This window comes from Gordonia araii NBRC 100433, assembly GCF_000241265.1.
In the GTDB taxonomy this organism is placed as follows: Bacteria; Actinomycetota; Actinomycetes; order Mycobacteriales; family Mycobacteriaceae; genus Gordonia; species Gordonia araii.
In genome coordinates this window covers 1-47,269 of the sequence record NZ_BAEE01000027.1, presented here as the reverse complement: position 1 = coordinate 47,269, position 47,269 = coordinate 1, and the positions used below count along the sequence as shown (strand labels likewise).

Annotated in this window: 51 protein-coding genes and 2 pseudogenes; 29 read left to right on the top strand and 24 right to left on the bottom strand. The window is 67.1% G+C overall.

Annotation, left to right across the window (positions count from 1 at the left end; genetic code table 11):
* Window positions 1-128 precede the first annotated feature (128 nt).
* Window positions 129-548, top strand: coding sequence for an STAS domain-containing protein (locus tag GOARA_RS04765; protein ID WP_245548355.1), 420 nt, complete (start codon window positions 129-131; stop codon window positions 546-548).
* Window positions 549-583: 35 nt separating this feature from the next.
* Here the strand turns inward: GOARA_RS04765 and GOARA_RS04760 are convergent, their stop codons facing one another.
* The 3 genes from GOARA_RS04760 to GOARA_RS04750 all read right to left on the bottom strand — a co-directional run bounded on the left by GOARA_RS04760 (window position 584) and on the right by GOARA_RS04750 (window position 1,709).
* Complete coding sequence (locus GOARA_RS04760; protein WP_007321165.1) at window positions 584-886, bottom strand: hypothetical protein; 303 nt, start codon at window positions 884-886, stop codon at window positions 584-586.
* Between the two features lie 77 nt (window positions 887-963).
* Window positions 964-1,446, bottom strand: coding sequence for a SixA phosphatase family protein (locus GOARA_RS04755; RefSeq protein WP_007321164.1), 483 nt, complete (start codon window positions 1,444-1,446; stop codon window positions 964-966).
* Window positions 1,443-1,709 carry a hypothetical protein gene (locus GOARA_RS04750; RefSeq protein WP_007321163.1) on the bottom strand — a complete coding sequence of 89 codons (267 nt, stop codon included), beginning with the start codon at window positions 1,707-1,709 and terminating at the stop codon, window positions 1,443-1,445. Before GOARA_RS04750 ends, GOARA_RS04755 begins: the two co-directional genes overlap by 4 nt.
* Window positions 1,710-1,874: 165 nt before the next feature.
* Between GOARA_RS04750 and GOARA_RS04745 the strand changes: the two genes are divergently transcribed.
* Window positions 1,875-2,411: an OsmC family protein gene (locus GOARA_RS04745; protein ID WP_007321162.1), complete on the top strand. Its 537-nt coding sequence runs from the start codon at window positions 1,875-1,877 to the stop codon at window positions 2,409-2,411.
* Here the strand turns inward: GOARA_RS04745 and GOARA_RS19710 are convergent.
* Window positions 2,395-3,078: a hypothetical protein gene (locus GOARA_RS19710; RefSeq protein ID WP_007321161.1), complete on the bottom strand. Its 684-nt coding sequence runs from the start codon at window positions 3,076-3,078 to the stop codon at window positions 2,395-2,397. The two genes, GOARA_RS04745 and GOARA_RS19710, sit on opposite strands and share 17 nt — an antisense overlap.
* 44 nt (window positions 3,079-3,122) lie before the next feature.
* On the opposite strand from GOARA_RS19710, the gene GOARA_RS04740 reads away from it, so the two are divergent.
* The 4 genes from GOARA_RS04740 to GOARA_RS04725 all read left to right on the top strand — a co-directional run bounded on the left by GOARA_RS04740 (window position 3,123) and on the right by GOARA_RS04725 (window position 5,394).
* Window positions 3,123-3,497 (top strand): hypothetical protein, encoded by a 375-nt coding sequence (locus GOARA_RS04740; RefSeq protein WP_007321160.1) that lies wholly within the window; start codon window positions 3,123-3,125, stop codon window positions 3,495-3,497.
* Window positions 3,498-3,636: 139 nt separating this feature from the next.
* Complete coding sequence (locus GOARA_RS04735; RefSeq protein ID WP_007321159.1) at window positions 3,637-4,008, top strand: hypothetical protein; 372 nt, start codon at window positions 3,637-3,639, stop codon at window positions 4,006-4,008.
* 230 nt (window positions 4,009-4,238) lie between these two features.
* The gene (locus tag GOARA_RS04730) at window positions 4,239-4,445 is read left to right on the top strand and encodes a hypothetical protein (protein WP_007321158.1); all 207 of its coding nucleotides are present in this window, start codon (window positions 4,239-4,241) and stop codon (window positions 4,443-4,445) included.
* Between the two features lie 43 nt (window positions 4,446-4,488).
* Window positions 4,489-5,394: a DMT family transporter gene (locus tag GOARA_RS04725; protein ID WP_007321157.1), complete on the top strand. Its 906-nt coding sequence runs from the start codon at window positions 4,489-4,491 to the stop codon at window positions 5,392-5,394.
* Window positions 5,395-5,404: 10 nt separating this feature from the next.
* Here GOARA_RS04725 and GOARA_RS04720 read toward each other — a convergent pair whose 3' ends face one another.
* The gene (locus tag GOARA_RS04720; RefSeq protein ID WP_007321156.1) at window positions 5,405-5,854 is read right to left on the bottom strand and encodes a flavodoxin domain-containing protein; all 450 of its coding nucleotides are present in this window, start codon (window positions 5,852-5,854) and stop codon (window positions 5,405-5,407) included.
* Between the two features lie 77 nt (window positions 5,855-5,931).
* On the opposite strand from GOARA_RS04720, the gene GOARA_RS04715 reads away from it, so the two are divergent.
* Window positions 5,932-7,071, top strand: a complete 1,140-nt coding sequence (locus GOARA_RS04715) for an acyl-CoA dehydrogenase family protein (RefSeq protein ID WP_007321155.1) — start codon at window positions 5,932-5,934, stop codon at window positions 7,069-7,071.
* Window positions 7,072-7,073: 2 nt separating this feature from the next.
* Here GOARA_RS04715 and GOARA_RS04710 read toward each other — a convergent pair whose 3' ends face one another.
* The 4 genes from GOARA_RS04710 to GOARA_RS20110 all read right to left on the bottom strand — a co-directional run bounded on the left by GOARA_RS04710 (window position 7,074) and on the right by GOARA_RS20110 (window position 8,509).
* Complete coding sequence (locus GOARA_RS04710) at window positions 7,074-7,454, bottom strand: type II toxin-antitoxin system death-on-curing family toxin (RefSeq protein WP_007321154.1); 381 nt, start codon at window positions 7,452-7,454, stop codon at window positions 7,074-7,076.
* Complete coding sequence (locus GOARA_RS04705; protein WP_007321153.1) at window positions 7,451-7,648, bottom strand: hypothetical protein; 198 nt, start codon at window positions 7,646-7,648, stop codon at window positions 7,451-7,453. The genes GOARA_RS04710 and GOARA_RS04705 overlap by 4 nt, the downstream gene beginning before the upstream one ends.
* Before the next feature lie 31 nt (window positions 7,649-7,679).
* The gene (locus tag GOARA_RS18845) at window positions 7,680-7,955 is read right to left on the bottom strand and encodes a hypothetical protein (RefSeq protein WP_007321152.1); all 276 of its coding nucleotides are present in this window, start codon (window positions 7,953-7,955) and stop codon (window positions 7,680-7,682) included.
* A gap of 161 nt (window positions 7,956-8,116) precedes the next feature.
* The gene (locus GOARA_RS20110; protein ID WP_007321151.1) at window positions 8,117-8,509 is read right to left on the bottom strand and encodes a hypothetical protein; all 393 of its coding nucleotides are present in this window, start codon (window positions 8,507-8,509) and stop codon (window positions 8,117-8,119) included.
* Between the two features lie 40 nt (window positions 8,510-8,549).
* On the opposite strand from GOARA_RS20110, the gene GOARA_RS04690 reads away from it, so the two are divergent.
* Window positions 8,550-9,332 (top strand): helix-turn-helix domain-containing protein, encoded by a 783-nt coding sequence (locus GOARA_RS04690; RefSeq protein ID WP_007321150.1) that lies wholly within the window; start codon window positions 8,550-8,552, stop codon window positions 9,330-9,332.
* A gap of 196 nt (window positions 9,333-9,528) precedes the next feature.
* Here GOARA_RS04690 and GOARA_RS04685 read toward each other — a convergent pair whose 3' ends face one another.
* Window positions 9,529-10,509: a helix-turn-helix transcriptional regulator gene (locus GOARA_RS04685; protein ID WP_007321149.1), complete on the bottom strand. Its 981-nt coding sequence runs from the start codon at window positions 10,507-10,509 to the stop codon at window positions 9,529-9,531.
* 120 nt (window positions 10,510-10,629) lie between these two features.
* Here GOARA_RS04685 and GOARA_RS04680 point away from each other — a divergent pair, with 120 nt between their 5' ends.
* From GOARA_RS04680 to GOARA_RS04655, 6 genes are all read left to right on the top strand, one after another.
* Entirely contained in the window at window positions 10,630-11,037 is a 408-nt protein-coding gene (locus GOARA_RS04680; protein ID WP_007321148.1) for a RidA family protein, read from the top strand.
* Window positions 11,038-11,263: 226 nt separating this feature from the next.
* Window positions 11,264-11,746, top strand: coding sequence for a DUF488 domain-containing protein (locus GOARA_RS04675; protein ID WP_007321147.1), 483 nt, complete (start codon window positions 11,264-11,266; stop codon window positions 11,744-11,746).
* A gap of 484 nt (window positions 11,747-12,230) precedes the next feature.
* Window positions 12,231-13,718, top strand: coding sequence for a hypothetical protein (locus GOARA_RS18840; protein ID WP_138947537.1), 1,488 nt, complete (start codon window positions 12,231-12,233; stop codon window positions 13,716-13,718).
* 297 nt (window positions 13,719-14,015) lie between these two features.
* Entirely contained in the window at window positions 14,016-15,482 is a 1,467-nt protein-coding gene (locus GOARA_RS19705) for a hypothetical protein (protein ID WP_138947536.1), read from the top strand.
* Window positions 15,483-15,665: 183 nt separating this feature from the next.
* On the top strand, window positions 15,666-16,358 hold the full coding sequence (locus GOARA_RS04660; RefSeq protein ID WP_007321144.1) for a DUF8020 domain-containing protein: 693 nt from the start codon (window positions 15,666-15,668) through the stop codon (window positions 16,356-16,358).
* 9 nt (window positions 16,359-16,367) lie between these two features.
* Window positions 16,368-16,742: a DoxX family protein gene (locus GOARA_RS04655; protein ID WP_007321143.1), complete on the top strand. Its 375-nt coding sequence runs from the start codon at window positions 16,368-16,370 to the stop codon at window positions 16,740-16,742.
* Between the two features lie 24 nt (window positions 16,743-16,766).
* Here the strand turns inward: GOARA_RS04655 and GOARA_RS04650 are convergent, their stop codons facing one another.
* A complete protein-coding gene (locus GOARA_RS04650; protein WP_007321142.1) occupies window positions 16,767-18,263 on the bottom strand; it encodes an HNH endonuclease signature motif containing protein in 1,497 nt (498 codons plus the stop codon).
* 160 nt (window positions 18,264-18,423) lie between these two features.
* Window positions 18,424-19,266 (bottom strand): CE1 family esterase, encoded by an 843-nt coding sequence (locus GOARA_RS04645; RefSeq protein WP_007321141.1) that lies wholly within the window; start codon window positions 19,264-19,266, stop codon window positions 18,424-18,426.
* 104 nt (window positions 19,267-19,370) lie between these two features.
* Between GOARA_RS04645 and GOARA_RS04640 the strand changes: the two genes are divergently transcribed.
* The 6 genes from GOARA_RS04640 (at window position 19,371) to GOARA_RS19695 (ending at window position 23,412) form a co-directional block, all read left to right on the top strand.
* Window positions 19,371-20,255 (top strand): DUF3558 family protein, encoded by an 885-nt coding sequence (locus tag GOARA_RS04640; RefSeq protein ID WP_007321140.1) that lies wholly within the window; start codon window positions 19,371-19,373, stop codon window positions 20,253-20,255.
* Window positions 20,255-20,791, top strand: coding sequence for a DUF3558 domain-containing protein (locus GOARA_RS04635; RefSeq protein WP_007321139.1), 537 nt, complete (start codon window positions 20,255-20,257; stop codon window positions 20,789-20,791). Before GOARA_RS04640 ends, GOARA_RS04635 begins: the two co-directional genes overlap by 1 nt.
* Before the next feature lie 14 nt (window positions 20,792-20,805).
* Entirely contained in the window at window positions 20,806-21,189 is a 384-nt protein-coding gene (locus GOARA_RS04630) for a hypothetical protein (RefSeq protein WP_007321138.1), read from the top strand.
* A gap of 396 nt (window positions 21,190-21,585) precedes the next feature.
* Window positions 21,586-21,741 (top strand): hypothetical protein, encoded by a 156-nt coding sequence (locus GOARA_RS20105; RefSeq protein ID WP_170317432.1) that lies wholly within the window; start codon window positions 21,586-21,588, stop codon window positions 21,739-21,741.
* Between the two features lie 99 nt (window positions 21,742-21,840).
* Window positions 21,841-22,473 (top strand): TetR/AcrR family transcriptional regulator, encoded by a 633-nt coding sequence (locus GOARA_RS19700; protein WP_007321136.1) that lies wholly within the window; start codon window positions 21,841-21,843, stop codon window positions 22,471-22,473.
* A gap of 9 nt (window positions 22,474-22,482) precedes the next feature.
* Window positions 22,483-23,412, top strand: a complete 930-nt coding sequence (locus GOARA_RS19695) for an oxygenase MpaB family protein (RefSeq protein WP_007321135.1) — start codon at window positions 22,483-22,485, stop codon at window positions 23,410-23,412.
* A 26-nt stretch (window positions 23,413-23,438) separates the two neighbouring features.
* Here GOARA_RS19695 and GOARA_RS04610 read toward each other — a convergent pair whose 3' ends face one another.
* The 4 genes from GOARA_RS04610 to GOARA_RS04595 all read right to left on the bottom strand — a co-directional run bounded on the left by GOARA_RS04610 (window position 23,439) and on the right by GOARA_RS04595 (window position 28,734).
* Complete coding sequence (locus tag GOARA_RS04610; RefSeq protein WP_007321134.1) at window positions 23,439-24,188, bottom strand: hypothetical protein; 750 nt, start codon at window positions 24,186-24,188, stop codon at window positions 23,439-23,441.
* A gap of 104 nt (window positions 24,189-24,292) precedes the next feature.
* Complete coding sequence (locus tag GOARA_RS04605; RefSeq protein WP_007321133.1) at window positions 24,293-25,366, bottom strand: DUF6670 family protein; 1,074 nt, start codon at window positions 25,364-25,366, stop codon at window positions 24,293-24,295.
* Window positions 25,367-25,495: 129 nt separating this feature from the next.
* Window positions 25,496-28,324 carry an MMPL/RND family transporter gene (locus GOARA_RS04600; RefSeq protein ID WP_007321132.1) on the bottom strand — a complete coding sequence of 943 codons (2,829 nt, stop codon included), beginning with the start codon at window positions 28,322-28,324 and terminating at the stop codon, window positions 25,496-25,498.
* A gap of 8 nt (window positions 28,325-28,332) precedes the next feature.
* Window positions 28,333-28,734 (bottom strand): MmpS family transport accessory protein, encoded by a 402-nt coding sequence (locus tag GOARA_RS04595; RefSeq protein ID WP_007321131.1) that lies wholly within the window; start codon window positions 28,732-28,734, stop codon window positions 28,333-28,335.
* Window positions 28,735-29,016: 282 nt separating this feature from the next.
* On the opposite strand from GOARA_RS04595, the gene GOARA_RS04590 reads away from it, so the two are divergent.
* The gene (locus GOARA_RS04590) at window positions 29,017-29,319 is read left to right on the top strand and encodes a winged helix-turn-helix transcriptional regulator (protein ID WP_211599489.1); all 303 of its coding nucleotides are present in this window, start codon (window positions 29,017-29,019) and stop codon (window positions 29,317-29,319) included.
* On the opposite strand, the pseudogene GOARA_RS20820 reads toward GOARA_RS04590, so the two are convergent.
* The 4 genes and pseudogenes from GOARA_RS20820 to GOARA_RS04570 all read right to left on the bottom strand — a co-directional run bounded on the left by GOARA_RS20820 (window position 29,309) and on the right by GOARA_RS04570 (window position 31,843).
* Window positions 29,309-29,670: pseudogene (locus GOARA_RS20820) on the bottom strand (nitroreductase family deazaflavin-dependent oxidoreductase). The gene GOARA_RS04590 and the pseudogene GOARA_RS20820 sit on opposite strands and share 11 nt — an antisense overlap.
* Window positions 29,671-29,827: 157 nt before the next feature.
* Window positions 29,828-30,202 (bottom strand): annotated as a pseudogene (locus GOARA_RS20815) (TetR/AcrR family transcriptional regulator); the annotation flags it as partial.
* Between the two features lie 19 nt (window positions 30,203-30,221).
* Window positions 30,222-31,001 carry a site-2 protease family protein gene (locus GOARA_RS04575; RefSeq protein WP_007321128.1) on the bottom strand — a complete coding sequence of 260 codons (780 nt, stop codon included), beginning with the start codon at window positions 30,999-31,001 and terminating at the stop codon, window positions 30,222-30,224.
* Window positions 30,998-31,843 (bottom strand): acyl-[acyl-carrier-protein] thioesterase, encoded by an 846-nt coding sequence (locus tag GOARA_RS04570; protein WP_050947157.1) that lies wholly within the window; start codon window positions 31,841-31,843, stop codon window positions 30,998-31,000. Before GOARA_RS04570 ends, GOARA_RS04575 begins: the two co-directional genes overlap by 4 nt.
* 62 nt (window positions 31,844-31,905) lie before the next feature.
* On the opposite strand from GOARA_RS04570, the gene GOARA_RS04565 reads away from it, so the two are divergent.
* The 6 genes from GOARA_RS04565 (at window position 31,906) to GOARA_RS04540 (ending at window position 39,262) form a co-directional block, all read left to right on the top strand.
* Window positions 31,906-33,582 carry an FAD-dependent oxidoreductase gene (locus GOARA_RS04565; RefSeq protein WP_007321126.1) on the top strand — a complete coding sequence of 559 codons (1,677 nt, stop codon included), beginning with the start codon at window positions 31,906-31,908 and terminating at the stop codon, window positions 33,580-33,582.
* Complete coding sequence (locus tag GOARA_RS04560; RefSeq protein ID WP_007321125.1) at window positions 33,579-34,880, top strand: glycosyltransferase family 4 protein; 1,302 nt, start codon at window positions 33,579-33,581, stop codon at window positions 34,878-34,880. Before GOARA_RS04565 ends, GOARA_RS04560 begins: the two co-directional genes overlap by 4 nt.
* Window positions 34,880-35,593, top strand: a complete 714-nt coding sequence (locus GOARA_RS04555) for a class I SAM-dependent methyltransferase (RefSeq protein ID WP_007321124.1) — start codon at window positions 34,880-34,882, stop codon at window positions 35,591-35,593. The genes GOARA_RS04560 and GOARA_RS04555 overlap by 1 nt, the downstream gene beginning before the upstream one ends.
* Before the next feature lie 2 nt (window positions 35,594-35,595).
* Window positions 35,596-36,675 (top strand): glucosidase family protein, encoded by a 1,080-nt coding sequence (locus GOARA_RS04550; RefSeq protein ID WP_007321123.1) that lies wholly within the window; start codon window positions 35,596-35,598, stop codon window positions 36,673-36,675.
* A gap of 477 nt (window positions 36,676-37,152) precedes the next feature.
* The gene (locus GOARA_RS04545) at window positions 37,153-38,010 is read left to right on the top strand and encodes an LLM class F420-dependent oxidoreductase (protein WP_007321122.1); all 858 of its coding nucleotides are present in this window, start codon (window positions 37,153-37,155) and stop codon (window positions 38,008-38,010) included.
* 52 nt (window positions 38,011-38,062) lie between these two features.
* Complete coding sequence (locus GOARA_RS04540) at window positions 38,063-39,262, top strand: winged helix-turn-helix domain-containing protein (RefSeq protein WP_007321121.1); 1,200 nt, start codon at window positions 38,063-38,065, stop codon at window positions 39,260-39,262.
* 51 nt (window positions 39,263-39,313) lie between these two features.
* Here GOARA_RS04540 and GOARA_RS04535 read toward each other — a convergent pair whose 3' ends face one another.
* A complete protein-coding gene (locus GOARA_RS04535) occupies window positions 39,314-39,940 on the bottom strand; it encodes an MspA family porin (protein ID WP_083834774.1) in 627 nt (208 codons plus the stop codon).
* Between the two features lie 138 nt (window positions 39,941-40,078).
* Here GOARA_RS04535 and GOARA_RS04530 point away from each other — a divergent pair, with 138 nt between their 5' ends.
* Window positions 40,079-43,909, top strand: a complete 3,831-nt coding sequence (locus GOARA_RS04530) for a WD40 repeat domain-containing protein (RefSeq protein WP_007321119.1) — start codon at window positions 40,079-40,081, stop codon at window positions 43,907-43,909.
* 27 nt (window positions 43,910-43,936) lie between these two features.
* Here the strand turns inward: GOARA_RS04530 and GOARA_RS04525 are convergent, their stop codons facing one another.
* Window positions 43,937-44,605, bottom strand: coding sequence for a class I SAM-dependent methyltransferase (locus tag GOARA_RS04525; RefSeq protein ID WP_007321118.1), 669 nt, complete (start codon window positions 44,603-44,605; stop codon window positions 43,937-43,939).
* A 52-nt stretch (window positions 44,606-44,657) separates the two neighbouring features.
* On the opposite strand from GOARA_RS04525, the gene GOARA_RS04520 reads away from it, so the two are divergent.
* On the top strand, window positions 44,658-45,626 hold the full coding sequence (locus tag GOARA_RS04520) for an NADPH:quinone oxidoreductase family protein (protein ID WP_007321117.1): 969 nt from the start codon (window positions 44,658-44,660) through the stop codon (window positions 45,624-45,626).
* A gap of 57 nt (window positions 45,627-45,683) precedes the next feature.
* Here GOARA_RS04520 and GOARA_RS04515 read toward each other — a convergent pair whose 3' ends face one another.
* Window positions 45,684-46,445 carry a DUF6929 family protein gene (locus tag GOARA_RS04515; protein ID WP_007321116.1) on the bottom strand — a complete coding sequence of 254 codons (762 nt, stop codon included), beginning with the start codon at window positions 46,443-46,445 and terminating at the stop codon, window positions 45,684-45,686.
* A partial coding sequence (locus GOARA_RS04510; RefSeq protein ID WP_007321115.1) for an amidohydrolase family protein occupies window positions 46,445-47,269 on the bottom strand: 825 nt, incomplete at its 5' end. The genes GOARA_RS04510 and GOARA_RS04515, both read right to left, overlap by 1 nt.

Below are 47,269 nucleotides of genomic sequence, written 5' to 3'. Positions count from 1 at the left end.
ACCGCTGGATGAACAGTTGTGGCGGAGCGCGACTGACGTAGACCTGGCTAGTGGTCGCCGACGTTGTTATGGTCGGAAGTGCGGTTGAATATTCCAGCCGTCGAGACACAATCTCGGAGGTTCGGCTCATGTCCGATCTCATCACTTCACCAGCCGCCGACGCGATGGCGACAACGCCGGTCTGGCGGGACGGGGTCTGCAGCGCCCACATCTCCAACATTGGCGGCACGACGTTGGTCACGATCGCCGGTTCGGTCGACGCGGCGAGCATCGACGACTTCGACGGTCATCTGAGCGCGGCATGCGCGACCGGCGCCCGCCGTGTGGTCGTCGATATGACCGACGTGGACTTCCTCGGCGCCGGCGGTCTGGCGTCGCTGCGCGACGCGGCCCAATCGGTGATCGACGCGGGCGGGGCGATCGCCGTCACCGGCCCGCGCGCCGTCTCCCGACCGATGCAGCGCACCGGGCTCACCGGCATCGTCGCCGTGTACGACTGGTTGCCGACGGCCTTCGAAGCTGTTGGGGGACGGTTCCGCGTTCTCTGACGCGCACGCTGCCGACGCCGCGACCGTCGTCGCGGTCATTCTCGTCCGACGTCTCGACCGTGGTAGTGGGCCTCGTACTCTGCGGCCTCCTCCGCGGTGACCTCGGGCTGGATCGGGTCTTCCTCGACCCGTTCGGTGACGTCACGACGCGACGTTAGAACCAGACGGCTGACGACGAGCGCGGCAATGCCCAGCAGCAACGTGCTGACCGCTGCGACGCCGACCCAGCCGGCGTCGGGATGCGCATACGCGGCCAGCGCCAGCCAGATCGCGATGAACGGGATGCCGACCAGGATCAGAATGTAGCCGAGCATGCCGATGGCCTTCGGATAGTGCATCTGGGTCACCCTTTCGCACAGCGTTCGTTGTACGAGGAGTCGGGTACCCGCGTTGTCGGGCGTCAAACATCGGGTGGCTAGCGCGGAATCCGCACACCGATCAGACGGGCGTCGCCGTCGGTGGTCAGGCCGATCTCCGGCCACGGGACACCGATCGACAACACGGCGTAGGCCGACGTCGGGAACTCGGCGACCTCACCCGCTGGGTCGAGGGCCAACGCCGTCGACGGCATCCCCGGAACATGCCCGACCACCAGCAGGGTGCCCGCGTCCTCCGGGGCGTAGATGCGGATGGTCTCCAGGATTTCCGACGCCGAGGCGTCGTACAGGTCGTCGACGAACCGCGTCGGCGCGGTGATTCCGGTGCGCGTCAGGGTCTCGCGCGTGCGGCGGGCGGTCGAGCAGAGGACCGCGTCGACGGCCAGCCCTTCGTCGCGGATCCATTGCCCGGCGAGTGCGGCCTGCCGGTCACCGCGCGGGGCGAGGGGCCGGTCGTGGTCGGCGACGCCGGAGGGGTACGCCGACTTGCCGTGCCTGAGCAGGACGAGCGTGCGGCTCACGCGCTGCGTCGGTGTGCGGCGGTGCGACTGACCATCGTGGTGAGGATCGCCGCCGTCTCGCGCCAGGCGACGGCCTCTTGCCAGTGGTGCTGCGCCTCGACGTCGTCCTCGTCGAGGTTCTCCTCGTAGTCGACGAGGTGCTCGTCGAACTTCTCGCGGCACAACTCGATGAACTCCGGGATCTGCGTCTCGTCGGCGCAGACCTGCTCGATGTGACGACGGCTCAGCGTCACCAGGCGCTCCAACTCGTCGGAAACTCCCATGGTTCAAACGCTAGCGCCGCGGTACGACAAACTGGGGTTGCCGCGCCGCCGTTCTGGTCGCGCACCTGCAGTCGAGGGCGCGGGACCGTATTGGCGGCGCGCGAGCCAGACTCTCCCCGGTTCTAAACCTTGGGCGCCCGGCGTCGCGGCCATAACGTCGGCGTCATGACTACTGCTACCCCCCACGCCATCCCCGACTCCGGCGAACTCAACGCCATCGCCAGCGCGACCGCCGCCGCTGTCGACGCCAACCCCGCGGCCGCCGTCGCCGTCTTCACCGCGCACGCCGAACCGACCGGGCGGGTGGGCTCCGACATCGCCCTGGGGCCGTACCGGGTCAGCGTCGACGAGCCGCCAGCGCTCGGGGGCGAGGGTTCAGCACCCAACCCGGTCGAGTACTACCTCGCCGCGCTGCTTTCCTGTCAGGTCGTGACCTACCGGTTCTGGGCGCAGCGCCTGGGCATCGAGATTGACAGCCTGAACGCGCGGGCCGAGGGCGACCTCGACGTCAACGGCTTCTTCGGCCTGGACGAGACGACCAGGCCCGGATTCCAGGAAGTGCGCGTCGCCGTCGAGATCTCCGGCCCCGCGACCGAGGAGCAGTACCGGCATCTGCAGGAGGTCGTCGACCAGCACTGCCCCGTGCTCGACCTCACCGTCTCACCGACGCCGGTGACTACGACGCTCAACGTCGCGGACTAAACCGACGTTGCACCACTGCCTGGAGCGAGCGGGCGTTTCGTCTGTCATTGGACCCACGGCTCCCGTATGAAACCACCCAGGGCGCGGATCTCGTCGATGGATATCCCGTCCTTGCCGGTCTTGTGCACGACGTGCAGGGACTCACTACCAAAAGCTGCACCTTATTGATGATGCTCAGGCTGAGAGAGAACACCCCGTACTCACCCTTTGACGAATCGTCCTTGGTCTCCCAGCCCTCCCCGATGTCTTGTACCAGCCGGGTTGGTTTGGCGATGTCGGTTCTGGGGGTCAGGTAAATATGCGCCATGTACCGAATCCCGTTGCGTGGGTTGTAGCCGACCGCGAACTGCTTGGCAGACGTACACGTATCCCACGCCTGGAACGAAGAGTCGCCGACCACCAGGCCGCCTTTGACCAGTGCGTCGACGAGGCGTGCTGTGATGGCGTGCCCTTCGGTGGTGACGTCGCCGGTCTGACTTCGCTCGATCGGGTTGTTGACACTGATCGTGCCCTTGTCATTCGGGAGCGGCGCGTCACCATCGATCGCCGAGCAACCCGACAGTGTCAGCAATCCGGCAAGACCGATGACCACAGAACTCACCCCCTTACGGGCTTTCTGTTTCAGTGAGTCAATAGTCGACCTTCCCGCGCCGTGCTTCGCGCCCACGGTACTCTTCAGAGCCGATAGCCAACTCGGACATTGGGGGACCCATGCAGAAGTTCAAGCGGATCGCGGCTGCCACGCTGGCGGCAGCAACCGTGGCGACCGGTGCGACCGCGATTGCGGCGGCGCCGGCGGAAGCAAAGATCCGATCTGGCAACTACTGGTACTCCGCCTACGCCTCCGGGGACCGGATCGCTCGCACGCCGGCTCGTGTGGTCGGCAACCGCTTCTACCCGGACGTTCGCTACCCACGGCAGGTCCACCGTATTCACCCGACGCCCCGCGGCGGGTACTACGTCGCGGAAGGCGTGAGCAGGACCGACCTCAGGCGAGTGGGTGCCGGATACGCGGGGCCGTCGTACTGGATCTTCCTCCGCGGCAACCCCGCGACCACGTCGTATGTCCGGTTGACACCCCGCTAGACCCCTACGGGGCAGATTCCAGGGGACGGGCGTACACGGGCTTCGGAGCCGGCGTAGGCCGGGTTGGGCGTATCCCGCCCCGCGGCGCTGTGGCGCGCGGTAACTTCGCAACGCACCCACCCGAACGAATGGGGACTGTATGCGAGACATCAAGCGCATCACAGCGACGGCGATCGCGGCCGCAACCGTCGCTACGGGCGTCACAGCGGTCGCGGCACCTTCCGCCGAGGCGCGCATCCGACCCGGCAATTACACCTACACCGCCTACGACCACCAGGGATCGAAGGTCATCTCCTACCCGGCACGCGTGGTCGGCAATCGGTTCTACGCGTCGACGCAGAAGACCTGGTACGACATCCACCCGACGAGCCGCGGCGGCTACATCGTCGCCGAGGGCGTCAACCGCCGCGACTTCCGGCGGTCGGGCAACGGCTACGTCGGGGAGTCCTACATGCTCCTGGTTCCCCGTCACAACACCGTCACGGTGTATCTCACGCTGGTTCCGCGCTAGGACTTCACAACCGTCGGACATCGACCGGCCGGACCGGCGTAGCGTTTGAAAGCAAGCGCAACCGGATCGGAGGCGACGATGATGAAAGGCACGACGAGGATCGCGGCGGCAGTGATCGCGACGGCAACCGCGACAACGGCATTGGGTGCTTCGCCCGCCGAGGCGAGGATCGCACCCGCCGCTACACCCTGACGCTCTACTACCTCGGTACGGCGAGTACCGGCAGCTCCATGGGGCAGTACAAAGCCTGGGTGACCGGCAACTGGATGGCCATCCGGGATCGGTCGAATCGACATCGCATCCGGCCCACCCGTTCCGGCGGCGAAATCGTCGGGCCCCGGGTCCGGTACGTCTTCCGCAAGGCCGCTCGCGGCTACACCGGGGAGGTCTACCAGAACGGGGCGTTCACCAACCAGCTCACGCTGATTCGACGGTGACCTCGCAGGGCGTCGCCGCGCGGCGTCAGCGATAATCGGACACGTGCATACCTGGCTCCCGGCGACGCTTGCAATCGTCGCCGCACTGTTGATCGCCTTCGGCACGGTGATCAGGCAGCGGGAGTCGGCGGAGTCCGGTGCGATCAACGCGAAGTGGTGGATCGGCGCCGTGATCGCGTTGGTGGGGTTCGGTGCGCAGGCGGCAGCGCTGGGTCTCGGCCCGATCTTGCTGGTGCAGCCGTTGATCGTCTTCGCCGTGCTGTTCTCGCTGCCGATGGAGGCGTGGGCCGACGACCGGCATCCCCATCTCAACGAGTGGGCGTGGGGGCTGGTGCTGGTCGTCTGCGTTGCGACGTTCCTCCTGATCGCGCGGCCGGAGCAGTCCACCCGCCGGCCGGATATGACCACGCTGGCGATTGCGACGGCTTCGGTGGTCGCCGTCGTCGCGATCCTCGTCGTGCTGGCCGAGAAGTCCCGCAACAACCATTACCGCGCACTCTTCTACGGATTGGCGTCCGGCGTGCTGTTCGGCGTCTCCGCGCTACTGGTGAAGTCGGTCATCATGCAGACCTTCACCGATTGGCACGAGGTGTTCACCCATCCGCAGGTTTATGTGCTCCTCGTGGTGGCTCCGGGCGCGATCGTGGCGCAGCAGCGCGGGTTCGGCGCCGGCGACCTGCAGACGTCGTTCCCGGCCATGAACGTGATGGAACCGGCGGTGGCGATGGCGCTGGGCATGCTGGTGCTCGGCGAGGAGATCAAAGTCAGTGTCACGACCGCCCTATTCCTCGGCGTCGTGCTGGCGCTGATGATCCGGGCCGTCCTCGAACTGGCCCGCCTGGCCGCGGTCCGAGCCGACGTCGTCACCGTGCATCACCTGGAGGAACGGGCAGCCGCGGGCGTCAAACCAGACGACCCGCCTCGCCGGGCGGGCGAGGCGGGTCGGTGAAAGAGTTCTCTCAGCCCTCGATGAGCGGCGCGATACCCTGCGCCCACTCCTCGGCCTGAGCGGTCGGCTTGATGTCGGAGGACAGGTCGTGGCGACCGTGCTCGCCGACCTGCGTCGCGCCGAGGTTGGTCAGCATCTCGGCCATGATCTCGCCACCGCGGTTGAAGGTGTCGCCGTACACCTTGTCGCCGAGGCCGAACACCGCGAAGCGCAGGCCGGTCAGGTCGGGCTTGTTGGCATCGAGTTCGTCGGCGAAAGGCAGTGCGCCAGTGGGAAGCTCGCCCTCACCGTAGGTGGAGCAGACGACGATGACGAAGTCGCTCGGGTCGAGGTCTTCCACGGCGAAGTCCGTCATGTCGTAGATCGACGGATCGTGCTCGGCGGCGAGTACGTCGGCGATGGAATCGGAGACCTGCTCGCCGGTGCCGGTCTCAGTTCCGTACAGAATGACAGTGGACATGGGCGACAATTCTACGTCGTGAGCAGGGGGAATCAGAAATCGAGACCCCGTGACATTAGTCTCGACCTATGAGGACCATGGACCCGCAGGAGCAGGTGATCGTCGATACCGCTGCCGCTTTCGCGGCCAAGCATTTGGCCCCGAACGCGCTGGAGTGGGATCGAACGAAGTTCTTCCCGGTCGACGAATTGCGGGCCGCCGCGCAGCTCGGCATGGGTGCGATCTACTGCGATGAAGAGCACGGCGGCTCTGGCCTGCGACGGCTCGACGGCGTGCGGATCTTCGAACAGCTGGCGATCGGCGACCCGGTCATCGCCGCCTTCCTCTCCATCCACAACATGTGTACCTGGATGGTCGACACGTACGGCGACGACGAGCAGCGGGCGCGCTGGTTGCCCAAGCTCGTGGGCATGGACCTGATCGCCAGCTACTGCCTGACCGAACCGGGGGCCGGCTCCGATGCTGCCTCGCTCTCGACGCGCGCGACCAAGGTCGACGGCGGGTACGTCCTCAACGGGGTCAAACAGTTCATTTCCGGCGCCGGTGCGTCGGATCTGTACGTCGTGATGGCCCGCACCGGGGGCGACGGACCCAAGGGCATCTCCACCTTCCTGGTGGAGAAGGGCACGCCGGGCCTGTCGTTCGGGGCGTTGGAGGCGAAGATGGGCTGGCACGCTCAGCCGACCGCGCAGGTCATCTTCGACGACGTGCGCGTCGACGACGACGCGCTGCTGGGAGGCGTCGAGGGCAAGGGCTTCTCCATCGCGATGACCGGTCTCAACGGCGGCCGGCTGAACATCGCGGCCTGTTCGCTCGGTGGCGCCCAAGCCGCATTCGACGCGGCGGCCGAGTACGTCGCGCAGCGCAAGGCTTTCGGCAAGGCATTGATCGATGAGCCGACGATCCGTTTCGCTCTGGCCGACATGGCGACGTCGCTGCACACCGCGCGCCTGATGCTGTGGGATGCGGCGTCCGCGCTCGACGACGATGCGCCGAACAAGGTCGAGCTGTGCGCGATGGCCAAGCGCTACGTCACCGATTCCTGCTATCAGGTCGCCGACCAGGCGCTCCAGCTTCACGGCGGCTACGGCTACCTGACCGAGTACAAGGTCGAGAAGATTCTCCGCGACCTCCGGGTCAACCGGATCCTCGAAGGCACCAACGAGATCATGCGCGTCGTTCAAGGGCGCGTGATCGCCGACCGGGTGAAGGGGTAGGGCTACTCGTAGAAGTCGTGCAGCCGGGCCGAGATGGCGGCCCACTCCGTGAGCCGACTCTCAGCGACGTCGAGCACGAACTGTTCGGCTGCATCGATGTCGAGTGGCCCACGGGGGACGATCCCATTCATATCCAAGAACACGAAGACCGCCGCCCACGCTGTTCGCTTGTTTCCGTCCACAAAGGGATGGTTCGTCGCCAGCGACTGCATGAGGGCCGCAGCTTTGTCCCAGAGGTTGGGATACGCGTCGAGACCAAAGGCGGATGATTGGGGACGCGCGACCGCGGATTGGAGTAGACCTTCGTCGCCAACGTCGAGCGTGGCTTCACAGGCGACTGAACCGGCGGTCACCACGGCATCGCGGTCGAGAAACAGAGTCACTTCAGTCGCTCGTTGAGTTCCTTGGACCACGCGGCCGATCGGTGTGCAGCGTCAAGGACCTTCTGGCGGTACTCGCTCGCTGCATCGACAACAGCGTCGTGAGCGAACGGTTTCAGCGCTTTTCCTGCGCGCTGGGCAGCTGCCTGGAGCAGTGCGTGCTCTTCGTCGGTGAACGAGATGTTGAGCGACGGCATTCGGATCTCCTTGTGAGCGGCTTGGTGCCGTCTATGGTACCGAAACCGGTGCCTGTGGGTCGTAGCTGCTACTGCGCAAGCTCGATGGCTTGCGCACCGTGTTCAGGTTGCGCGCTGTCCCGGCCACGCCCAACGCGCGGGCGATCGAGGCGTCCTTCATCTGGGGGCGCCCGGCGCCGCGGGCGTACCGAATGTGCATCTCCCGGCCGATGACCTCCCACCGGTCGTCGCCGGTCTCGTAGGTGCGCGCCTGGGCGATCGCGTCGCACGTGGGCGCACCGGTGAGAAAGGTCCCGGCGGCGTGCACAGCATGTTTCCCGAGGCGATGTAGGTCGACACGTCGCTCGCGCCCAGGGACTCCGCGATCTCTCGCCACTGTGCCATCGGCAGCTTGCCGGTGCCGCCGAGGTTGACCGCGCGGATCAGCACGACACGGCGACTCATTCACACCTCCGGCAATGATCGGAATCAATCGTAAGCCTCGCTGGTGGCCCTCCGAGACAGCACCGCCGCGGCGATCAATGCGACGACACCGACGACGTCGCCTCGTGTGACGCGGTCGAGCTGAGGGTTGTCGGTGCCGATCACGCCCGCGAGCCCCACCCAGGAGCCCATGGCCACCAGGCCCGCGACGATGACGGGCACTCGAGAGCGCGGCGAGAACGCGGCGGCGATCAGCGCCACTCCCAGTACGGCGAACAGCACGGCGCGGTGTCGCAGCAGCAGTTCGACGTCGCTATTGGGCACGGTGATTCCGTACAGTGCCTCGATGCGTTCGCGCGACGCGGCGGCGGTCGCCGGGATCAGGTGCAGCGCGCCGGCGGCGATCATCAGCAGTTGGGTCAGGCGATTGGTCAGCATTGCTGTCTCCTCGGTCGGTGGTCGACTTACGATCGCAGTCATGACCGTCGCCGCGCTTCCAGAAACGTGCGCTGCGGCCAGATTGTGGGTTTGGCCGGGACACGGCGTCTACCTCGGCGAATCGCTGGGCTTGCAGCCGCACACGACGTCGGTGCCGTGCATCGTCATCGGCGTCGACGAGGAGTTCACCCTCGCCGTCGGCGACGAGCGGGTGAGAACGCGAAGCGCACTGATCGTGCCGCGTGTCGAGCATCAGATCGTCGCGGCACCGCCGTCGCGCATGCTGTTCTGCTACGTCGACGCCGGACGTGCGGAGCTCGCCGACTGGGCGTCGCGGGCCACGGTCGGGCCCGGGGGTTGCTCAGTGCGGCTCCCGACGGAATCGGTGCTCGCCGGCATGTGCCGCGACAGCGATCCCGACCCGATGAAGATCGTCGCCACGGCGACCGGCAGACGGTCGCGGACGCTCGACCCGCGGATCACCTCGGTTGTCGGCCTCCTGCTCGACGACCCGACGGCGGCACCCGACGCGAAGGGGCTGGCGGCCCGGGCGGGCTGGTCCACGTCGCACTTCCTGCGGCGGTTCAGTCGGGAGACCGGAACGAGCCTTCGGCGCTACCGGTTGTGGGCCCGGATGCTGCGGGCGGCCGGCACGGTCGCCGACGGCGGTGATCTGACGACGGCGGCCGCCGACGCCGGCTTCTCGTCGCCGTCGCACTTCAGCGACACTTTCCTGCGGATGTTCGGCCTCACCGCGAGCGACCTGATCGGGTCGGGTGCCGAACTCATCGTCGTCGACGAACGCCAAGCCGCGACGGCGTGACCGCGTTCCGCGGAACGTTTTCACCACACGGGTGAACTCCTGTCACATCCATGGGTGATCGAGCGCCGGCGAGCAAACTACCCAACGGGCGATCGAGCAACTCAATTCGGCCGATCGCGTGGCGGGATGTCTTGGGTGATCGAGTGCCGGCGAGCGAAGCGAGACGGTGTATCGAGATCCCCGCAAGCCGAAGTCGCTACCGACGCTCAGCATCCGCGGCGTACCGCCCGACGACGGCTGACGCTCGCTCATATAGCGCCGCCCGCAGCTCCGGTGGTTCGAGCGCCTCGGCGTCGACGTCGAGCTGCCATAGCGCCCACACGGCATGGCGGAGGTCGTCGAAGGTCACTTCCAGGTGAAGCCAACCGTCGTCGCCGGGTTCTTCGACGCGTACGGAGTTCGCCGTGTTCAGCAGTTCGTCGCGCCGCTGTGGGGCGACGCGGAGCGTCACGGCGAGATGGTTCTCCGCGAGAAACCGCGCGCCGCGTTCACGCCAGATCCGGTCGAGGTCGACGTCGTCGGGCCGCTGCGCCGATTCGCTCAACTCCTGTGCGGAGAGCATTCGCGACAACCGGTACGTACGGTCCTCGCCGTCCTTGGCCGCCAGCAGGTAGACGCGGCTCCGGATGGTGACCAGCCCGATCGGATCGACGAGGTGCTCGCGCGGCTGCTTGCCGGGTGCCGCGTATTCGAAGCGAAGTCTGCGGCCGCTCAGCACCGCGCGTCGGACCTCGTTCATCGTGCCGGTCGCAACGTCGTCGGCATCGGTGCGGCGTGAGAGCAGGTCGGTATCCGGTTCGACGAGGAGTCGGCTGCCCGCGTCGCCGAGCGTGGCCCGATGGTCGTGGGGAAGAGCATCGACGACCTTGCGCATCGCCGCCGACAACGCGGAGCCGAGGCCGAAGATCTGGTTACCGCGCCCCGACCCGGCGGTCAGCAGGGCGAGCGCCTCGTCGTGGTTGAGGCCGGTGAGTTCGGTGCGGAAGCCGGGTAGCAGCGCGAACCCGCCGTGGCGGCCGCGTTCGGCGTAGACGGGGACGCCCGCGGTCGAGAGTGCATCGATGTCACGCAGGACCGTGCGCGTCGATACCTCCAGCTCGTCGGCCAGGGCGTCGGCCGTCATTCGACCACGTTGGCGCAGCAACAGCACCAGCGAGACCAAGCGATCGGCGCGCATGAATCAATCCTCCCGATAAAACACGACATAGGGTGTCATGTTTCGTTGTCAGGCTACTTCTCGCGACGCTGACGAGAGCGGCAATCGAGCCGCCGGGCGCGTGTTCCGATGGGAGTGGCAATGGAGCGAATGGCAGTGAATCCGGTGACGTGGTCGCAGGAGATGGGGTTCAACCAGGGCGAGGTCGTGACAGGGGAGGGCCGGACGCTTCACATTTCCGGTCAGACCGCGATGGACGGTGACGGCCGACCGCAACACGACGGCGATATCGCTGCCCAGTTGGCGCTCGCCGTCGACAACGTGGAGGCAGTGCTCGCCGCGGCTGACATGACGCTGGCGAACCTCGTGCGGCTCAACGTCTACACGACCGACGTTGATGCGCTGTTCCCCCACTACGGCGTGCTGGCCTCGAGGCTGGCCGCGGCCGGCGTGGCTCCGACGACGACGATGCTCGGCGTCACGAGGCTGGCGATCCCGGGCCAGCTAGTAGAGCTGGACGGAATAGCCGTGGCCCCAGTGAGTGGTTGAACGGCGGCTAGGTGGTCGCGTGGCCCTATGGGGTTCGGGCGAACTTCTTGGGTGGTTGAGTGCCGTCGAGGCGCCAGCCGAGGCGGCGTATCGAAACCATCCCGACGGCGGTCGGGCGGATTACTGGGTGGTCGGGGTTTTGTGGGTGGTCGAGTGACCGCGACGAAGGAGCGGTCGTATCGAGACCAGCCCTGACGACGGTGTATCGAAACCAAGGTGAGACAACATGCCAACAATGGCAACGATCGGCGTCTACGGATTCGACGGTGACACTTTCCTCCGCAGACTCCGAGAAGCCGACGTCCGGCTCCTGCTAGACGTCCGACAGCGCCGCGGTGTTCGCGGGCCCGACTACGCCTGGGCCAATGCCCGGCGGCTGCAGGCAGCGTTGGCCGGCGCCGGCATCGACTACGACCATCGGCGCGAACTCGCACCCACGACCGAGATTCGCGAGGTCCAGTACGCCGAGGATGCCCGACGGGGAGTCGGTAAGCGCTCACGGCAGGTGCCGGCAGCCGAGTATGTCCGCCGCTACACCCGCGAGATTCTCGACGACGCTGATCTGGCGCCGATCGTCGCAGCACTGCCCGGCGAGGGACTGGCGGCACTGTTTTGCGTCGAGCGCGAGCCCGTGGTGTGCCACCGGTCGCTGATCGCCCAGCGACTGGCCGATCGGCACCAGATCAACGTCGTGCATCTGCGTCCGTGATGTCGGATTCGCGCGGCTTGAGGTCGTGACCTGCGGACATGTGGTTTGCGGTGGACTCCGGTCCGCTTCCTTACCGACGAGTTGGTCGAGCGACCCAAATCGACGGACATATGTCCAGGTCAGAAGGTTGCGCGGCGGATTTGTGTGAACCGCGTCACGCCCGCTAAATTCAGTGTTTGAATCGTCAAAGACCGGTTGATCCGGTTGGGCGGTCACAGACCAGGGCACGAGACAGGAGTCAGTCGTGAAGGCAACGAAGCGTAGCGACGCGAGTGTGAAGACGAAGGCAGGACCACGCCGATCCCGGCGCATGCGAGGAGCCGTAGCCGCTGTAGCGGCTGCGTCAGCAATCGCGCTGGGTGGCGCGCTCGTCGCCCCGCCGCAGGAGGCGAATGCGGGTCCACTCGATGACCTCATCGCAGGGATTGTGAGTGGAGCTAGCTCCGCGGCGGCTGTGTGGAACACGGCCCTCTGTGGTTCGACGATGGATGAACCAAAGGTCGTGGGTGGTGGCACTGCGGATTGCTCGCAGTCCTCGGGAACCGGGATTGCGGTTGTGGTGCCAGACCCGGTCTACGTGCTGCCCCTTGACATTTGGCCGTTGCCCAGCCGCCCCCTGCCTAGTGGTACCGCCAAAGTGATCGGGAGTGGAATCCAGTTTGCGCTCGCATCTACAGGAGGGAAGGCCACTGCGATCTCGTACCTGCCGCTGAGCCTTGCAACGGCAGGCGCATCAGGTGGACGCACATCGACGTCTTTTGCTCTGCTTGGCATTGCCAACGCATGGAACACGGACCCCATTAGTGTGGGTGTAACGCCAGTGTTGGGGGCGCTGCCTCTTATTCCGGCGATTCAGCGGCTCGACTGCCTGGGTGCCGTCACAGCAGCCTATGCGGAGGGGTTGGGTGCATGCGGGAACTTGTTGGGTACGTTTGACGGTCGCATTCTCACCGGCGACAGGAGTATCCCGGAACTGCAAGCGGCCATCACCAATCCGTTTGCGCTCCTTGATGTCTTTACCGACACGGATGGCGTTCTGGAGAGGGTAATCGGTGGCTTGCTGACCGGTCAGTCGCTGCAGGACATATTCACGGCAGATATCGCCCGGCTCACGGTAGGCGGCGATCGCACCGGGCAATATGGTCTCCCCAACTTGGTGGCATTGACAAGCACGTACGGGTTTCAGGAACCGATCACGATCGATTGGCTCGGACAGAAAGTTGTGCTTTTTCCGACCTTTAAAGACGGAGATGTGAACGGAAATAAGGGACCAAACTACCTTGCACTTCCGCACGTCATTCCGGGTACGCCAACGTTAAATCTACCGACCGTGACAGGTCTGAATAGCTTCACGCTCCCGTTCATAGGAAACCTTGCGGATGCGTTTGGGCTCAGTGGAATTCTTCCATTGTCGAGCCCCGGCGCAAACACGGTTCAGAATGCCGGCCTCAATCTCCTCGCAGCGAAGCAACTTGGCGTTGAGGACAAGTCGAGCGCCAGCACGCTGGCCGGTGCCGGCGTGGCGCCCGCGACCATCAACAAGCTGGTCACCGCAACCTCGCCGGCGCCCGCGACGCAATCTGCCGCGGCCAAGTCGGCGACGCCTTCGGTGAAGGCCGGCGACGCGGTCAAGAATTGGCAGTCCGGGGCCAAGCAGAGCTGGCAGGGCACCACCGACAAGTGGCAGCAGACCCAGCAAACGTGGAAGGCAAACCAGCAGCAGCGCACGCAGTCCTGGCAGCAGAAGCAGCAGAGCTGGACGCCTAGCTGGAAGCGGTCCGAGGGTGCAGCCGGACAGCCGTCGCAGCAGGGTGCGGGCGTTGCCGGCCAGAACAACTGGAGTGGTACGAGCCGACCGCAATCTCCGTTCAGCTCGGGGACCAAGCCCTCGTTCGGTGGCTGGGGTGGCAAGTCCGCTACCCCGAGCGGTACAGGAGCGACCGGCGCGACGTCTGGAGGTGGCTCGAACTAGACGCGCCCTAGACTCCGCGCCCGTCGGTGACTCCGGTCCCGGCGGGCGCGGTTCTTTGTGTCGGCCGCCAAGCGGAGTGGTCGCTTGACTCGGTCATTTGTCCAGGTAGAGAGCCTTGGGCTGTTTAGGTGATCTGGGTCACCTGGACCGATTTCGGTGTTTCAATCTAGAGACGCCGGCAGTTCCGTCGGTGTTCGGCTCCTGTTGAGCAGGCAGGAGTTTGTCGTGAAGTTCGCGAAGCGCAGCAACGGGGGTCGGGGGACACAGAACAGGGCGGCTCGCCGCAAGAACATGCGAATGCGGAAGACCGTCGCAGCGGTCGCCGCCGCGTCGACCGTCGCGCTTGGTGGGGCGCTCGTTGCGCCGCCGCAGGAGGCGCAAGCGGCGTCGCACAGCATTCTCGGCGGCACCGCCGTCGACCCAGAAGGTATCGTTCGGGCTCTTCCCGGTGGGGACATTCTGTGGAACGGCACAGTAATCACTCCAGGAGTCAAGGACTTCGTTGGAGATACAACGTCGATTGCAGTCCTACCGCTTTCGTTCGCCGTGACTTTTGCAGGCCAGGGTGAGAGGGCTACCGCATTCTCTTTGATCGGACTCGCCCTGGCTACTACCGACGCGTCGATTCTGGGCATCATAAATATCCCATCCGGCCAAGTGGCGTGCCTTGGGCTACTGACATTCGCTAGTTCGTCAACGGACGGCACATGCGTGAACGCGCTGGGAGTGCTGGCGGGCAATCATAATCCCGCGGATCAGTCGATCTCGGGTGCGCTAGTAAACCCGCTGGGTGCTCTGAACCTGTTGACCTCTCCCGGTGACACGCTTGGTGATCTGATCGGTGGAATCATCACTGGGGATGGCCAGTCGATCCAAAAACTCCTTACCGACGACTTTGTGCGGTTGGGATTCAGTGCGGGCGGGCGTACCGGCGCATACGGGTTGCCGAGCTTGGTATCGCTGACCAGCGACTACGGTCTGATCAACCCTATCGTCGTCAATTGGCTGGGGCAGACGGCAACGATCTTCCCGGCGATCGCGTCGTCCACGGGAACTCCCTCGACGCCGAACCCCGGCGGAAACGTGGCTACGCCGAACACGCCGAACTACCTCGGTTTCCCGGATGTGCAGTTCAACGCGTTCGACCCGTCGCAGATCATTCCGAGCATCAGTGGGCTGAGCTTCGACAACATCAGGTTCCCGGGTGAGAACCTACTGGCGTTGGCGCAACTGATCGGTGACATCATCGGCGGCGGCGGGCTCCCGACACTGCCGTTCACCGCCGGCCTGCCGACCTCGGACCCGGCCGCGACGTCGGCAGCTCGCACTGCGACAAACAGCTTCGTCACGTCGCTGCAGACGCAGTTGAAGACCGGTGTTCCGTCGACGCTGAATGCGCCTCAGGCAGGTACGCCCGCGACCCAGTCGAATGTCGGCGTTCCGACGCAGGCCCGCAGCCAGGTCCAGAGCGTGCAGCCGCAGACCCAGCAATCGCCGACGCAGAACTGGCAGCAACGGTCGCAGACCTGGAAGGAGCAGCGGCAGAGCTGGGCTCCGAGTTGGAAGCCGCCGTCGTCGCAGGGCACGGGCGGTCAGAACACCTGGAGCGCGCCGAGCCGGCCTCAATTGCCGTTCAACTCGGTCCCGAAGTCCTTCTCCGGACCCACGGGTGCCCCGTCGTTCGGTACGTCCACTCCCGATGGCACGAGTTCGGCACCCGGTGGCACGACCGGTCCGTCGAGTTCGGGAGGCAACGCGAACTAGACCGCCACATCTCGCTCCGCGCCCGTCGGTGACTTCGGTCCCGGCGGGCGCGGCTTTGTGCTGCCCGAGGGCGTCAGCTTCCGAGCTGTGAGCGACGGCACATTCAATTCGCCCAACGAGCACTTATGGTCATCGGGTAAGGATTTCCTTAGGTTTTGCTAACCAAACTTCCAAGGAGAACTCGTGAAGCTCGGGAAATCGCTCGGGGTGGCGCTCGCGGCATTGGTCGCGACGGCGCTGGTCCTGCCGTCGGGCACTGCCGGTGCCAAACCTGCCGCGGCGACGATGACGTTCGGATCGGCAACGGTGTCCGCCTCCGACGACGCGCAGTCGGTCGTCGTGAAGCTCGCCGACGGCCTGTTCAGGCCCAGCCAGGCGGGCGACGCGTTGCTGATCGTCGATTCTCGTGGCAAGACAGTCGACAGTCTGCCGCTCTCACTCAACGTCGGCGAAGGCACGACGGTCCCGATCCGCTCGGCGGTTTCGTCCGACCGCAAGTCGGTGGCGCTGACCCCGCTGGTCGACAAGACATTGGCCGCCAAGCGCTCGACCGGCGGCAAGCCGCATGCCAAGGACGGGAAGCCAAAGGTCAAGCGCAAGAAGTCCAAGCGGATGACCAAAGGGCAGGCGTGGGACGCCATGTGGGCGCAGCTCAAAGAAGACTGGCCGTGCGCATCGGGCTACATCGGGGGCGGTCTGCTGATCGGCGTCGCCGTCGGTGCGGTGATCGGTCTGTTCTTCTTTATCTTCGGTGCTATCCCGGGTGCGCTCTACGGCGCGTACATTGGCGCGTACGCGGGTGCCTACGTCGGCTACACGACGTGCAACAAGGGTGCCGGCTGGCGATCAATCGAGAAGTGGATGTACACGCCGTAGGGGAGTCGAATGAGCGTTGCCGCTATTGCGCTGAGCCTCGTGCTCGTCGTCATCTGCCTGTTCGCCGGCCTGCCCAAGGTGGTTCTGCGAGGCATGCCGACGGCCAATCTGCGGCGACACGGATTCGGCGACGGCAAGATCCGGTTCATCGGGGCCGCCGAGACGGCGGCCGCGGTGGGCCTGCTCGTGGGCCTGCGCTATCACCCGATCGGCATCGCGAGCGCGGTCGGCATGACGATCCTGCTCCTCGGTGCGGTCGGCTACCACGTCGCCTGGGGCGACTACACGGGAGACTCGGCCGACCGTGCGAATGCGATGCCGGCGGTCGTCTCAGCCGTGGTCGCGATCGCGACGGTCGTGACTATCGTCGCCAGTCAGGCGTGAGCGTCGTCGATTTCGCATCGTTCGTCAGGCTGCCACGGGTTCGTTAGTGGCGTTGTCAGCTGCCTTGCGCTCTCGCGCCCGCCGATCCCAGATGGCGTAGAGCACATCGGTCGCATAGCCGAGGTCAAGTGGCCCGTTGCCCTCCGGCGTCAACGCGTCGTGCGCTATTCGGGCATCGGGGTTCCATGACGTCGATTCGGCGGGACCGGGCAGCATGGCCGGCGCTGGTTTCAGTTCGCTGCCCGCGGTCGTCTGGAACCGGAACCGTTGTTTGCCCAGTGCGAGGATGACGAAGTCGTCGTCGTGCAACATGCGATGGTGATGGGCGCACAGCAGGATCAGATTGTCCGGATCGGTCGTGCCGCCCTGCGACCACGGGAGCACGTGATGAATATGCAGTCCGCGAGTCCGGCCGCAGCCTGGTGCTCGGCAGGATCGATCGCGCATGTACACGGTCCGCGTGAGCGCCGGATTCGGGAAGCGACGTTTGCGCCCCCACCACACGATCGGTCCCAGCTGGGGGCCGACGGCATATCGGGAGCTGTCGTGCCCGACGCTGCGCACTGACGCGTTGCAGCGCAGCTCGTCGTGCTGGGCATCGGTGAGGATTGGGCCCTCGTCGAGATGTGCGGTCGCCGATTCTGACCGGCCCGCGGCCTCGGGTTCTGGAGTCTCGTGGACAAGGATCTCCGCGCCAGGGGCGATCTCCGGCATGCTGACCGCGTCGATAACGGCGTCAGCCATCATGACCAGCGCCGGTGCGACGTTGGCGGGCACGTTCCGCCACAAATCGCGGTGTCGCTTCGCCGCGCTTGCGCTGCCTTCCGTCGCGTTTGCGTCACCCTCGTCCAAGCCGCCGAATTCTTCGGCGCGGGGCAGGTCGGCATCGCCATCGACGCGAGTGCGTTCATACTCGGCGCGCACGAGTCCCGCGAGTACGTGGGCGGCGTCGACCGGATTGAGGCACATGCTCATTCGCAGTGAGCCGTCCTCGTTCCATCGCCACGACGCATACGATTCGATCGGCCTGGGCTGGTTCTCCTCGTTCCGGCTCGCGCGCTCCTCGGGATCGTCATAGTCGGTTTGGTTGTCGATCTTCGGCATGGTGCCGACCAGTCGGTCGAGCTGTGCGGCGGTTGCGGAGAGCGCGAAGTTGACGAGTTCGGGTTCGCGCTCCGGGGTGCCGACACGAGTCAGTGCGCGGACCTTCGAGAACGACAGGCGGCCGGCCAGGAGGTGTTCGCGCACCATCGGCAGTCCGGGAAGCGCCCGTGCGACTCGCAGGTGTTCCTGTGCCGTGCGCAGGCTCATTCCTGCCCGCCACGACAACCACTGCGCGCACGAGTGCATCCCGGGGCCCATCCACGCGCCCCGAGCGTCGAACTCGCCGAGGTAGTCCAAGAACCGGCCAGTCAGCACGGCGATCTGTGCCGCATGGCCGAGCACGCGCCGTTCTAGCTCGTCGTCGGACAGGTCGGTAGCGGCAGCGTCGTCGAACAGATTGGTGACCGTCGCAGACATCAGGTTCCCCCCCTTAGAACTGGAGTTCGATTTGGGTTCAGTCTATGGGTGGGGTCGGACAATATTCGGCCTGAAACAAGAGTGACGGATGTGGCGAAAACGTTCCGCGGAACGCCCCGCGCCGTCGGGGCCAGCCGGGTGCGCGCGGCTGGGTTCGGGCCTATAGCCGCGCGAAGTAGCGCCAGGCGACCTGGGTGGCGTTGATCGCCGACGAGGGCGGCCCCAATGTGGGCAGCCGTTTACTGGCGCCCGGCCATTGGTGTCCCATGCCCTCGATGGTGATCAGCTCCACCACGCGGCCCGACGGGCAAGTGGCGGTCGATCGTACGACCGTGCCTACGCGTGAACGCTTGGGTGCCGGGCACCGCGCGAGGCGACGCAGCCGCTGATCGACGGCTTCGATGGCCTGGCCGTCGACCTGCGCCGAGCCCGACCCGGTGCCTCCCTGGTAGCGCACCCGCGGATCGGCCGTGCCGTGGATCTGCAGCACCGAAGCCGGTCGTTCGCAAGAACTCACCAGGGTGCCGGCCACTGAGACGGCACCGCGGAACACCGACGTCTGGCAGACCGCGCGCAACGCCATCATCGCGCCGTTCGACATGCCGGCGATGAACACGCGCTTGCGGTCCACCGGAGCTTTGCGCGCTACGTCGTCGACGACCCGCCGCAGGAAACCGAGATCGTCGACGTTCCTCGACTGAGCCTGGCCACAGCACCCGCCGGCGTTCCACGAGCGGGCGATCCCGTCGGGGTAGGCGACGACAAAGCGTCCCGCCCGTGCTTGCCGGTTCCAGCCGTAGTCGCGTTCAACCTGCTTGCCGGTGCCGAAGCCGCCGTGCAGGACCACGACCAGTGGTGCCGGCGACGCCAGACCCGATGGTCGGTACAACTCGTAAGAATGGGAACCGACCCGCTCGGTGGACCGGCTGTCGGCGAATGCACTCGGCGCTCCGACCGCGCTGAGAGCGACAAGGGAGCCGACGGCCACGGCGAGCATTCTCATAGGGGAATCGTATTCTGTTCCCTCGCCGGTCGGCGGCGCTCGCGCGGGTCATTCGCCCGCCCGCTCACAGTCCCGCGATCAGCAGAAGTCGCTACGCTGATCCCATGGCCACTCGAGTTGACTCCTGGATCTGGTCGATCCGGCTGACGAAGACGCGTTCAGCGGCCGGTGCCGCCTGCCGCGCCGGGCACGTGCGCGTCAACGGTGCGACGGCCAAGCCGGCACAGGTGGTCACCGTCGGTGACGAGGTGCGCGTCCGCATCGGCGGACGGGAACGCATCGTCGAGGTGGCCCGCGAGGTCTCCAAACGGGTCTCCGCTCCCATCGCCACGGCCTGCTACATCGACAAGTCGCCGCCCCCGCCGTCGAAAGAGGTCTTGGCCAGCCAGCCGCGCCGCGACCGGGGCGCCGGACGGCCCACCAAAAGGGAACGTCGCGAACTCGACCGGTTCCGCACGTCCATGCCCCTCGTCGCGATCCTCGCGGCGATCGTGCTGGCCGTCGCCGGCTGCGGTGGCGGCGGCTCGAACGGCGCTGGGAAGAACGACGAAGGCCCGCCCGAGGCTCCCGCCGAAGCGGGCACCGGGCCGCACTTCGGCGAATGCGGCGGGGTGACCACCGAGGAGGTCATCCGCATCACCGGCTTCGGCGGCCTGCAGAACATGGTGAACAACACTTCGTCGTGCGAGTGGTCGTCCAACAACCTGCGCTCCGGTGCGGTCGCGTCGTTCAACTGGTACCGCGGCTCGCCCATCGACCGCGAACGCGCCACCGAGCAACTCTCGCGCGCGGTCACCAAGGACATCGAGATCAACGGGCACAAGGGCTTCATCGCCTGGGACAACACGATCTGCGAAATCGGCATCGCCTTCGGCGCCGACTTCTTCGAATGGTCGGTCCGCGCCGACTACGCGTCGGAAATGTCCACCGAGAAGATCTGCGACGCGACGAGGACACTCTCGCGCATGTCGATTGAGAGGTCGTCGTGATGAAACGAGTACGACGGGGAGTCCTGATTGTCGCGGCTCTCGTATCGACGCTGGGGATGGTCGGCTGCACGACGCCGGGCGATCCGCAGCCGCAGGGTGCCGGTCCACAGCCCGGTCAGATCAACACCGACCGCTTCGACAAGCTCACCCTGGAATGCCAGATTCTCGAACCGATGCAGATCGGCAAGGCGGTCGGGGGCGCGGTCGGCTCACCCGGTTTCAACGGCGCGATCTGCCGGTGGACGGTGTTCGGGCCGTCGATGATGACGGTTACTTTCAACTGGTTCGAGTGGGGCAGCGTCACCGTCGAACAGCGCACCGCCAAGAAGATGGGCTACGAGACCGAGAACATCAAGATCAACGGGCGCTCGGCCTTCACTCAGCGCAAAGGCGGCCGCAATGTCTGCGGCGTGACCGCCAAAGCGCCGAGCCGGGGGATCTACACGTGGTTCGTCGAATCGCTGGGTCCGCCGTCGGGTGACCCGTGCGACGGGGCGAAGAAGCTGATGGAGCTGGTCCTTAAGACGAGTGCGTAGCGAGACGTAGATCGATGACGTCGCCGCCTCCCTATCCCGTACCGCCGCCGCCTCCGCCTGCCGCACCCGCCGGTGGATCGTGGCGGTCGGCCAATGTCGCCCTCACCGTCGTGGCCGCGATCCTTCTCGTGCTCGGCCTGCTCGGGCTTCTTGCGCTCGGTGTGTTCGCCGTCCTCTCCGGATCGATCTGCGGCATGTCGTGCGATGCGGCTCAGACACTGGTCGGTCGGGCGTGGTGGGCCCTGGGGATCGGCGGTGCCTTGGCGATCGTCTCGGCGGTCGCATCACTCTTCTGGCGCCGCTGGTCGAGCGTCATTCTCGGTGTCGGCGTGCTGATCGTCATCGCGACCGCGCTGATCATGATGTCGATCATGTCGACGCCGTTGAGCGAGGTGTAGAGAAGCAGCTCAGAGCTGCCAGTTTCCTGTCAATTCGCCACACCGTGAGGTGTGCGTACCGTATACAGGCTAATTTCAGCTTGATACCGCGATCACAGTGCGTTCGATTCGTCCCAGAAGGAGGAATGTGCGATGAACAAGTGTTTCCGCAGCAGTCTTCTGAGTTGTTTGGCAGGTGTGATGCTGGCCGCGGCGATCGTCGCTATACCCAGCCCGGCTGCAGCGCCCGCTCACGCGGCCTGCAGTGCCTACGATCCGGATGGCAGCATCAACTGGTCATGTGGCTGGCAGCTTCCCAAGTTCCCCAAGCCGCGAGCCCCGAAGTTCAACATGGGTGGTCCGCGCCCTCCGTTGACACCCAAGAACAGCGTGTGGTGCACCTCGAACTTCGTCAATATGGGCAACGGCACTGGCTGGACTCTGACGCATGTCACCAAGTACGACATCAGGTTCTGGCCCGACTACTACCGCCGGACCTACCAGGGCGTCGATTGGACCGGCTACGGGTGGCGACGGCTCAACACCTACGAGCGCGTCGACTGTGACGCGTAGAGGGTGGTAGTACGGCGACTCGACGCTGCGTAAGAACACTTCCTTCGCGCGTGAAGGATAATTCTTCACTTATGTAGGAAATCGGTCTACGATGATCGCATGACCACGACCATCCCACCGGCGCGTCGAACGCGCGCCGCGCATCTGGGACCCGACCGTCGCCGGCCGCTGGTGCTGGACGCCGCTTTGAGAATTGCAGTCGATGACGGATTGGCCGCGGTGAGCATCGCGTCGATAGCCGCCGCGATGGGTGTCACCCGGCCGGTCGTCTACGCCTGCTATAGCGACCGTGTCTCGCTCCTCAGCGCCTTGTTGGATCGCGAGTCGAGCTTGCTGCTGCAGTCGACCCTCGACGCCCTGCATTCAGCGTCAGGCGATGATCCCGACCAGGCCTTCGTCGATGGATACCGGGCTTTGCTCGCAGCGGTCACCGCTAGGCCCGACTCGTGGCGGCTAGTGTTCGACGCCCGCCCAGATCCAGAGGTCGCAAGGATTGTCGCGGACGTGCGTACGACGGTCGCGGACGCTTCGACTCGTTGGATCGCTCCGGCGCTGCAGAAATGGTGGGACACCACCGAACTCGACCGCAAGCTGCCCGCGCTCATTGAGCTGTTCATCTCTTCCTGTGAGGCGGCCGTCCGCGTGATGCTCGACTCGACCAACGACCTCACAGCCCAAGACCTGGCCGTGCTCTACGGCCGCATGATGTCTGCCGCGTACCGCGCGGCATAAGGAGTCACCATGTTCGATCTCGCCGACTACCGCACAACCGACTACGGCTTCTTCGGCCCCGACTCGATCTCCTGGAAGCTGTGGAGCAGCCCGACGGCGGTGATCGCCTTCCAGCGGTCGGTCGTCCTCGAGCACTTCGACGCTCCGCTCGCCGCCGCCGTCGCCGACATGGGCGGGATCTACGACGACCCGGCCCGTCGTCTCGACGCGACGCTGGCGTACTTCCTCACCGTCGCCACCGCCGACTCGAAGACGGCGATCGCCGCGGCCGAGCACCTGATGGGCGTGCACGCCCAGGCCACCGGCATCGAACCGATCACCGGTAAGCGCTACAGCGCCAACAACCCGGCCTCGCAGCTGTGGATTCACGTCACCGGCTGGCATTCGGTCCTCAAGTGTTACGAGGAATACGGTCCGCGCCCGCTCACCGACGAAGAGGACCGTCAGTACTGGGCCGAGTCGCGCATCGCCGCCGAGCTGCAGACCTGCGACCCTGCCGACGTGCCGCGCTCCCGTGCCGAGGTGCACGAATACTTCGAACGGGTACGACCGTCACTGTGCACCAGCGAACGGGCCCGCACCGGCATGCACTACCTGCTCCGGACGACCGGGGACAAGGCCGGCTGGAAGTTCTGGATCGCCAGCCGCCTGATGGCGCCGGCGTCGATCGCGACCCTGCCCAAGTGGATGCGCGAGCTCGGCGGCTTCGACCAGCCCGGCGTCGTCGACGCCGGGATCAAGCTGCCGGCCCGGATCGCGGCGCGGATCGTGGGGCACCCGGCGGTGAACGTCCGGGTGATCGACAAGGTCGCGCCGATGACGGCCGCCGTTCTGCACGCGCATCAGACCGCGGGGCAGCCCGACAACGCTGTCGTCGTCACGCCCACGCACGCCCGCGAGCTGTACGGGACGGTCAATCGCAAGGTCGCGGCCGGCTGATCGTCGCCCATCGCGGCGGCAAGAGGTCACCCGTTGACGTAGGTTCCGAGAACGCGCTTGAGGTCGGCGAAATCCGGCTGAGTGTGGATCCGGCTGTCCTTAGCGTCGCCGTAGACCATCGTGATCGTTGGGCAGTCCTTCGTCCGGTTGCCGTCGACCTCCACGTCGGCAACCTTCTTGCCGGTGCGCGGTTCGATCACCCGGCCCTTGTACTTGCCCTGGTACACCGGCACCGTGCCCTTGTCGAACTCGCACTCGCCGACCTTGTCGCCCGACGACACGTCATCGAGGCAGGCGACGAGCTGATACTGCTTTTCATCCTGGAAGCGCCACTCCGGAGGAGAGTCATAGGGCGTGTCCACCTGCTTTAGTCCCGATGTGGTTCCGCTGCGGGTGAAGACCATGATCGGGTGCGGGCCTGCGCCGGTGTACGCGGCGGACTGGGGGAAGTAGGTCTTGTCGCACACCCGGGCGAGGTCGTAGGAGTTGTCGAGGTCGTCGGCCGGTTTGGTGGACCAGAACGTCCAGTAGACGGAGTAGGCGAGGGCGGCGACGAGCACGATGCTGACCGCACCCATGATGCCCTTCCCGAGGGGACTGATGGGCGCGGGCTGACCGCCGCTGCGCTTGGAGCGGATCGTCGAAACGATGACGACGGCCAGCGGCAGGATCGCGCAGATCGCGAACACGACGCCGGGAATAACGCCGCCGCGGTTGAAGGACATGAACGAGAACGCGGCCGAGGCGATCGTGAAAAGAATGGCCAGGCGTAACACGGGAACCCCCTGCGCAGTAAGTGGACTCGGAAAGACTAATCCCGTGGGGTCGATTGTTCGTCGGAAAGTCGACTGTTCGTCGGACGCCGAGGTACGGCGCGACGCTAGTCGCGGATCCGCATCTCCACCCATTCGAGGTAGCCGATTCCACTCACGTCCTTGCCGTGGAACTGCCCGGCGTAATCGTAGGATCCGGCGTACCCGTTTCCGTGCCCGTACCGCAGGGTCTGGTCGACCTCGCACGTCAGGTGCAGCACCTGCTCGCCGTCACGCCTGGCCGTCCACGTGTGGCGGAGTGGCACGCGCATCGCGATCCCGTTCGGCGCGATGCGCGGCTCGCGCTGGTACTCGTCGACGGTGAAGTCGACGTCGTCGAGCACGTCGGCCGTGCCGTCGGCGTTGCGCACGTGGACCAGCCGGCAGGCGACCGAGCCGCGTGCGGTCACCTCGGTGAGCAGCAACTGCGTCACCTCGTCGAGCTGGATGATCTGGTAGGTGAAGAAGTCGACCGGCAGTCGCCACGGCCGGCGGACCGGCTTGGCCGTCAGCGACTGGGGACCCATGCACCGCGCGTACTCGAAGGTGCCCAAGCCGGCGAGCGAGGTCGACGTACCGTCGGCATCGACGATGGTGCCGGTGTAGGGCGCCAGCAAACTCAGGTGCTGATAGATCGGCGTGCGGGTGAAGTAGGAGACCTGGTCGGTGAGATTGAGCGACAGCTCGAAGGTGAACGAGTCGAACAGCCCGTGAACTTCGACGCTGTCGCCGTCCCGTGTGATCGTCAACTGCTCGTCCCATGCCAGGCGCGAACCGTCGTCGGCGAATTCGCAGTCGGCGTGTGCGTCATAGGCCGCATAGTGATGCTGATCGTCGTGGGCGGTCGAACACAGGAGGGTCGAGTTCGTACGGACGTCGTCGGAGGCGATCGTGCCGTCGTCGAAGATCTCGGTGCCCGTCGTGCCGATGAGCGTCATGACGTTGAGGAACCGGTGCGGCTCGGACAGGCTGGGGATGAACACCCCGTAGTGCGTCCACGCCCATCGCTTGGAATCGGTGTAGGGCAGCATCGGCGGGTTGCCGGCGTAGGGCATGCGCGAGTACTTGAGCCGCGAGTCCAGCGCGGGGCGGGCGACGTCGATGGCCGTCTTGGCCACCGCCGTCGAGAAGATCCTCGGCATCGAGCGTCCTTTCGCAGCATTCCTACTCCTACGTAGGAATGTTTCTCCGATCCTTGCGGCTCATCGACGGAGAGGTCAATGGGCAGCGGGCATGGCGAGCGTCATGACCCAGGTCACATGTGAGCCAGATCACCCGGTACCCCGCTTGTCCCAGGCGAAGAATCTCGTCGGCCACCAGAACCAGCGCCCGGTGATTCGCGCGATCGCCGGCATGACCAGCGAACGGATGACGAGCGTGTCGATGAGCAGCCCCAAGGCGACGGTCGTGCCGATCTGGCCCACGTTGCGGGCGTCGCTGGCCAGCATCGCCAACATCGTGACTCCGAAGGTGAGGCCGGCCACGGTCACCACGCTGCCCGTGCCGACCATGGCGCGGATCAACCCGGTGCCACCCCCGCGCGAGTACTCCTCGCGGAATCTGCTGACCAGCAGCATGTTGTAGTCGGCGCCGACCGCGACGAGGAAGCTGAAGGAGATCGGGGCCACCGACCAGTGCAGCGGATTGCCCAGCATTCCCTGCCAGAGCGCCACCGACAGTCCCATGGCCGCGAGATAGGAGAGCGTGACGGTGCCGATCACCGCGATGGCCGCGATCAGGCTGCGGAGCAGCAGGAGAACCACGCAGAAGACGAAGGCGTAGGCGGCGACGACGATCGCGATGAAGTCCTCGTGGGCGAACGACTCGATGTTGAGCAGCGTCCCACCCGGGCCGCCGATGCTGACGGTGGAACCGGCGAGCGAGGTGCCCTTCAGCGCGCCCGTGGCGGCGGGAATGACCTCGGCGCTGACATCCATCGCCTCACGGCTGAACCCTTCGATCTCCGGGGTGACCACCATGCGGGTGGCTTTGCCGTCGGTCGAGAAGAAGTGCGGCATGCCCGACTGGAAGAGTGGACTCTCCAGCGCCTGGCTCGGGAGGAAGAAGAAGCTGCCGGGCGCCCCGGCCGCGTAGGACTTGCTCACCTCGTCGATGAAGTCGGTGATCTCCTGGGTCTGCGGCAGCAACGCGCTCAGGGTGCCCTGCAGAGGGCCGACGACGTCGCGGGCTTGGGCCAGGGCGGTCCGCAGCGCGGGGATCTGCTTCGCCGCGTCGGGCAGGGCCTGACTCACCGTGTCGGCGCCCGCGGCGAGTTCGGCGACCGCCGATCGCAGGGCCGGAAGGTCGTCGAAGGCCGACAGCCCGGCGAGTGCTTGCCTGCACTCTTTGATCTGCTTGCAGCGCGGGGTGCCGGCAATGGTCCGACGGGCCGGGTCGAGCGCCTGGGTGAGGTTGTCGACCTTGTTCAGCGTCGAGTCGGTGGTGCTCGTGAGCCGTCGCGACGCTTGGGCCAACGTCTGCGCCCCGGCATTGCCCCGGTCCAGCGCCGAGGCGAGGCCGTTGACCGCCGAGTCGAGGTTGTCGAGCGCCGTCGAGATCGATTGCAGATCCGAGATCCGATGCTTCAGCAGGCTGGTCATCTGGGTGAATCGGTTGCCGATGTAGCCGACCTGGTTGGTCAGCGTCCCCTGGTCGAGGGGCCGGCCCAGGGGCCGCGTGACGCCCTGGACGGCGTCGATGCCGTGAATCGACGCCACCGCATCGGTCAGCTTGGACAGTGCGATGAGATCCGCGGGATTGCGCATGTCGTGGTCGGACTCGATGATGAGCACGCTCGGCGCCATCACGTTCGGGGCCAGGTGGCGGTCGGCCGCGGCGAATCCCAGATTGGCGGGGGAGTCGGCCGGCTGCGCCCGCCGCTCGTTATAGCTCGGCGCGTAGAACGCCAGCGGTGCGATGGCCACCGCGATCACCGCCAGCGATCCCGCGAGCACGGGGACGGGCCAACGGGCGACGCAGGTGCCGATGCGATGCCAACGGCGCGTGGTCGCCGTGTCCTGGCGAGGTTCGGCATAGCCGTGCCGACTGAGCACCGCCAGAACCGCGGGCCCCAGGGTCAGCGCCGCCAGCAGCGTGATGATGATCGCGATGGTGCACGGCAGGCCGGCCGTGCTGAACATCGACAGACGGGTGGCGGTCAGGCAGGCCATCGCACCGGCGACGGTCAGCGCCGACGCGATCACGATGTGCTGCACCCCGGCCAGCGCCGCGTAGTACGAGTCCTGCGGGTTCATCCCCTGACGCCGATTCTCTTGATAGCGGCCGAGAAGGAAGATCCCGTAGTTCGTGCCGGCGCCGAGTACCACCACAGCGGATAGTGCCGCGGCGAAGATCGACACGTTGATGAGGTTCTGTTCGGCGAGCAACGCGATCGTCGAGCGAGCGACGGCCAGTCCCGCTCCGACCGTCAGCAGCGGTACCGCGACGGTGAACGGCGAACGGTAGACGAACATAAGCACCAGCGTCACCAGCAACGCACTCAGCGCCACCAACAGGAACATCGAGTCGGCGATCGCCACCATCTCGTCGTTGACCACCGCCGACGGACCTGTCAGGTGGACGTCGACACCGGTCGGCGGCGAACTGTCGGCGATGACCTCGCGCGCCACGCGGGTCGACTCCATGGCCAACGCGGTGCCCATGTTTCCGGTGAGATTCACCAGCGCGTACGCGACCTTGCCGTCGCTGCTCTCGGCGACCGGCGCGAGATCGGGATCGGACCAGAGGTCCATGACGGAGCTGACGTGCTCCGTGTCGGCGGTTAGTTTGCCGAGCAGATCCCGGTAGTAGACGTGTGCATCGGCGCCGAGGCGGTCGTCGCCTTCGAGGAGCAGGTAGACGAAGTTGTTGCTGCCGCCGCCGCCGAAGTACTCGCCCATCTTCGTCAACGCCTGCACCGACGACGCCTGGTCGGGAAGGAAGGACTGCGCCTTGCGCATGACGACCGGTTCGAGCTGTGGCACGGCGATGTTGAGCACCGCGATCAGCAGCAACCAGATGACGATGACCGGAACCGAGAACCGGTAGAGGAGCCGTGCGGATCTGGGGCGGTCGGAGTTGACGGGGGCTGGTGACGTCATCGAGGTTCCTAAGCGGTGGGGACGGCGCAGTTGACGACCGGTTGGGAACGCTCCGCCCGTTCGGCGGCCCGTTCGGTGCCGTTGACGCGCACCGAGCACCGTGCGGTCCCGGTCGCATGGATTTGTGCCAGCACGCCGGCGGCGGTGGTGAAGTCGCGCGTCGTCAGCGTGGTTCGCCAGGGCAGGGTGACCTGCTCGTCGGCGACTCCGCCCCCGGGCACGAGGTAGGACACGGTCGCACGTGCGCCCGGCGGCCCGGAGACGCTGTACTCGACGAGCTTGGTGCGCGGCTCACCCACACCGGCCGCGGTCGGTGCGTGCCCCATCGCGCGGTCGGGGATCTCACTCAGGCGCAGACGGCCGACGTAGAACGCGGACACGGCCAGAACCGCGATGACGACGACGGCCATCCAACGGGATCGTGGCCGTTCGCGCTGGTCACGCGACGAGAATCGCTGCTTCAAGGGTGTACCTCCGGTTGGTACAGATTATGTATCGATGACAATGAACATTGTCAATGTTTGGTCGTGAACGGTGTTGGCCGTCATCCCCGTAGTCTGGGTGTGACCGGGGTCACCGGAAATCTGGTCTGGGTTCGGCGGAGCATCGGCCAGAGATAGAATCGACACATGTCAGAGCGTGCGCCATTGCCGGGACGGCCGGTTCGTGGATCGGAGACCGGCCGACCGCTGATGGCTGCCTTCGATCTCCTCGGCCGTCGCTGGATGCTGCGGATTCTCTGGGAGATGCGGAGGGGTTCGGTTCGATTTTCGGAGTTCCGCGACCGCATTCCGGAGGCATCGCCGACGACGATCTCGCAGCGGCTGGACGAATTGGTCGCCGCGCGGATTGTGAACCAGGGGAGATCGGGCTACCGGCTGACCAAACACGGCGCAGGGCTCTTGCTCGCCCTGGGGCCTCTGGAGTTGTGGGCGCAATCATGGGGCGCGCGCGTCGCTGAGGCCGGTGACCAGGAAAGCCGGGTTAATCGGTGAAAGTGATTCGCACCGATATGGGGTCGCTCTGCAGCGCTCGAAAGCTGGCGGCCGTCAGCGGCGCGAGGAACCGATGGGTGGCGAACGTGCGCGTCCGTGCGGCGACATCGTCGTCGGGGCGGAGTTCGGCCACTCCGGATCGCCAGGTACGTCGCTGACGGATGCGGACCGTCGGGTTCGTCGCGATGTTGTGAACCCAGCCGCGCGGCGCCCGTGCTGGCTGACCAGCCAGGCGCCGGTCTCGTCGAATCTTGCCGCGACCGGAACGCGCCGCGGTTGGCCGCTCTTGCGTCCGATGGTTTCCAAATCGGTCGCCAGGTTCGTCGAGAAGGTGAGGAAGAAATCCTCCATGACGGCCTCGACGTCGTCGAGAGGTTGCGTCGACTCCATGGCGGTCGCCACGATGACCGCCCCTTCGATCGCGGCAATCATGGCGGTGGCGCGCCCGGGCGGCCGTGCGGTCCAGACCGCCGCGCTCGACGAGTGCGTCGGCGAGCAGGGCGATCCACGACTCGAAGGCTTTACCGGCGGTTCTCGCGGCGAGCGGCGCGTCCGTGCCGCCGACGGCGGCCGCGGCGATCGGGCAGCCCGTTCGGAAACCGGACGATCGCAGGGCGTCCTTCCGCCAGGCCAGAACGAGGCCGGGGACCTCGGTCAGGTTCGCGGTGCGATCGATGATCGAAGCGATCAGAGCGGCTGACCGACGCCCTGCGACGTCGGTGGCGGCAGCGACGAGTTCGGCCTTGCCGCCGGGAAAATTCAGATAGATCGTCCGCCGCGATCGGCCGCTGTGTTCGATGATGTCGGCGATGCCCGTGCCGGCCACTCCTTGACGCCGGACGAGTTCGATCGTCGTCGCGATGAGGTCTTCTCGTGAAGCCATGAGCGCTCCTTCGGATGCGTCAGCGCCAGAATACGAAGAGGTTCCAGCCGTAGCTGATCAGCCAGCGGGGCAGACCGGACAGGTCGACGAGGCCGAACACCACGTCGAAGAATGCCCGGTTGAGCGCGGGGACGAAGAGCAGCGCGAAGATCAGCAGAAACCCGTACGGCGCGATCTTGTCGGCGGTCGCGCGGATGTCGTCGGGGAGCCATGGCTCGATCGCGCCGTAGCCGTCGAATCCCGGGACCGGAAGGATGTTGAGCACGGTCGCGGTGATCTGCAGGAAGGCGAGCATGACCAGCGCACCCGCCAGGTTGCGGTGCTCGTCGGCGTCCACCAGTCGTGCGACGGCCAGCAGCGCGACGCCCAGCACGAGATTCGTGGCGGGGCCGGCCAGCGAGACGCGCGTGCGCTGCATCTTGGTGAAGCCCTGAGTATGGAGATAGACCGCGCCGCCGGGGAAGCCGATGCCGCCCATGAGGATGATCAGCAGCGGTAGGCCGATCGACAGCCCGGGATGGGTGTACTTCAACGGGTTGAGCGTGAGGTAGCCGCGGGTGTCGACCGAGGTGTCGCCGAACCGGTACGCGGTGAACGCGTGCGCGAACTCATGCAGCGACAGCGAGATCACCCAGCCGGCCAGCACGAACAGAACCGCGCCGGTGATCGCGAGCGCGGTGCGCTCGGATCCGCTCTGCGCCAAGAGGTACAGGCCGGCTCCCGCGACGAGGAGCAGGCCGAGGAAGACCGGTCCGGGCCGGACCTTCTTGAGTGCCTCGGAGGTCGTGGGCGCGGTCACGTCGGCAGGGGGCCGAGCGAGATGGTGGCGGCCACCTGCTTGCCGTCGCCCTCCTCGTCGTGGAGCAAGAGCCAGAGGGTGAGGGTGTCGCCGTCGCGGAGGCGGCGGATCGTCAGCGAGGCCCCGGGCTCGATCGGCCGCAGGTATTCGATGACCATCCGGTGCGGGCCCTCGATCAATTCGGGATGCGCCAGCACCTCGTCCTCCAGCACCGCCAGGTATGCGGCGTTGTTGAGGTGCTTGAACGGGTCGTAGTCGACGGCGCGCAGCACGTGCTCGCGGTCGGGTTCGCTGCCGGCGTCGGGCGCCTTGACCGGGTTCATCGCCTTCCAGCGCAGCCGGTGCTCGGTGGTCATTTGGCTCAGCATCTCGAACGCCTCGTCGGACAGTCGGGTCGGGATGCCCTGGTCGTTGACGAGGATCCAGAAGGCCTCCGTCTCGATCAGCCCGTCGGGCCGCTCGTCGGGGTTGAACATGTTGGTCTCGTGCTTGGCCGTGAACCGGACGCGCATGTTGGTCCAGCGGGTTGAAAGCGCGCCGCACCAGCGCTGGGCGGTGATGGTCGCCGGCCAGGTGATCGGGGAGATGACGTCCACGACCGTCCGCCGCACGATCCAGTACGGGTCGGTCTCCCAGAACTCGGTCGCCTCGATGTTGTCGTTGGCGACGTCCTGCAGGAAGCGGGCCACCGCGTCGAGGCGGACGCGCATGTCCTGGTCGATGTCACCGGTGCGGACGCGGTACTGCGCTTCGAAGTATCTGGCGTTGTCGGGTCGATCGGCCAACGGCTGTGGCGGCGTGGGGGTGTCGGACACGTATCTCCCTTGTGGATAGGCCGTCATCCGTGCGCTAGAGTTAGTGAACTAGAACACGTTCTACCTGACGATCCGCGAGGTATCACCAGATGGCGCACGTTATCACTCGGCCGTGCTGTAACGATGGCAGCTGCGTAAGCGTCTGTCCGGTCAACTGTATCCACCCCACGCCCGACGAGCCCGAGTTTCTCACCGCCGAGCAGCTCTACATCGACCCGGAGACCTGCATCGATTGCGGTGCCTGCATCGACGAGTGCCCCGTCGAGGCCATCTTCCCCGACGACCAGCTGGCGGCGAAAGACGAGCCCTACCTCCAGATCAACGCCGACTACTACAAGGATCACGACGTCGACGGCGGGCTCGTGCCGCCGAAGAAGGCGCCGCCGCTGCCCGACAAGCCCCTGCACGTTGCCATCGTCGGCGCCGGCCCGGCCGCGCTGTACGCCGCCGAGGTCCTCGTCCGGAAGCCGACCGTCACGGTCGACGTCTTCGACCGTCTGCCCACGCCTCACGGGCTGGTCCGCTTCGGCGTCGCACCCGACCACCCGGCGACCAAACTCGTCGAGCGCGGCTACGCCTCGACCGCCAACAAGAAGAACTTCAACTATTTCCTCAATGTGAAGGTCGGGCAGGACATCACGCACGCCGAGCTGGCGGAGCGCTACCACGCCGTCGTCTACGCGGTCGGCGCCGCCACCGACCGGCGCCTGGGCATTCCCGGCGAGGACCTGCCCGGTTCGATCTCGGCCACCGAGTTCGTCGCCTGGTACAACGGTCACCCCGACTACACCGACCTCGACGTCGACCTGTCCAGTGAACGGGCGGTCGTCGTCGGCAACGGCAACGTCGCTCTCGACGTGGCGCGCATCCTGGTCACCGATCCCGACGACCTGGCGAAAACCGACATCGCCGAGCACGCACTGGCGAAGCTGCGCGAGTCGAACATCCGCGAGGTCGTGATCCTCGGCCGCCGCGGCGTCGCGCAGGGGGCGTACACCAACAGCGAGTTCCTCGCGCTCGGCGACGTCGAGGGCGTCGACGTGATCATCGACCCCGACAACCTCGTGCTCGACCCGGCGTCGCAGGACGCTGCCGACTCCGATGAGCTCGACTCGACGGTTGCGACCAAAGTGCGCCTGGCGCAGGAGTTCTCGCAGCGACCGGCCACCGAAGGTAACCGGCGCATCGTGTTTCGCTTCCTCGCGTCGCCGGTATCGCTCGACGGCGACGATAAGGTGGCGTCGATGACGATTGTGAAGAACGCGTATGACGAAGAGTCGGAACGGGTTTCGGTCACACCGACCGACGAGACCGACACCATCGACACCGGGCTGGTGCTGCGCTCGATCGGCTACAAGGGCCACGCGGCGGCGGTGCCCGATCTGCCGTTCGACGATGCGCGCGGCGTCGTCCCCAACGACGCCGGCCGCGTCCTCGACGGCGATTCGCCGATGGCCGGCGTCTACGTCACCGGATGGATCAAGCGCGGTGCGACCGGCGGCATCGGGCGCAACCGGCTGTGCGGCGAGGAGACCGCGGAGGCGGTTCTCGCCGACTTCATCGACGAGAAGCTGACCGACCCGGCGGCCTCGCGCGAGGAGGTCGAGAAGCTGATCGTCGAGCGCGGCGCCAACCTGATCGACCTGGCCGGGTGGAAGAACATCGATGCGGCAGAGAAGTCGGCCGGCCGCGAGGCGGGCCGGCCGCGACTCAAGATCACCGACGTCTCCGCGCTCGAAGCGGCAGCGGAAGCGGCGGGCTCGTGAGGATTGCGCTGCTCTCCTACCGGAGCAAACCCCACTGCGGCGGTCAAGGCGTCTACGTGCGCCATCTTTCGCGAGAACTCGCGTTGCTCGGTCACGACGTCGAGATCTTCTCCGGCCAGCCCTATCCGGATCTCGACCAGGCGGCGATCGACGCCGGTGTGCGTCTGACGAAGGTGCCCAGTCTCGACCTGTACGGCGAGCCCGAACCGTTCCGCACCCCGCGGCTCGGCGAGTACCGCGACTGGATCGACGCGATCGAGGTCGGGCAGATGTGGACCGCCGCCTTCGGCGAACCGCTCACGTTCAGCCTGCGCGTGGCGCGCCTGCTGGAGCAGCGTCGCGGCGACTTCGACATCGTTCACGACAACCAGAGCCTCGGCTACGGTCTGCTGCGGCTGCCGAAGATGGGCTTTCCGCTCGTCGCGACCATCCATCACCCGATCACCCGCGACCGCGCGCTGGCGGTCAAGGCGGCCAAGGGGTGGCGCAAGATCACCGCGGCGCGCTGGCATTCGTTCTTGGCCATGCAAGGGCGAGTGGCGCGGCGAATCCCGGTGCTGCTCACCGTGTCTCGCAGCAGCGAGGTCGATACGCGCAAGGCGTTCAACATCCCGATCGGCCGGCTGGCGACCATCCCGCTCGGCGTCGACACCGAATTGTTCCGGCCGCCCAGTCGGGCGGACCGAGGGGAATCCGGCACGGCTGCCCGGGTGCCCGGCCGCGTCGTCTGCGTCGCCAGCGCCGACGCGCCGCTCAAGGGCGTCTCTTACCTGTTGGAGGCGATCGCCAAGGTGGCCGCCGAACGCCCCGTCGAACTGACACTGGTGTCCAAGCTGGACCCGGCCGGACCGTCGGCGCGGCTCATCGAGCAGCTGTCGATCCGCGACCACGTCCGCGTCGTCAACGGCATCGACGACGAGGAGCTCGCCGAACTGCTCGCCACGGCGGAAGTCGCCTGCGTGCCGTCGCTGTACGAGGGGTTCTCGTTACCCGCCGTCGAGGCGATGAGCTGTGGCACCCCGCTGATCGCGACGCGCGCCGGGGCGATTCCCGAGGTCGTCGGCGAGGGGGAGGGCGCGGGCGCGGTACTGGTGCCGCCGCGCGACTCCGGCGCCATCGCCCAGGAACTGCTGCGGCTGCTCGACGACGAGCAGGCCCGCGCCGAACTCGGCGCCGCGGCACGTAAGCGCGTCGAGGAGAACTTCAGTTGGGCGGCCGTCGCGGCGAAAACCGTCGCGCAGTACCAACGCGCCATCGACCAGGCCGGCGCCGCAGCCGTCGGAGAAGGAGAAGGCTAGTGCTGACCGTGGACTTCGACCGGCTTCGAGTCGGTCCCGATACCGCCGCCATCGACATCGGCGCCGGTCAAGGCCGGCATTCGTTCGAGATGTTCCGGCGCGGCGCCGACGTCATCGCATTCGACCAGTCCGAATCGGACATGAGCGACGTCGGGGAGATGTTCGACGCGATGATCGCCGAAAAGCAGGTCCCCGCGTCGGCGAAGGCCCGCGCGGAGGTGGGCGACGCGCTGCACCTCCCGTACGGCGACGACTCCTTCGACGTCGTGCTGATGTCGGAGATCCTCGAGCACGTGCCGGCCGACGACGCGGCGATCGCCGAGATGGTCCGTGTGCTCAAGCCGGGCGGCCGGGCCGCGGTGACCGTCCCGCGGTACTGGCCGGAAAAGGTGTGCTGGGCGCTGAGCGACGAGTATCACGAGGTGGAGGGCGGGCACGTCCGCATCTATCGCGCCTCGGAGCTGGCGTCGAAGCTGACCGCGGCGGGTTTGACGGTCACGGGCACCGGCCACGCGCACGCGCTGCACGCGCCGTACTGGTGGATCAAGTGCGCAGTGGGCGTCGACAACGAGCGCAACCCGCTCGTCCGCGGCTATCACCAACTGCTCGTCTGGGACATGATGAAGGCGCCCGCGCTGACCCGCACCGCCGAGCGGATGCTCAACCCGGTGATCGGCAAGTCGGTCATCCTGTACCTGGAAAAGCCGCTCTAACAGTGGGTTTCGAGCTTCCGGAGCTGCGTGGCGTCCTGACTGCGGATCAGGTCGCCGCCACCGGTGCCGCGATCGCCGCGATGCAGGAGCCCTCCGGCGCGCTGCCGTGGTTCCCCGGCGGCAAGACCGATCCGTGGGATCACGTCGAGTCGGCGATGGCGCTATCGGTGACCGGCCTCGTCGACGAGGCCGTTGCCGCGTATCGGTGGTCGGCGCGCGAGCAGCGGCCGGACGGATCGTGGCCGATCGAGTACCGGCAGGGCCGGGTCGTCGACGGCGGAATCGACAGCAACTTCTGCGCGTACATCGCCGTCGGTGTGTGGCACCACCGCCTCGTGACGGGTGATCGCGATTTCCTCGTCGAGATGTGGCCGACTGTGCGGGCGGCGATCGATCTCGTGTGCCGGTTCGCCCGTGCCGACGGCGCGTTCCGCTGGGCCGCCGACGGACAGAGTTTCGCCATGTTCGACGAGGCGCTGCTCACCGGCAACGCCAGCATCCTGCAGTCGTTGGACTGCGCGGTGAGCATCGCTCGGGAGATGGGCGCCGACGCCGAGGCGAGCCGGTGGTCGAAGGCGCAAGCCGCGCTCGCGCGGGCCTTCGACGCGGTGTTCGCCGAGGTCGGCTCGGCACCCGACGGCGTCGTGCCGGGGGTCTTCGTCGAGCCGTCGGCGCACTCGATGGACTGGTACTACCCGGTGCTGGGCGGCGCGGTCCGTGGCGATGCGGCCCACGCGCTGATCGATTTGCGCTGGGAAGAATTCGTCGTCGAGGGCAAAGGCATCCGCTGCATCGACCACCGACCGTGGGTGACCGGCGCGGAGACGAGCGAGCTGGCCTTGGCGCTGGAAGCGATCGGCCGTCGCGACGAGGCGGTCACGCTCGTCGAGGACATCGGGCATCTGCGCGATCCGGACGGCTCGTACTGGACCGGGCTGGTGTACGCCGACGGCAAGCGCTGGCCGGTCGAGAAGAGTTGCTGGACCTCAGCCGCCGTCGTGCTGGCGGTCGACGCGCTGAGCCGCTGCTCCGGCGGAAACGGTGTCTTCCGCGATGTTCGCCAGGCGGCGCCCGTCCGCTGAGCCGGCATGTTCGGGTTGCGTGGTCTCGATACAACCGCTCCTTCGTCGCGGTCACTCGACCACCCATTGAGGACCGCCGCCCATTGAGGACAGTCGCCCATTGACGACGGCAACCCATTTGAAGGCGGTCGGTCTTTTGGTGGTCGAGTGCCGGCGAGGCGCTAGCCGAGCCGGCGTATCGAGACCCGGTGGGTCGAGCGCCTGGTGAGGCGCCCGCTGAGCCGGCATGTTCGGGATGCGGGGGTCTCGATACACCGACGTCGCAAGCTCCGTCGGCACTCGACCACCCATTGAAGACGGCCGCCCATTGAGGACGGTCGCCCATTGAGGACGGCCGCCCATTGGAAGACGGTCGGTGTTTTGGTGGTCGAGTGCCGGCGAGGCGCTAGCCGAGCAGGGTGTATCGAGACCCCATGCCAACTCGCACTAGAACGTGTTACAGTTTTCTGAACTAGACACCTGTCCAGGAGGCGTCCGATGGAGTTCGGAATCGTGCAGTTCACCAGCGACCGCGGATTGCCGCCGCACGTCCTGGCTCCGTTGATCGAGCAGGCCGGCTTCGCGTCGTACTACGTGCCCGAGCACGGTCATATCCCGACCCGGCGCGACGCCGCACACCCGGGAACCGGCACGTCGGAACTCCCCGACGACCGCTACATGCGCACGCTCGATCCGTGGACCACCCTCGCCGCCGCCGCGGCGGTGACCGAGCGGATCCGGTTGGCGACCGCCGTCGCACTGCCCGTGCAGTCCGACCCGATCACCTTGGCGAAGACCATTGCGACCCTCGACCACATCTCCGGTGGGCGCGTCACGCTCGGCGTCGGGTTCGGCTGGAATCTCGACGAGCTGGCCGACCACAATGTGCCGCCCAAGCGCCGGCGGACGATGCTGCGCGAGTACCTCGAGGCGATGCGCGCCCTGTGGACGCAGGAAGAAGCCGAATTCGACGGCGAGTTCGTGAAGTTCGGTCCCAGCTGGGCATGGCCGAAGTCGACGCAGGCGCACATCCCGGTGCTGGTCGGCGCGGCCGGCAACGAGAAGAACTTCAAGTGGATCGCCCGTAGCGCCGACGGCTGGATCACGACTCCCGGCGAAACCGACATCGAGGGTTCGGTCGATCTGCTCAAGCAGATCTGGTCCGACGCCGGCCGAGACGGCGACCCGCAGATCGTCGTGCTCGACTTCAAGCCCGTACCGGAGAAGCTGGAGAAGTGGCGTGACCTGGGCGTGACGACCGTGCTGTACGGGCTGCCGGACGACTCCGTCGAACGCGCGTCGGGCTACTTGGCGAAGCTGGCCGGCAAGCTCGGCTTGGCCCCCGTCTCCGCCTGAGACCGCCCACGCGGTCGGCAGTCTTGTCGGGGTGTGCCGATAGCGTGGGCCCATGAGTTCGTCGCTGAGCGCTGCCGAGGCTCGTCGCGTCGCGCTGGCCGCACAGGGATTCGCCAACACACCGCGACTGCGCAAGCGCCGGCCGTTCGATCCGTCCCTCGATCGGCTCCACGTGCTGCAGATCGACTCGGTCAACGTGTTCGCGCGCAGCCACTATTTGCCGGTCTTCTCCCGGCACGGGCAATACGACCCCGATGCTCTCGACCGTCATCTGTGGCGCAGCGGCGAATTCACCGAATACTGGGCCCACGAGGCAGCCTTCGTGCCGGTACGGGACCGTGGGCTGTTCGGGTGGCGGATGGCGGAGTACCGGGAGCGGCATCGGCGCGAAGGCCGCGCCGGCGCGTTGTCGTCGACGCTGCAGCGGGTGCGGGCCCAACTGGCCGACGGCGGTCCGCAGTTCGTGCGCGAACTCGAGGAGGGGCCGCGCGACAACCGCGGACCGTGGTGGGATTGGAGCGAGACGAAACGAGCCGTCGAACTCCTCTTCGCCTGGGGCGAGGTCGCCTCGGCCGGGAGGGAAGGGTTCCAGCGCCGATACGCGCTCGCCGAGGACGTGCTGCCGGCGGAGGCACTCGTCCCGGTCGCCCGCGACGACGCCCACCGGCTACTCGTCGAGCGCGCCGCGCTTTCCCTCGGCGTCGCGACGCTGGCCGACCTCGCCGACTACCACCGGCTCAAGACGGCCGATGCGCGCCTGGTCGTTGGGGAACTCGAAGCCGAAGGGCTTCTGCTTCCGGTGCGGGTTGCGGGATGGACGAACGCGGCGGGCAAACCCGAGCCGGCATGGCTGCACCGCGACGCGCGCGTGCCCGGCCGGCTGGCACCCGATGCGCTGCTCACCCCGTTCGACCCGGTCGTGTGGTTCCGACCGCGCGCCGAGCGCATGTTCGACTTCCACTACCGCATCGAGATCTACACGCCCAAGGAGAAGCGCAAGTACGGCTACTACTGCCTGCCGTTGATGGTGAGCGGGCGTCTCGCCGGTCGGATCGACCTGAAGGCCGATCGGAGCGGCCGGGCCCTACTGGTGCAGGCGGCCTGGCAGGAGGAACGCGCGCCGGCCCGCACCGTAGAGGCCGCCGTGGAACTGCTCGCCCAAGCGGCGGCCTGGCAGGGGCTCGGCGAGGTGCGGGTCAGCGGCGTCGGGAACCTGCCGCTGCCGCAGCGGTTCGACGCCGCGACGGCTTGACGCGTCGCTACCGGTCTCACGGCCTCTCTGCAGACCCGGCGATGATTGTTGTCAGACCTGCCGCGGAACCCCCAGCGCGACCACCTGGTAGACGCCGGCTTTCGTGGTGACCAGGATCCGCGCGAAGGGACGGACCGTGACCGGGCCGACCGCGTTGTACACGGCCAAGTGGATCCCGTCCCAGTCGATGGCGAACCGCGGGTTGGTCATGGTGACCTTGAGTGCCTCGACCTCCTGGATCTTGCCCGGCGCGACTCTGAAGCTCACGTCGGTGGACGGGATGATCGTCGCTTCCGCACCCAGCTCGGGGCCGAATTCGCCGCCGATCTTTCCCGACGCGCTGGGCGGCGCACCGATTTCGCCGCCGATCTCGGGACTGACCTTCGCGGCGATGCCGCCGATGACCTTCAGGTCGGGCGTGTGCATGGTGATGTCGACCCCGTCGGGGGCGATGGCCACCGGGTAGCCGAACTGGTAACCGAGGGTCAGCGTGGCACTCACGCCCTTCTCGTCGAGTCCGGTGACGCGGGCCCACGTCTTGGCCGTCATGAACGCTTCCTTGGTGGCCGGGTTGGAGTCCAGCGGCGCGACGGGGCGATCCGGGCTAACACCGAGCGAAACATGGGTTCCTCCACGTGGTGCCCGCTGTCGAGCGGGCGAATGGGCTGTTTCGATCACTGTCCGGCGGCAGGGACCATCGGCATATTCGGCCGGTGGAGATTGGGGGCGTCAAAGCAGGTCAGACGTCGTTTCCCAGTTTTCCGGACCGGATCGCACAGTTCGCCGGAAGCACGGTCGGCTGGGTACGGTTCGGGGGTGAACCAGGCATCTGGCGAGGCAACCGGTCGCTTCGCGCATCAGCTCACGGCATTGTTCGACGCCGCCGGCTCGCCCACCCTGGAGACCGTTTCGCGCGGTGCGGCGAAGCTGTCGCCGTCGACCCCGACGGCCTCGGTGCAGCGCATCAGCGACTGGCGACGCGGCCGGCACCTGCCGGCCTCGTTCGACTCGCTCGAGCCGGTCCTCACGTGGCTGATCCTGCGGGCGCAGATGCGCGACCCCGAGCGGCAGGTCCCGCCGCTACCGAGATGGCGGCACTGGTGGAGTCTGGCGCGCGACGGGGGAGAGTCGACGATCCCCGCACCCGGCCCGCACGTCGACGTGCCCTATGTCGGGTTGGCACCGCTCGCGCCGGAACAGCGCGACGTGTTCTTCGGCCGTGACGACGTTCTCGACGAGTTCGGCGCGCTGATCGCCGAGGCGGCCGCGGCTGCCGTGCCCCGCGACCGGGTGATCGTCGTGACCGGGGTATCCGGTGCCGGAAAGTCGTCACTGCTCGGTGCCGGCGTCGCGCGGTTGTTGCAGCGGCATGCGTCCGACGGCGACCGCTGGGCGGTCGACGCTCGCTATGCGGTCGAACTCGTCGAGGGCTCCGATATGGCGACCGAGGACGACGACGATTCCGCGACCGTTTGGATCCACACCGTCGACCAATGCGAGGGGCTGCTCGTCGGCGGGTTCACCGCGGGACAGATCGATGCCGCGGTGGCTCGGATGCTGGACCTCGCCGCCGCCCCGGGGCACGTGGTCGTGCTGGGCATCCGCGCCGACATGTACGAACGGGCCGCCGCGATCGACGTGCTGGCCCACGCTTGGCAGCGCCGCTCGCTGATCGTCGGACCGATGAGCGACGATCAACTCGCCGACATCATCGTCAAACCGGCCCGTGTCGCCGGACTGCGCGTCGAGCCGGGGCTGGCGGCGCGGATCATCGCCGATCTGCATTCGGCCTCACCGTCCGACGCCGACAACCGCGCCGGGCAACTTCCGCTGCTGGCCCATGTGCTCGCCGAAATGGCGGCCCGTCGTCGCGGGGAGTCGCTGAGTCTCGCCGGGTACCGCGCGCTCGGGGGCGTCGGCACCGCCATCGCGGCCACCGCCGAGGACGCGTTCACCTCCTTGCCCGACGACGAGCAGCCGGTCGCCGAGCGGTTGCTGCTGGCGCTGGTCCACGTCGCCGCCGACCGCGTCGTCGTGCGGGTACCGCTCGACGCGCCGGGGATCGCCGCCGTGGACCCCGACCACGACGCGCTCACGCATATCGTCGAGCAGCTCGCGGCGGCACGACTGCTGATCGTCAGCGACCGCGGCATCGTCCTCATCCACGACGCCGTGCTCACCCAGTGGCCGCGGATGGCCGACCTGATCGAGCGGTCGCGCGTGCTCAAGCCGGTCCTGCAGCGCGTCACCGTCGACGCCGACGACTGGGAGACCAGCGGTCGCGACGACGCCCAGCTCTACGACGACGCCCGCTACCACCGCAGCGCGGTCGTCGCCGACGATCCGCTGCTCCCGGCGCGCGCGAAAGACTTCCTCGACGCGAGTGGCCGGCATCTCGACCGCGCCGCTCGCCGCCGGCGGCTGCGCCAGACGGCCATCGCGATGCTGGCGGTCGTCGCGATGCTGGCAGCGGGGATCGCCATCGCCGGCAATGTGGCCCTCGGTCACCAGCGCGACGACGCGCGGTTCGCCGAACTCCTCGCCACCGCCGAACAGACCAGATCCACCGATCCGGGGCTGGCCGCGCAGCTGTCCGTGGCGGCGTGGCGGCTGCGACCGGATGACTCCGACGCCCGCTTCGGCGTGCTGCGCACCCAAGACCTTCCGCTGCCGCGCTCCAGCGAGCGCCTGCACCGCGGGCCGATCTACGACCTGGTCGTCGCCCGAACGCGCGGGCTGATCGCCACCGCCAGCTACGACCGGACCGTGCGACTGTGGGCGGGCCCCAGGCTGCGGCCCTATCCGACGCCGGTGATCGTCGGGGATTTCGCCACGTCGGTGGCGTTCAGTCCCGACGGCAACAGCCTGGCGGTGGCTTCGGGCAACGGAGCGATCGCCGTCTTCGACGTCACCGACCCGTCGCGTCCGGCGCTGTTGCACAGGCTGGCGGTTCCGCCCAGTGCGGGGACCGCGTACATCCTGGCGTTCAGTCCGGACGGCCGTGTGCTCGCGACCAGCCACGACAACGGCACGGTCGCGCTCTGGGACGCCGACCGCGGATTCGTGGCGCGCGGGACGGTCGACGGCGACTCCGGTCCCGTCCGGAGTCTGGCGTTCGGCCCGACGGGGTCGCTGCTCGCGGCCGTGACCAGCGGGGGTGCGGTGCTCGTCGTCGACGTCGGTGACACCGCCTCGCCGCGCGTAGTGGCCACGATGCGCGACGGTGTGGGCATCGGCTGGCATTCGGTCGCCGTGTCGCCCGACGGCAGGGTTCTCGCCGCCGGGCGCGACAACGGGACGATCGGCGTGTGGGGCCTGACCGACCCGCGTGCACCCAGATTCGTCGGCTTCACCATGAACGCGCACCCCGACGCGATCTGGTCGCTGGACTTCACCGCTGACGGGCAGACGCTGGTCACCGGCGGCCTCGATGGTGCGGCCCGGCGGTGGGCGGTCGCCGACGTGGTGGATCCGGCTGTGCAGCGCCAGCCGCTGCAACAGATCGGTTCCGAGATGCGCTCGGGCGGCGGCGGGATCATGGCCGTCGACTTCCTCGCCGACGGCACCCTGCTCACCGCCGGAGGCGCACGAACGATCAGTGCGTGGAACCTCCCCGATTCGCCCGTCCCCGGACACCGCTCACCGATTCGGCGCCCGGCCACCGACGCCATGGGCACCGTGGTGGTCACCGCGGGATCGCTGCGGATAGCCGTGTGGCGGATCGATGGGGACCGCCCCCGGTTCGCGTCGACGATCGCGCTGCCCGGCGCGAAGGCGGCGAGCGATGTGGCGGTCAGCCCGGACGGCAGGCTGTTCGCCGCGGCTCTCGAAGGCGGGGGAACGGTCGTCGTCTACGACATCTCCGACCGCGCGGCTCCGCGGCTGGTCAGCACCCTGCCGACCGGAACACGGCACGTCGGGCTCGTCGAGTTCGCTCCGCGCGGGTCGATGCTCGTCACCGCCGACACGGATTCGTCGCTGCGGCTCTGGTCGTTGGGCGACCCGTCGTCGCCCCGGCCGCTGGGCAGGCTGTCGGGGGTCGACGGATTCGTCGAATCGGCCGCCTTCTCCCCGGACAACTCGACGATCGTCGTCGGTTCAGCCGATCACCGCACGTACCGGTGGTCCATCGGCGACCCGGCGCGGCCGACCGGTCCGAGCGTCGACACGGTCCACCAGGGAATGGTGCTCGGCGCGGTCTTCAGTGCCGACGGCAGGTTCGTGTACACCGGGTCCGACGACTCGACGATCGTCGTGCAGCGCGTCGACGGCTCCTCGTCGACGGTGGTCCGGCGCATCCCCCGGCCGTCGAGGGTGACCTCGTTGTCGCGGTCGGCAGACGGTCGCTGGCTGGCGGCCGGGACCGATCGCGGCACCGAGCTGTGGTCGCTCGACGATCCGTCGGATCCGCGGCACGAGGGCACCGGTTTCGGTGGGAAGTCCGACGCGCTGCTCCTGCGGACCGTCGCCTTCGCCGGGTCGTCCCGCGTGTTCGTCGGCGGCCATCAGATGCTGGCGTGGTGGCAGATCGACCACGAAGCGCAGGCACGCCGGGTATGTGCGGCGACGGGCGGCACGCTGACCGAGGAGCAGTGGCGCACCGCGGCGCACAACCTCCCGTTCCGCGAGCCGTGCCCGGAATCCTGAGACGCCCCGCACTCGGCGTCGCGAGGGTCAGCCGGCGGCGACGCGCTGGAGCACGCGCAACGAGCCGTGCGCCGCGACCTCCTCGAACAGACCGCTGTCGAGTGCCTGACGGTAGATCTCGTAGGGCGGGCGGCCACCGTCGGCCGGATCGGGAAAGACGTCGTGGATGAGCAGTCCGCCACCGATCCGCACCCACGGCGACCAGCCGTCGAAGTCGTTCTGCGCGGCCGCCATGCTGTGGCCGCCGTCGATGAACACGAAGTCGACCTCCCGGCCCCACATCCGCGCGCCCATCGTCGACGACGCGATGATCCCGATGACGGTGTCCTCCAGGCCGGCATCGAAGATCGTTCGGCGGAACCGCGCCGACGTGTCCAGGGTGCCGGCGTGCGGGTCGACCAGCGACTCGTCGTGATACTCCCAGCCCGGCTGATGCTCCTCGGAACCGCGGTGATGGTCGACCGTTGCCAGCAGCGCGCCGTGGGCCTCCGACACCGCCCCGAGAAACACCGTCGACTTGCCGCAGTACGTGCCGACCTCGACGCCGATTCCGACCGAGTCTGGTTGCGCGACAAAGGTTCCCGCTGCCTCGTGGAGTGCCAGCGCCTCGTCGAGGGGGAGAAATCCGGGGGCCGCCTGTGCCACGTCGAGCCGCTCTCGGCTGAGTGTCGACGGGAGGGTCGTCGGGGAATCCATGAACCTGATCGTATCCGGAGTTGGAACACGTTCCACCGCGTAGGGTGGCCCTATGAAGGCTCAGCTGCTGCGTGAAGAATCCGGCCCCGGCGGCCTCGAACTCGCCGACGTCGACGACCCGAAGCCGGGTGCCGGACAGTACCTCATCGACATCAAGGCCTGCGGTGTCTGCTTCCCCGACCTGCTGATGAGCCGCGGCCTCTACCAGATGCGTCCCCCGCTGCCGTTCACGCCGGGAACCGAGGTCGCCGGCGTCGTGCGCGAGGCGCCCGAGGGCGGGCGGTACCAGGTCGGCGACAAGGTGCTGGTGTTCGCCGGGATCGGCGGCTTCGCCGAGCAGATGGTGGCGGTGCCCGAGCAGATCCTGCCGCAGCCGGAAGGCCTGAGCTTCGCCGAAGGCGCGGCGATGGGCATCAACTTCCAGACGGCGATCTTCGCGCTCAAGCTGCGTGCGCACACCGCACCGGGCGAGGTCGTCGGCGTCCTCGGAGCGGCCGGCGGCGTCGGTGCCGCATCCATTCGCGTCGCGAAGGAAATGGGCGCCAAGGTCATCGCGATCGTCCACCGCCGCGGTGCCGAGCAGATGTTGCGCGACGCCGGGGCCGACGAAGTCGTACAGCTCGAAGAGGGCTGGGGCGACAAGGTCAAGGCATTGTCCGACGGCGGTGTCGACGTGATGATCGACCCCGTCGGCGGCGACGTCTTCGACGACGCCCTGCGCACCGTCGCGCCGGACGGCCGGTACGTCGTCATCGGGTTCGCCGCGGGCGGCATCCCGACCGTCAAACTCAATCGCGTGCTGTTCCGCAACATCGACATCGTGGGCGCCGCGTGGGGCGAATACATCCGCACCCACCCGGATGTGCCGGCGATGCTGCACGACGAACTCATCGAGATGATCGACGGCGGAATGCGGCCTCCCGTCGATGCGACCTACACGCTGGCTCAACTGCCGCAGGCCCTGCACGATCTGCACGAGGGGAAGGTTCGCGGCAAGGCCGTCGTCGTCATCGGGGAGTGATGCGACAAATTCGTCGCTCCTGGAACCGCTGATGGACGATATGTCCACGACGGCTCGCTACGGCGACGAATTTGTCCGCTCGCGTAGCCGTGGCCGGCGCTGAGGATGCCGAGCGCGGCCCCTACGAGGGCGCCGTCGTGATACGAGTCGGAGGTGTCTTTCGGCAACGGCCGCGACGACGATGGTGTCGTCGTCGAGCGAGCAAGCGTCGGTGACGCAGAGCGGCACACCATTCACATGCGGCAAGCGAAGGGTGCTCGCCGCCAGGATCTCAACCGGCTTTCCGGCCAGCACACGGGCGAGGTCGACGGCGAGGATCGCATTGTCGGGATGTGCGGCGTTGCCGCGGTTGAAGACGAGCAGGCGGTCGTCTCGGGCAATCGCCCCTTCGACATTGACCTCCTCGACCACTGCCGCGATCGCCGTGTACAACCGCGAAAGGTCGAGGACGTCGACACTGCGTACCTCGCCGCCGTCGGTGAGCCCGACCAGCGCGCCACGCCGTCGGTTCGCGGTGGATCCCGACCCGAGCGCTAGCAGCGTGCTCGGCGCCTGCGCTGCGGGTAGTAGCAGCAAGACCTCGAAGTCGGGCTTCGCAGCCTTGCGCATCGCGGCATCGGCAGGCATGACTTCGGGGAGCAGCCGGACCAATCGGCCGGGCGCGTCATTCTCCGACGAGAAGACCGCAAGGCTGCACTCGTCGTCGCCGACGATGTAGAAGCGCGTCCCGAGCACGACGATCCCGCTGGCGGCGGATAGGTGATCGTGGCCCGACGCGGACTGCTCAGTCAGGGTGAGATCGCGAAGGCGCGTGAGCATTACGACGCCTTTTCCAGGCCGAACAGTGCGGCGGCGTTTTCGTAGAGCACCTTGCGCAGCCATTCGTCGCCGAGATCGAGGCGAATGAGGGCGTCGATTCCGTGCGCATACGGGTACGGAATGTTCGGATAGTCCGAACCCCAATAGACCTTGTCTCCGATTGCCTTCACACGCCGCAGCGCCTCGCGCGGATACGGCGCGCCTTCCTCGGCGAAATCGGTGAACGACATCGTCGTGTCCAGACCAACGTTTTCGTAGCGCTCGGCGAGATCGAGGAAGTCGAGGTATTCCGTCGTCCCCATGTGCGCGACGATCAGCCGCAGTTTCGGGAACTCGCGCAATACGTTCGCGACCGGCGCGGGCCCGGTGAAGCGACCGGGTGCCGGACCGGATCCGCAGTGGATCACGACCGGCAGACCCGAGTCCTCGACCAGTCCCCACACCGGCGTGAGCATCGGATCGTCGGGGGAGAAGTCGCCGACCTGGACGTGCACCTTGAAGATTCGCGTGCCGGCCTCGATGGCCGCGGCGGTGTAGCCCGGTGCGTCCGGCTCGGGGTAGAAGGTCGACGTGTGCAGGCAGCGGGGTTCGCGCGCGGCGAAGTCGAGCGCCCACGAGTTCAGCCACGCGGCCATGTCGGGTTTGTGCGCGTAGATCATCGAGGTGAACGCCTGCACGCCGAATGCCGTCAGACCGTCGACACGAGTCTGCTCGGTAGCCCGGTAGTTGATCGGCCACTCGCGGCCGAGCTTCGGGCCAGCCGAGTCGAAGTACGCCCACACCTTGTCGAGTACGTTGCGCGGCATGAAATGGGTATGAATATC

Bases quoted from the DNA above. Each gene is read 5' to 3' on its own strand.
- GOARA_RS04765 (WP_245548355.1), top strand. From the start codon at position 129: ATGTCCGATCTCATCACTTCACCAGCCGCCGACGCGATGGCGACAACG.
- GOARA_RS04760 (WP_007321165.1), bottom strand. From the start codon at position 886: ATGCACTATCCGAAGGCCATCGGCATGCTCGGCTACATTCTGATCCTG.
- GOARA_RS04750 (WP_007321163.1), bottom strand. From the start codon at position 1,709: ATGGGAGTTTCCGACGAGTTGGAGCGCCTGGTGACGCTGAGCCGTCGT.
- GOARA_RS04745 (WP_007321162.1), top strand. From the start codon at position 1,875: ATGACTACTGCTACCCCCCACGCCATCCCCGACTCCGGCGAACTCAAC.
- GOARA_RS04740 (WP_007321160.1), top strand. From the start codon at position 3,123: ATGCAGAAGTTCAAGCGGATCGCGGCTGCCACGCTGGCGGCAGCAACC.
- GOARA_RS04735 (WP_007321159.1), top strand. From the start codon at position 3,637: ATGCGAGACATCAAGCGCATCACAGCGACGGCGATCGCGGCCGCAACC.
- GOARA_RS04730 (WP_007321158.1), top strand. From the start codon at position 4,239: ATGGGGCAGTACAAAGCCTGGGTGACCGGCAACTGGATGGCCATCCGG.
- GOARA_RS04720 (WP_007321156.1), bottom strand. From the start codon at position 5,854: ATGTCCACTGTCATTCTGTACGGAACTGAGACCGGCACCGGCGAGCAG.
- GOARA_RS04715 (WP_007321155.1), top strand. From the start codon at position 5,932: ATGGACCCGCAGGAGCAGGTGATCGTCGATACCGCTGCCGCTTTCGCG.
- GOARA_RS04705 (WP_007321153.1), bottom strand. From the start codon at position 7,648: ATGCCGTCGCTCAACATCTCGTTCACCGACGAAGAGCACGCACTGCTC.
- GOARA_RS20110 (WP_007321151.1), bottom strand. From the start codon at position 8,509: ATGCTGACCAATCGCCTGACCCAACTGCTGATGATCGCCGCCGGCGCG.
- GOARA_RS04690 (WP_007321150.1), top strand. From the start codon at position 8,550: ATGACCGTCGCCGCGCTTCCAGAAACGTGCGCTGCGGCCAGATTGTGG.
- GOARA_RS04685 (WP_007321149.1), bottom strand. From the start codon at position 10,509: ATGCGCGCCGATCGCTTGGTCTCGCTGGTGCTGTTGCTGCGCCAACGT.
- GOARA_RS04680 (WP_007321148.1), top strand. From the start codon at position 10,630: ATGGAGCGAATGGCAGTGAATCCGGTGACGTGGTCGCAGGAGATGGGG.
- GOARA_RS04675 (WP_007321147.1), top strand. From the start codon at position 11,264: ATGCCAACAATGGCAACGATCGGCGTCTACGGATTCGACGGTGACACT.
- GOARA_RS18840 (WP_138947537.1), top strand. From the start codon at position 12,231: ATGGATGAACCAAAGGTCGTGGGTGGTGGCACTGCGGATTGCTCGCAG.
- GOARA_RS19705 (WP_138947536.1), top strand. From the start codon at position 14,016: ATGCGGAAGACCGTCGCAGCGGTCGCCGCCGCGTCGACCGTCGCGCTT.
- GOARA_RS04655 (WP_007321143.1), top strand. From the start codon at position 16,368: ATGAGCGTTGCCGCTATTGCGCTGAGCCTCGTGCTCGTCGTCATCTGC.
- GOARA_RS04650 (WP_007321142.1), bottom strand. From the start codon at position 18,263: ATGTCTGCGACGGTCACCAATCTGTTCGACGACGCTGCCGCTACCGAC.
- GOARA_RS04645 (WP_007321141.1), bottom strand. From the start codon at position 19,266: ATGAGAATGCTCGCCGTGGCCGTCGGCTCCCTTGTCGCTCTCAGCGCG.
- GOARA_RS04640 (WP_007321140.1), top strand. From the start codon at position 19,371: ATGGCCACTCGAGTTGACTCCTGGATCTGGTCGATCCGGCTGACGAAG.
- GOARA_RS04635 (WP_007321139.1), top strand. From the start codon at position 20,255: ATGAAACGAGTACGACGGGGAGTCCTGATTGTCGCGGCTCTCGTATCG.
- GOARA_RS04630 (WP_007321138.1), top strand. From the start codon at position 20,806: ATGACGTCGCCGCCTCCCTATCCCGTACCGCCGCCGCCTCCGCCTGCC.
- GOARA_RS20105 (WP_170317432.1), top strand. From the start codon at position 21,586: ATGGGCAACGGCACTGGCTGGACTCTGACGCATGTCACCAAGTACGAC.
- GOARA_RS19700 (WP_007321136.1), top strand. From the start codon at position 21,841: ATGACCACGACCATCCCACCGGCGCGTCGAACGCGCGCCGCGCATCTG.
- GOARA_RS19695 (WP_007321135.1), top strand. From the start codon at position 22,483: ATGTTCGATCTCGCCGACTACCGCACAACCGACTACGGCTTCTTCGGC.
- GOARA_RS04605 (WP_007321133.1), bottom strand. From the start codon at position 25,366: ATGCCGAGGATCTTCTCGACGGCGGTGGCCAAGACGGCCATCGACGTC.
- GOARA_RS04600 (WP_007321132.1), bottom strand. From the start codon at position 28,324: ATGACGTCACCAGCCCCCGTCAACTCCGACCGCCCCAGATCCGCACGG.
- GOARA_RS04595 (WP_007321131.1), bottom strand. From the start codon at position 28,734: ATGGCCGTCGTCGTCATCGCGGTTCTGGCCGTGTCCGCGTTCTACGTC.
- GOARA_RS04590 (WP_211599489.1), top strand. From the start codon at position 29,017: ATGGCTGCCTTCGATCTCCTCGGCCGTCGCTGGATGCTGCGGATTCTC.
- GOARA_RS04570 (WP_050947157.1), bottom strand. From the start codon at position 31,843: ATGACGGCCTATCCACAAGGGAGATACGTGTCCGACACCCCCACGCCG.
- GOARA_RS04565 (WP_007321126.1), top strand. From the start codon at position 31,906: ATGGCGCACGTTATCACTCGGCCGTGCTGTAACGATGGCAGCTGCGTA.
- GOARA_RS04545 (WP_007321122.1), top strand. From the start codon at position 37,153: ATGGAGTTCGGAATCGTGCAGTTCACCAGCGACCGCGGATTGCCGCCG.
- GOARA_RS04540 (WP_007321121.1), top strand. From the start codon at position 38,063: ATGAGTTCGTCGCTGAGCGCTGCCGAGGCTCGTCGCGTCGCGCTGGCC.
- GOARA_RS04525 (WP_007321118.1), bottom strand. From the start codon at position 44,605: ATGGATTCCCCGACGACCCTCCCGTCGACACTCAGCCGAGAGCGGCTC.
- GOARA_RS04520 (WP_007321117.1), top strand. From the start codon at position 44,658: ATGAAGGCTCAGCTGCTGCGTGAAGAATCCGGCCCCGGCGGCCTCGAA.
- GOARA_RS04515 (WP_007321116.1), bottom strand. From the start codon at position 46,445: ATGCTCACGCGCCTTCGCGATCTCACCCTGACTGAGCAGTCCGCGTCG.